This is a genomic window from Acinetobacter sp. 1294243, assembly GCF_000588015.1.
Taxonomy (GTDB): Bacteria; Pseudomonadota; Gammaproteobacteria; order Pseudomonadales; family Moraxellaceae; genus Acinetobacter; species Acinetobacter pittii.
In genome coordinates, this window is sequence record NZ_JFXG01000011.1 from 57672 (window position 1) to 115342 (window position 57671).

Annotated in this window: 56 protein-coding genes, 1 tRNA gene and 1 pseudogene (2 of these 58 cut by a window edge); 30 read left to right on the plus strand and 28 right to left on the minus strand. The window is 37.5% G+C overall.

Translation table 11 applies throughout. The features are described from left to right. Positions 1 to 194, minus strand: partial view of a hypothetical protein gene (locus tag J655_RS17620; protein WP_032052717.1) — the start only. It extends 478 nt beyond the left edge of the window; 194 of the gene's 672 nt are visible here — the first part of the coding sequence; it begins with the start codon at positions 192 to 194; its stop codon lies off the left edge, out of view. A 196-nt stretch (positions 195 to 390) separates the two neighbouring features. Here J655_RS17620 and J655_RS17625 point away from each other — a divergent pair, with 196 nt between their 5' ends. Both J655_RS17625 and J655_RS17630 read left to right on the plus strand, forming a co-directional pair. Next, positions 391 to 3288 (plus strand): valine--tRNA ligase, encoded by a 2898-nt coding sequence (locus tag J655_RS17625; RefSeq protein WP_032052718.1) that lies wholly within the window; start codon positions 391 to 393, stop codon positions 3286 to 3288. A gap of 62 nt (positions 3289 to 3350) precedes the next feature. Next, entirely contained in the window at positions 3351 to 3926 is a 576-nt protein-coding gene (locus J655_RS17630; protein ID WP_032052719.1) for a hypothetical protein, read from the plus strand. 209 nt (positions 3927 to 4135) lie between these two features. Here J655_RS17630 and J655_RS0104630 read toward each other — a convergent pair. The 3 genes and pseudogenes from J655_RS0104630 to J655_RS17640 all read right to left on the minus strand — a co-directional run. Further along, positions 4136 to 4426, minus strand: a pseudogene (locus tag J655_RS0104630) (endonuclease domain-containing protein); the annotation flags it as partial. 103 nt (positions 4427 to 4529) lie between these two features. Next, a complete protein-coding gene (locus tag J655_RS17635; protein ID WP_032052721.1) occupies positions 4530 to 5546 on the minus strand; it encodes a molecular chaperone DnaJ in 1017 nt (338 codons plus the stop codon). A gap of 94 nt (positions 5547 to 5640) precedes the next feature. Next, the gene (locus J655_RS17640; protein WP_032052722.1) at positions 5641 to 6546 is read right to left on the minus strand and encodes an AEC family transporter; all 906 of its coding nucleotides are present in this window, start codon (positions 6544 to 6546) and stop codon (positions 5641 to 5643) included. Positions 6547 to 6663: 117 nt separating this feature from the next. On the opposite strand from J655_RS17640, the gene J655_RS17645 reads away from it, so the two are divergent. The 3 genes from J655_RS17645 to J655_RS17655 all read left to right on the plus strand — a co-directional run bounded on the left by J655_RS17645 (position 6664) and on the right by J655_RS17655 (position 9885). Then, positions 6664 to 7548: a LysR family transcriptional regulator gene (locus J655_RS17645; protein WP_032052723.1), complete on the plus strand. Its 885-nt coding sequence runs from the start codon at positions 6664 to 6666 to the stop codon at positions 7546 to 7548. A gap of 303 nt (positions 7549 to 7851) precedes the next feature. Next, entirely contained in the window at positions 7852 to 9039 is a 1188-nt protein-coding gene (locus J655_RS17650; protein WP_032052724.1) for an ammonium transporter, read from the plus strand. Positions 9040 to 9177: 138 nt separating this feature from the next. Beyond that, on the plus strand, positions 9178 to 9885 hold the full coding sequence (locus J655_RS17655) for a phosphatase PAP2 family protein (RefSeq protein ID WP_081311943.1): 708 nt from the start codon (positions 9178 to 9180) through the stop codon (positions 9883 to 9885). 1 nt (position 9886) lies between these two features. Here the strand turns inward: J655_RS17655 and J655_RS17660 are convergent, their stop codons facing one another. The 6 genes from J655_RS17660 to J655_RS17685 all read right to left on the minus strand — a co-directional run bounded on the left by J655_RS17660 (position 9887) and on the right by J655_RS17685 (position 16851). Then, positions 9887 to 11221, minus strand: a complete 1335-nt coding sequence (locus J655_RS17660) for a two-component system sensor histidine kinase PmrB (RefSeq protein ID WP_032052726.1) — start codon at positions 11219 to 11221, stop codon at positions 9887 to 9889. Positions 11222 to 11244: 23 nt separating this feature from the next. Beyond that, a complete protein-coding gene (locus J655_RS17665) occupies positions 11245 to 11919 on the minus strand; it encodes a DNA-binding response regulator PmrA (protein ID WP_032006521.1) in 675 nt (224 codons plus the stop codon). Between the two features lie 14 nt (positions 11920 to 11933). Beyond that, positions 11934 to 13583 (minus strand): phosphoethanolamine transferase, encoded by a 1650-nt coding sequence (locus tag J655_RS17670; protein ID WP_032052727.1) that lies wholly within the window; start codon positions 13581 to 13583, stop codon positions 11934 to 11936. Positions 13584 to 13761: 178 nt separating this feature from the next. After that, on the minus strand, positions 13762 to 15054 hold the full coding sequence (locus J655_RS17675; protein WP_002116353.1) for a DcaP family trimeric outer membrane transporter: 1293 nt from the start codon (positions 15052 to 15054) through the stop codon (positions 13762 to 13764). Between the two features lie 272 nt (positions 15055 to 15326). After that, positions 15327 to 15518, minus strand: coding sequence for a hypothetical protein (locus tag J655_RS17680; RefSeq protein WP_014207513.1), 192 nt, complete (start codon positions 15516 to 15518; stop codon positions 15327 to 15329). A gap of 73 nt (positions 15519 to 15591) precedes the next feature. Further along, complete coding sequence (locus J655_RS17685; protein WP_017482109.1) at positions 15592 to 16851, minus strand: MFS transporter; 1260 nt, start codon at positions 16849 to 16851, stop codon at positions 15592 to 15594. A 127-nt stretch (positions 16852 to 16978) separates the two neighbouring features. On the opposite strand from J655_RS17685, the gene J655_RS17690 reads away from it, so the two are divergent. The 4 genes from J655_RS17690 (at position 16979) to J655_RS17705 (ending at position 20039) form a co-directional block, all read left to right on the plus strand. Continuing rightward, the gene (locus J655_RS17690; RefSeq protein WP_032006518.1) at positions 16979 to 17605 is read left to right on the plus strand and encodes a lysophospholipid acyltransferase family protein; all 627 of its coding nucleotides are present in this window, start codon (positions 16979 to 16981) and stop codon (positions 17603 to 17605) included. Between the two features lie 66 nt (positions 17606 to 17671). After that, positions 17672 to 18589, plus strand: coding sequence for a patatin-like phospholipase family protein (locus tag J655_RS17695; RefSeq protein ID WP_032006517.1), 918 nt, complete (start codon positions 17672 to 17674; stop codon positions 18587 to 18589). Positions 18590 to 18694: 105 nt separating this feature from the next. Then, positions 18695 to 19156, plus strand: coding sequence for an NfeD family protein (locus J655_RS17700; protein WP_016143172.1), 462 nt, complete (start codon positions 18695 to 18697; stop codon positions 19154 to 19156). A 28-nt stretch (positions 19157 to 19184) separates the two neighbouring features. Then, positions 19185 to 20039, plus strand: coding sequence for an SPFH domain-containing protein (locus tag J655_RS17705; RefSeq protein WP_032006515.1), 855 nt, complete (start codon positions 19185 to 19187; stop codon positions 20037 to 20039). A 65-nt stretch (positions 20040 to 20104) separates the two neighbouring features. Here J655_RS17705 and J655_RS17710 read toward each other — a convergent pair whose 3' ends face one another. From J655_RS17710 to prpF, 3 genes are all read right to left on the minus strand, one after another. Then, on the minus strand, positions 20105 to 20479 hold the full coding sequence (locus J655_RS17710) for an MmcQ/YjbR family DNA-binding protein (protein WP_032006514.1): 375 nt from the start codon (positions 20477 to 20479) through the stop codon (positions 20105 to 20107). A gap of 58 nt (positions 20480 to 20537) precedes the next feature. Further along, positions 20538 to 21449, minus strand: coding sequence for a polyprenyl synthetase family protein (locus tag J655_RS17715; protein ID WP_032052728.1), 912 nt, complete (start codon positions 21447 to 21449; stop codon positions 20538 to 20540). Positions 21450 to 21612: 163 nt separating this feature from the next. Next, complete coding sequence (gene prpF, locus J655_RS17720; protein WP_032006511.1) at positions 21613 to 22800, minus strand: 2-methylaconitate cis-trans isomerase PrpF; 1188 nt, start codon at positions 22798 to 22800, stop codon at positions 21613 to 21615. 378 nt (positions 22801 to 23178) lie between these two features. On the opposite strand from prpF, the gene J655_RS17725 reads away from it, so the two are divergent. Beyond that, complete coding sequence (locus J655_RS17725; RefSeq protein WP_031945084.1) at positions 23179 to 24558, plus strand: amino acid permease; 1380 nt, start codon at positions 23179 to 23181, stop codon at positions 24556 to 24558. A gap of 79 nt (positions 24559 to 24637) precedes the next feature. Here the strand turns inward: J655_RS17725 and nudC are convergent, their stop codons facing one another. Beyond that, positions 24638 to 25417 (minus strand): NAD(+) diphosphatase, encoded by a 780-nt coding sequence (gene nudC / locus J655_RS17730; RefSeq protein WP_032052729.1) that lies wholly within the window; start codon positions 25415 to 25417, stop codon positions 24638 to 24640. A 287-nt stretch (positions 25418 to 25704) separates the two neighbouring features. Here nudC and J655_RS17735 point away from each other — a divergent pair, with 287 nt between their 5' ends. After that, entirely contained in the window at positions 25705 to 27228 is a 1524-nt protein-coding gene (locus tag J655_RS17735) for a cryptochrome/photolyase family protein (protein ID WP_032052730.1), read from the plus strand. 4 nt (positions 27229 to 27232) lie between these two features. Next, complete coding sequence (locus J655_RS24695) at positions 27233 to 27373, plus strand: DUF2256 domain-containing protein (protein WP_081310885.1); 141 nt, start codon at positions 27233 to 27235, stop codon at positions 27371 to 27373. An 85-nt stretch (positions 27374 to 27458) separates the two neighbouring features. Here J655_RS24695 and J655_RS17740 read toward each other — a convergent pair whose 3' ends face one another. Further along, complete coding sequence (locus J655_RS17740; RefSeq protein WP_032052731.1) at positions 27459 to 27713, minus strand: TIGR03643 family protein; 255 nt, start codon at positions 27711 to 27713, stop codon at positions 27459 to 27461. Positions 27714 to 28027: 314 nt separating this feature from the next. Between J655_RS17740 and J655_RS17745 the strand changes: the two genes are divergently transcribed. The 11 genes from J655_RS17745 to J655_RS17790 all read left to right on the plus strand — a co-directional run bounded on the left by J655_RS17745 (position 28028) and on the right by J655_RS17790 (position 36309). Beyond that, positions 28028 to 28100, plus strand: a tRNA-Arg gene (locus J655_RS17745). 152 nt (positions 28101 to 28252) lie between these two features. Beyond that, the gene (locus tag J655_RS17750; RefSeq protein ID WP_171073042.1) at positions 28253 to 29596 is read left to right on the plus strand and encodes a tyrosine-type recombinase/integrase; all 1344 of its coding nucleotides are present in this window, start codon (positions 28253 to 28255) and stop codon (positions 29594 to 29596) included. 99 nt (positions 29597 to 29695) lie between these two features. Then, positions 29696 to 30928 carry a hypothetical protein gene (locus tag J655_RS17755; protein ID WP_000788310.1) on the plus strand — a complete coding sequence of 411 codons (1233 nt, stop codon included), beginning with the start codon at positions 29696 to 29698 and terminating at the stop codon, positions 30926 to 30928. A 137-nt stretch (positions 30929 to 31065) separates the two neighbouring features. Next, positions 31066 to 31284, plus strand: a complete 219-nt coding sequence (locus tag J655_RS17760; protein ID WP_002013272.1) for a hypothetical protein — start codon at positions 31066 to 31068, stop codon at positions 31282 to 31284. 3 nt (positions 31285 to 31287) lie between these two features. Next, the gene (locus J655_RS17765; protein WP_000993471.1) at positions 31288 to 31983 is read left to right on the plus strand and encodes a phage antirepressor KilAC domain-containing protein; all 696 of its coding nucleotides are present in this window, start codon (positions 31288 to 31290) and stop codon (positions 31981 to 31983) included. A gap of 307 nt (positions 31984 to 32290) precedes the next feature. Beyond that, positions 32291 to 32845 (plus strand): hypothetical protein, encoded by a 555-nt coding sequence (locus J655_RS17770; RefSeq protein WP_032031682.1) that lies wholly within the window; start codon positions 32291 to 32293, stop codon positions 32843 to 32845. Next, positions 32838 to 33005 (plus strand): hypothetical protein, encoded by a 168-nt coding sequence (locus tag J655_RS25330; RefSeq protein WP_016653609.1) that lies wholly within the window; start codon positions 32838 to 32840, stop codon positions 33003 to 33005. The genes J655_RS17770 and J655_RS25330 overlap by 8 nt, the downstream gene beginning before the upstream one ends. Beyond that, positions 32995 to 33825: a helix-turn-helix domain-containing protein gene (locus J655_RS17775; RefSeq protein ID WP_032047835.1), complete on the plus strand. Its 831-nt coding sequence runs from the start codon at positions 32995 to 32997 to the stop codon at positions 33823 to 33825. The genes J655_RS25330 and J655_RS17775 overlap by 11 nt, the downstream gene beginning before the upstream one ends. Further along, a complete protein-coding gene (gene dnaB, locus J655_RS17780; protein WP_032047836.1) occupies positions 33822 to 35189 on the plus strand; it encodes a replicative DNA helicase in 1368 nt (455 codons plus the stop codon). The genes J655_RS17775 and dnaB overlap by 4 nt, the downstream gene beginning before the upstream one ends. Next, positions 35186 to 35599 (plus strand): hypothetical protein, encoded by a 414-nt coding sequence (locus tag J655_RS17785; protein ID WP_032047837.1) that lies wholly within the window; start codon positions 35186 to 35188, stop codon positions 35597 to 35599. The genes dnaB and J655_RS17785 overlap by 4 nt, the downstream gene beginning before the upstream one ends. 173 nt (positions 35600 to 35772) lie before the next feature. Next, positions 35773 to 36309, plus strand: coding sequence for a hypothetical protein (locus J655_RS17790; protein ID WP_000263480.1), 537 nt, complete (start codon positions 35773 to 35775; stop codon positions 36307 to 36309). Positions 36310 to 36502: 193 nt separating this feature from the next. Here J655_RS17790 and J655_RS17795 read toward each other — a convergent pair whose 3' ends face one another. The 5 genes from J655_RS17795 to J655_RS17815 form a co-directional block, all read right to left on the minus strand. Beyond that, positions 36503 to 36934 carry a hypothetical protein gene (locus J655_RS17795; protein WP_025466328.1) on the minus strand — a complete coding sequence of 144 codons (432 nt, stop codon included), beginning with the start codon at positions 36932 to 36934 and terminating at the stop codon, positions 36503 to 36505. Positions 36935 to 36986: 52 nt separating this feature from the next. Next, entirely contained in the window at positions 36987 to 37454 is a 468-nt protein-coding gene (locus tag J655_RS17800; protein WP_032047839.1) for a hypothetical protein, read from the minus strand. A 93-nt stretch (positions 37455 to 37547) separates the two neighbouring features. Beyond that, positions 37548 to 40073, minus strand: coding sequence for a phage-like protein (locus J655_RS17805; RefSeq protein WP_032052732.1), 2526 nt, complete (start codon positions 40071 to 40073; stop codon positions 37548 to 37550). Positions 40074 to 40240: 167 nt separating this feature from the next. Further along, positions 40241 to 40693 (minus strand): hypothetical protein, encoded by a 453-nt coding sequence (locus J655_RS17810; protein WP_032018871.1) that lies wholly within the window; start codon positions 40691 to 40693, stop codon positions 40241 to 40243. A gap of 11 nt (positions 40694 to 40704) precedes the next feature. After that, complete coding sequence (locus J655_RS17815) at positions 40705 to 41007, minus strand: hypothetical protein (RefSeq protein ID WP_032018870.1); 303 nt, start codon at positions 41005 to 41007, stop codon at positions 40705 to 40707. An 835-nt stretch (positions 41008 to 41842) separates the two neighbouring features. On the opposite strand from J655_RS17815, the gene J655_RS17820 reads away from it, so the two are divergent. Beyond that, positions 41843 to 43198 carry a hypothetical protein gene (locus J655_RS17820; protein ID WP_032052733.1) on the plus strand — a complete coding sequence of 452 codons (1356 nt, stop codon included), beginning with the start codon at positions 41843 to 41845 and terminating at the stop codon, positions 43196 to 43198. Positions 43199 to 43367: 169 nt separating this feature from the next. On the opposite strand, the gene hchA is transcribed toward J655_RS17820, so the two are convergent. From hchA to J655_RS17840, 4 genes are all read right to left on the minus strand, one after another. Beyond that, positions 43368 to 44243, minus strand: coding sequence for a glyoxalase III HchA (gene hchA / locus J655_RS17825; protein ID WP_032052734.1), 876 nt, complete (start codon positions 44241 to 44243; stop codon positions 43368 to 43370). A gap of 208 nt (positions 44244 to 44451) precedes the next feature. After that, on the minus strand, positions 44452 to 45462 hold the full coding sequence (locus J655_RS17830) for an NAD(P)H-quinone oxidoreductase (protein ID WP_080973489.1): 1011 nt from the start codon (positions 45460 to 45462) through the stop codon (positions 44452 to 44454). 32 nt (positions 45463 to 45494) lie between these two features. Then, on the minus strand, positions 45495 to 46391 hold the full coding sequence (locus J655_RS17835) for an AraC family transcriptional regulator (protein ID WP_032006507.1): 897 nt from the start codon (positions 46389 to 46391) through the stop codon (positions 45495 to 45497). Positions 46392 to 46550: 159 nt separating this feature from the next. Next, on the minus strand, positions 46551 to 47369 hold the full coding sequence (locus J655_RS17840; RefSeq protein ID WP_016143164.1) for an undecaprenyl-diphosphate phosphatase: 819 nt from the start codon (positions 47367 to 47369) through the stop codon (positions 46551 to 46553). Positions 47370 to 47722: 353 nt separating this feature from the next. Here J655_RS17840 and J655_RS17845 point away from each other — a divergent pair, with 353 nt between their 5' ends. Both J655_RS17845 and J655_RS17850 read left to right on the plus strand, forming a co-directional pair. After that, positions 47723 to 48523 (plus strand): PaaX family transcriptional regulator C-terminal domain-containing protein, encoded by an 801-nt coding sequence (locus J655_RS17845; RefSeq protein ID WP_017482119.1) that lies wholly within the window; start codon positions 47723 to 47725, stop codon positions 48521 to 48523. A 105-nt stretch (positions 48524 to 48628) separates the two neighbouring features. Continuing rightward, entirely contained in the window at positions 48629 to 49621 is a 993-nt protein-coding gene (locus J655_RS17850; protein WP_032052735.1) for a fatty acid desaturase family protein, read from the plus strand. 48 nt (positions 49622 to 49669) lie between these two features. Here the strand turns inward: J655_RS17850 and J655_RS17855 are convergent, their stop codons facing one another. Then, complete coding sequence (locus tag J655_RS17855; protein WP_032052736.1) at positions 49670 to 50695, minus strand: AraC family transcriptional regulator; 1026 nt, start codon at positions 50693 to 50695, stop codon at positions 49670 to 49672. A gap of 157 nt (positions 50696 to 50852) precedes the next feature. Between J655_RS17855 and J655_RS17860 the strand changes: the two genes are divergently transcribed. Continuing rightward, positions 50853 to 51551 (plus strand): NAD(P)H-dependent oxidoreductase, encoded by a 699-nt coding sequence (locus J655_RS17860; protein ID WP_017482122.1) that lies wholly within the window; start codon positions 50853 to 50855, stop codon positions 51549 to 51551. 598 nt (positions 51552 to 52149) lie between these two features. Then, on the plus strand, positions 52150 to 53505 hold the full coding sequence (locus tag J655_RS17865; protein ID WP_017482123.1) for an outer membrane protein transport protein: 1356 nt from the start codon (positions 52150 to 52152) through the stop codon (positions 53503 to 53505). 58 nt (positions 53506 to 53563) lie between these two features. Here J655_RS17865 and thrH read toward each other — a convergent pair whose 3' ends face one another. Next, a complete protein-coding gene (thrH, locus tag J655_RS17870; protein WP_009389629.1) occupies positions 53564 to 54181 on the minus strand; it encodes a bifunctional phosphoserine phosphatase/homoserine phosphotransferase ThrH in 618 nt (205 codons plus the stop codon). A gap of 184 nt (positions 54182 to 54365) precedes the next feature. Between thrH and J655_RS17875 the strand changes: the two genes are divergently transcribed. Further along, positions 54366 to 55100: a phosphoadenylyl-sulfate reductase gene (locus J655_RS17875; RefSeq protein WP_005064416.1), complete on the plus strand. Its 735-nt coding sequence runs from the start codon at positions 54366 to 54368 to the stop codon at positions 55098 to 55100. 171 nt (positions 55101 to 55271) lie between these two features. Further along, positions 55272 to 56657, plus strand: coding sequence for a WS/DGAT/MGAT family O-acyltransferase (locus tag J655_RS17880; RefSeq protein ID WP_032052737.1), 1386 nt, complete (start codon positions 55272 to 55274; stop codon positions 56655 to 56657). A gap of 27 nt (positions 56658 to 56684) precedes the next feature. Here J655_RS17880 and J655_RS24700 read toward each other — a convergent pair whose 3' ends face one another. After that, entirely contained in the window at positions 56685 to 56858 is a 174-nt protein-coding gene (locus J655_RS24700; RefSeq protein ID WP_002116397.1) for a PA1571 family protein, read from the minus strand. A gap of 139 nt (positions 56859 to 56997) precedes the next feature. Beyond that, positions 56998 to 57671, minus strand: the 3' end of a protein-coding gene (gene rng / locus J655_RS17890) for a ribonuclease G (protein ID WP_032052738.1). 781 nt of this gene lie beyond the right edge of the window; only the last 674 of its 1455 coding nucleotides appear in the window; its start codon lies beyond the right edge, outside the window; it ends in the stop codon at positions 56998 to 57000.

Here is a 57671-nt window from a genome sequence, read left to right on the forward strand (position 1 = left end):
GGAGACATGCTTGCATTGCCTGACTGTAAAAGCACAGAAAAAACCTGCTCAATAATTTCACAGGAAAGGTCAGACAAAACACCCCCCAAAACTTTTGCCTGACTTTGACTTACTCCATCATGTAGTTTTTGCCGAATAGCCTCGAATTGGGTATAAGTCGAATCGGAAATTTTCAAAAAAACTTCATAACTCATCAGCAGCATCCTTTTTCAATTCTTTTGTAATTTTTGTGCCGTGTCGCCACACGATTAAATTGTGATCCATCTTTCATAAATCTACCGTTTTTTGAAAAAAATACAAAACCGTTTATCTGTTTTCAGCACATTAATTTCGAGGCATTTTTTTGCTACAATAGATGCAATTTTTTATGCATATTCGATCTAAGCTACTATGACTGACGCTCAAACCGCTCAAAATATTGCAACCACATACGATCCAACCGAGATCGAAAAGAAGTGGTACAAAACGTGGGAAGAACAAGGTTACTTTAAACCTTCTGGTCACGGTGAATCATTCTGTATCATGATTCCGCCACCAAACGTCACTGGTAGTTTGCACATGGGCCATGGTTTTAACAATGCCATTATGGATGCCCTCACCCGTTATAACCGTATGATGGGTAAAAACACTTTATGGCAACCGGGTACAGACCATGCTGGTATTGCAACTCAAATGGTTGTTGAGCGTCAACTTGGCTTACAAGGCGTAACTCGTCATGACTTAGGCCGTGATAAGTTCATCGAAAAAGTTTGGGAATGGAAAGAACAATCTGGCGGCACGATCACTAAACAAATTCGTCGTTTAGGTTCTTCGGTAGACTGGTCGCGTGAACGCTTCACGATGGACGAAGGTTTATCGAACGCAGTTAAAGAAGTATTCGTTCGTTTGCACGAAGACGGTTTAATTTACCGTGGTAAACGCCTTGTAAACTGGGACCCTAAACTTCAAACAGCACTATCTGACCTTGAAGTAGAAAGCAAAGAAGAAAAAGGCTCGCTTTGGCACTTTAAATATTTCTTTGAAGACAAATCAGTTAAAACTCAAGATGGCAAAGACTATTTAGTCGTTGCAACGACTCGTCCTGAAACTTTACTGGGCGATACTGCTGTTGCCGTTCACCCAGAAGATGAGCGTTATGCACACCTTGTTGGTAAAAACATTGTATTGCCAATTACTGGTCGTTTAATTCCGATTGTTGCTGACGACTACGTTGAAAAAGACTTCGGTACGGGCTGTGTAAAAATTACCCCTGCTCACGACTTCAATGACTATGACCTAGGTAAACGCAATAGCTTGCCAATCATTAATATCTTCAACAAAAACGCCGAAGTTTTAGGTGAGTTTGAATATATTGCAAAAGCTGGCGAACAGATTTCTAAAACCATTACTGCACCTGCGGAATATGCTGGTTTAGAGCGTTTTGAAGCACGTAAAAAATTAGTTGCTCAAGCTGAAGCTGAAGGCTGGTTAGATCAAATCCAACCGTATGACTTAAAAGCTCCACGCGGTGACCGTTCAGGCGTGATCATTGAGCCGTTACTGACTGACCAATGGTACGTAAAAATTGCGCCGCTTGCTGAACCTGCAATTGAAGCAGTTCAAGATGGCCGTATTAAGTTTGTTCCAGAGCAGTACAGCAACATGTACATGGCGTGGATGCGTGACATTCAAGACTGGTGTATTTCACGTCAGCTTTGGTGGGGCCACCGTATTCCAGCTTGGTACGATGCAAATGGCAATATCTATGTAGGTCGTAACGAAGAAGAAGTACGTGCGAAAAACAACATCGCTGCTGACGTTGAACTTAAACAAGACGAAGACGTTCTTGATACATGGTTCTCATCTGCACTTTGGACATTCTCAACTTTAGGTTGGACTGGCGACGCACAAAAAGACGCAGCAAATGATTTCTTAAAAACTTTCCACCCAACAGATGTGTTGGTGACTGGTTTTGACATCATTTTCTTCTGGGTTGCCCGCATGATCATGATGACCCTACACTTCATGAAAAATGAAGATGGTTCATCTCAAGTTCCATTTAAGACTGTTTACGTTCACGGCTTGGTACGTGATGGTGAAGGTCAAAAAATGTCGAAGTCTAAAGGTAACGTACTTGACCCATTAGACTTGATTGACGGTATTGATTTAGAAAGCTTAGTTGCAAAACGTACGACTGGCCTCATGAACCCGAAAGATGCTGCGAAGATTGAAAAATCAACGCGTAAAGAGTTCCCAGAAGGCATTAATGCTTATGGTACTGATGCAGTTCGTTTCACATTCTGTGCACTTGCAAACACTGGTCGTGACATCAAGTTCGATTTAAAACGTGTTGAAGGCTACCGTAATTTCTGTAACAAAATCTGGAACGCAACTCGCTTCGTTCTGATGAATGTTGAAGGTCAAACTGTTGGTACTGACGCTCATCCTGATCTTTGGGAACTTCCAGAACAATGGATTATCAGCCGTCTACAAAAAGCGGAAGCTGCTGTACATCAAGCGTTCGCAACCTACCGTTTAGACCTTGCTGCTCAAGCAATTTACGACTTTATCTGGAATGAATACTGTGACTGGTACGTTGAGTTAACTAAACCAGTTCTAAACGATGTAGAAGTTTCAGAAGAGCGTAAAGCTGAAGTACGCCGTGTATTGCTTGCAGTGATGGAAGCTTCATTACGTTTGGCTCATCCGTTAATGCCGTATTTGACAGAAGAAATCTGGCAGACTCTTGCACCAATGCTTGGTCAAGGCGGCCCAACGATTATGACTGCTCAATACCCGATTCCTGAGCAAGCAAAAATCAATGAACAAGCTGAAGCAGATATGCAATGGCTTCAAGGTTTGATTGGTGCCGTACGTAACATCCGTGGTGAGTTGGGCTTAGGTAATGCGCGCTTGTTGCCAGTATTACTTCAAAACACTTCTGATGCTGAACGTGAACAAATCATTCGTATTGAAGCGTTGTTCAAAGCATTGGCTAAAGTTGAAAGCATTGAGTTCTTGAATAAAGACCAAGAGCCACCATTGTCTTGCTCTAGCGTTGTAAGCCATGCATCGGTATTTGTACCAATGAAAGGCTTAATTGACCCTAAAGCTGAGCTTGCTCGTTTGCAAAAAGATTTAGATAAAATCCAAAAGCAACACGACCAAATCGCGGGCAAACTTGCAAATGAAGGCTTTGTTTCTAAAGCACCAGCAGCTGTTGTTGAAGGTGAAAAAGCGAAGCTTGCTGAGTTTGCTGCTCAGTTAGAGAAAGTTAAAGCGAATATGGAGCAGATTGCTGCGCTTTAAGGTGTTGTTAATTTAATCTAATTTGTGTATAAAGGGCTGATTATTCAGCCCTTTATTTTTCTATGAGCCAAGATGACATTAATAAATACAAAATTTTATTTGAAGTTTCAAAACATGAATATCAATTAGAAATTGATCGGAGTAAGTCACTAGATGAGAAAGCAATTAAATATTCAACAATGATCGGTATTGTAATAGTTGCCTATTCAGCGGCCCTCACTAAGTTAGAAACTTTTACTGCGTATGCATGTACTTCATTAACTAAATGGATTTTATATATATTATGCATAATTTTGTTTATAACAATTTTAAGTAGCTGGTATAAAATTGCAAAAGTCTTAAGTCTGTCAGCACTTGAAAAGGTTCCACTAGATGATAGTAATTTAACTAACACATTTATTAATACTGATGAAAGGACATGTCTCTGGTATATGGGAGAAATTTATCAGGACTTAATTTTAAGAAATGCCACAATGCTAAAAGACAAAGTTATTGCCTTAGAGAAAGCTTATTCTGATATTAATTGTGCCGCAGCTATTTTTAGCATATTATGTCTATATCTATTAATCTTATATTTAACGGGAGAATGCAATGTCCAGACATACACAGAACTCTCAAAGCTCTACATCAAGAAATAATCAGAGCACTTCAACAAATGTAACTGCATCTAGTCGCCCCAGACCTACATGGGTTAGTGATTCTGTAAGTTTACCCGCAAATTACAGAGTAACTATGGAAAGTGCTGATCCTCGTATAGATTTTAATTCGGACAATCGTCGATAATTTTAAAGTACTTCTTTTAATAAAAGAGGTACTTTTTAATTCACCCCCTATAACACTTCCCCTCCCAATTCAGCTCAACTTTTAAATTTAAAGCCTCTAAAAACTTGGTTTGTTCAGCATCATATTTTTTTCTATCATCAGTACTATGCTGAGTACTATCTATTTCAATGACCAAACCTAATTTATGACAATAAAAATCCACAATATATGATGCAATCACATGCTGACAGCGAAATTTCAGATTCATAAATCGTTTAGCATGAAACAATTGACACATAAGATTTTCAGCATCTGTTGCATTGCTCCACATGGATTTGGCGAATTCTAATAATTGCGGGTCTAGTTTCTTTATTATTTTCCATTTAAATTGCCCTCTCCCAAAGGGAGAGGGGGTACCCTTTGTGAATTAACTTGTTATTCGATACGCGATAAAACTCACCCTTCTTCCAGATGAGGTTTTACAAAACCCCACACCCCAACAACATCTCTACCCCACTTACTTTTTTCATATGCTTTAAACGCTCCTTCTCCCATTTCACCTGCTGCTTTAGCTCAGCACAGTCAGCATCTATAGCTTTATACACATCACTAATGTGTATATGTTCAGCTTTTACGTTTTTTGCTAACTGAAAAGAATCTAAAATCTCGGCAATTTGACTTTCAAGCTGCTGACTTTGTGCATCTAAAGCGAGTTTATAAAACCTCAATTGCTCGGCAGATAGTTCCTTAGCACCTAGCCCTTTATTCTGTTCAAGCTGTAACTGGAGTTTGAGTAAATAAAACAAATCCTGTTTTTCATAGGCCTGACTTGCCTGTTGGAACAATTCAGTTTTTTCCTGTTTTTTTATTTCATCTTGCTCACGGTCTGGGTGAATCATCGCGGCAATTTTTAAATAGACTGTTTTAAGCGACTGTGCTGCCATTTGCTCAGCTTGTTCACGTTTCTGTCGCTGTCTTTGCTGCTTGGCTTGTTCTCGTGCTTGTTGTTGCTCGGCAGCATATTGTTCAAAGTCTTCTTCTAACTCTGCACGTTGATCAACGCTTTCTTCATATTCAAATTTTATTGACTGAGCTTTTTTATTCTTTTTTACTAACTCTTGAGTATGTTGCTGATAAAAGGTATCGATCTGCCTCACTAAATCCAACTGTTCAGCAGATAGCATTTTGGAGCGCTTCAACATTTGTGCAAGCTGGGCATTTTTTTCATCTAGTTGTTGCATAATCTCTTTAGAAAACTCATGGCTATGCAACATATTCCAGAGTTGATCCAACTGCTGAAATAAGACTTCATGCAAATCGCCATACACAGGCATCAATTTTTGCCGAATGTGCTGTTGAATCTCAGCTTGTGCATTTTGCCATGTGCTCAGGCTAACTTTTTGCTGTTCTATTTTATCAATCAGGCGATTCAGTTTTTTCTGCTGTGCAGACGGTTCAGACCTTTGCTGCAAGCTCACTTTGAGATCAAAGGACATACTCATCCACCTGAAAAAGAAAAAAGTGTAGCAATAATCAGATGAGGAAGGTAGCTAGCACTCTTTAAGTGTTAAGAGTCCTAAAATTTATATCTTAAGAAATCCACCAAATCACCAGTGGTAAAGTCACGGCAGCACATAAAGTTTGAAAGCTAATCACAGCTGCCATAAGCTGACTATCGCCACCCAAAACTTTGGTTAAAATGTATGAAGCTGAAGCAGTCGGTAGCGCAAAGAAAATAACTAAAATTTGAGTTTGTAAGCTTGGCAAACCAAACCACATGCAGACCGCGTAAGCCAAAGCAGGTACTGCTAAAAGTCGTGCAAACGTGTCTGCCGCCAATACCACAATGTCTTTATTAATTTGCATAAACTGTAAAGCTGCGCCAACACATAACAAACCTAACGGCAAACTCGACACTGAAAAAAGCTTAATAAACTGAGTAAATCCTTCCCAAATCGGGATATGCAGTACATTGACTGCCGCCCCGACCACACACGATGCAATTAAAGGGTTTTTAAGCAGTGCAATTAAAATAGGTTTAATTGCCATGTGTTCTTTAGAAGTTAATGCAAGTACTGAAATAACGTTCACAAGCGGAATGCAAAGCGCCAATAAAATTGCCAGTATTGCCATTCCTTCACTTTTAAAAAGCGAAGTGACTAAAGCCAAACCAATATAGGTATTAAAGCGAACCATACTTTGTACGTGCACACCAAAACGTGCAGGTGGTATCTGCCAAAATATTCGGAGGATATATAAAAATGCAGTTACTACCAAAACTACAATCACCATCGCAATAATGGCTGTACTCAAGCTTTGTAAATCAATTTTCGCGGTCGATAGCGTACTAAAAAGCAAAGCTGGAAATAAAATATAGTAATTAAGCTTCTCTACCCCAGCCCAAAACTCATCGCTAAAAAAGCGATATTTTTTAAATAAGTATCCCGATGCAATTAATGCAACTAAGGGAAAAAGAGATAAAACAATACTATTCATTTCTTTACTCGAGTTTTGTTTGGGCTTGCTGTTTTTAGCAATAACCTTGGCTTACTCATATATTAAAGATAATGAAAACTCATGATAAAATGAGTTTTTACTCATAACAAATACAACATGACATTTACCCAACTTGAAATTTTCGCACTCATTGCAGAACTAAAAAGCTTTACGGCTACAGCAGAAAAGTTGGGAATTTCTCAGTCAGCAGTTTCTCATGCGCTTAAATCATTAGAACAACAATGGGGTATTAACCTGATTTCAAGATCGCAGAGTGATATTGAGCTCACCACGACAGGACAGCAGCTTCTTACGCATGTAAAAGAGCTATTGAGTATTTCCGATACCTTAGAAAAAGAAGTGGCTGCCATCCATGGTTTAAACGAAGGAACATTACGTATTGGCTCTTTTGGGGCTTCATCATCTATTTATCTATTACCTGAAATTTTAGAAAGCTTTCGGCAACGCTACCCTAAAATCGAAATTTATATCGATGAAGGTGAAGATAAAGAAGTTGCTCAGTGGTTATTGGAACGGCGCATAGAGGTTGGTTTTTTGATTATGCCAGATGAGCGTTTTGATACATTTCCATTAATTGAAGATCGTTTTGTTGCCTTAATTCCGAGTGGTTACCCGCTCGCGCAGCAGCTCTATATTGATCCAGCACAGCTAGAAAATTGCCCTTTTATTATGACGATGGCTGGCAGTCGACATCAGGTCGAATTAATTTTAAAAAACTTTAATGTGAAACCAGACATCAAATTTTATGTGTCACAAATTCTAAGTATCGTTAGCATGGTTCACAATCAATTAGGGATTTCGATTGTCTCTGATATGGTACTCACTAAAGAGTTACTCTCACTTTATCCCAACGTGGTTAAACGTCCTTTTAAACCAAACCTTAAACGTTCTATTGGTCTCGCAGTCAAAAATAAAAAGCACATGAGTCCCGCTGCGAAAGCTTTTATTGAAGTCGCGCAATCGGTTTGGTCTGATCATTAATTGAATATAGATAATTTTTAAAAAATTTAATAACGATCTCTTTCAGGACAATTTATAAGCGTATTAGATGACTTATAACGTAAAAAGCGCCAAAACTGCCCCTCTTTAACCAAATCAACGCACCATTTATCGCCAAAAAACCCTTATTTAATCCAAATTGGTGCGCTTATTGCATATTCACTTTTATGCAATTGAGTTTGTTTCGACAAGCTTAGGTTTTTAGATTCCTTAAATCTATTTTGGTGCAATTTACAGACCCAGATTTGTTCCAAAATGGAATTTAGCACTTTTTTCGAGCATGCTATGCAAAATGTAGATCTATTTTTCTTATTACTTGGTGCAGTTTTGGTTCTTGCCATGCACGCAGGTTTTGCATTCTTGGAACTTGGTACGGTTCGCCATAAAAATCAGGTGAACGCACTTAGTAAAATTCTGACTGACTTTGCCCTTTCTGCAATCGCATATTTCTTTGTTGGCTACTACATCTCTTATGGCCAGCACTTCTTCCATGATGGTACGGTTTTATCAAGTGATCATGGCTATAACCTTATGCGTTGCTTCTTTTTACTCACTTTTGCTGCGGCAATTCCTGCCATTATTTCTGGTGGTATTGCTGAACGTGCAAAAATGCGTTCACAAGCAATTGCCACACTCGCTTTAGTTGCGTTGGTATATCCATTTTTCGAAGGTATGGTCTGGAATGGCAACTACGGTCTGCAAAAGTGGTTAGAAACAACCTTTGGCGCAACGTTTCACGACTTTGCGGGTTCAGTCGTAGTTCATGCCATGGGCGGTTGGATTGCACTTGCTGCTGTGATTTTATTGGGTGCACGTTCTGGCCGTTATAAGAAAGATGGTCGTGTAAGTGCTCATCCCCCTTCTTCTATTCCATTTTTAGCGCTTGGCTCATGGATTTTAATTGTTGGCTGGTTTGGCTTTAATGTGATGAGTGCGCAGCGTGTTGATGCTATTTCTGGGTTAGTTGCTATTAACTCGCTCATGGCAATGGTTGGCGGTACAATTACAGCCAATGCGATTGGGAAAAATGACCCAGGCTTCTTACACAACGGTCCTCTTGCTGGTTTAGTGGCAATCTGTGCAGGCTCTGACATTGTCCATCCAATCAGTGCACTTGTGATTGGTGGTGCAGCTGGGGCTATGTTTGTGTATCTATTCACCTATACTCAAAACAAACTTAAAGTTGACGATGTGTTAGGTGTCTGGCCTTTACACGGCGTATGTGGCGCATTTGGTGGTATTGCAGTAGGCCTATTTGGTCAACAATGGCTTGGTGGTTTAGGCGGCGTATCGTTTGTCTCACAACTCATCGGAACAGCGCTCGCGATCGCTATTGCACTTGCTGGCGGCTTTATTGTTTATGGCATTCTTAAAGCGACCATTGGCATTCGCTTATCTCAAGAAGACGAGTTTCGTGGTGCAGATTTGTCTATTCATAAAATTTCGGCGAACTCTGAAGAGGGTATGTTTTAATACTTTCTAAAGTGCTCAAGGCGACGATACTTCTCGTCGCTTTTTTATTTTTTAAAGAAGATTGAACTCTTTCTTCAGTATAGTTTAAGAGCAATTTAAGTTTTATTTTATGTAATGCCTTTACTCACAATCTAATTGATGTTGCATGGTATGAATCAACAAAAACAATTTTTCCAAATTAATATCATCTTTCTTTTTCTCAGTTTTTTGCTGCTTTTAATCGTTTTTCCAGTGGGTGGGAAAATTGATATGTACCTCATCCAGCCTTGGATTGATTCAACAGGTCATTTTTTCAATCGAGACAATTGGTATCTGGAAAGACTTAATCATGAAATTGTAAAACAGATCATTACTGGTATTTATGTCATCTTTTTTGGCCTATGGCTTGCGTCATTTAAAATTGAGAAATTAAAGCTTTATCGCTGGCAATATGGTTATATGTTTTTTGTGAGCATGATTGGTAGCAGTATAGTTGGCTTCTTAAAATCACAATCAGCTCATGCCTGCCCTTGGAATATGGTTCATCCGACTGCTTTAAGTTATGTATGGGATTTTACTGCGAAACATGGGCATTGTTTTCCGGGCGGCCATGCAAGCGCTGGCTTTATTTTAATGACAGGTTATTTTGTTTATCGTCTTGAGCAACCGAAACGCGCCTATTTTTATCTCATTTCAGGCATATTATTAGGCTTTATGATGGGATGGGCACAAATGATGCGTGGAGCACATTTCCTAAGTCATAATTTATGGACAGGTTGGGTCGTTTGGGCTGTAAATATCTTATTTTACGCCGTTTGTATTCACCGCTTTGAATTTGAGAAACAAATCAAACAAGAACTTGCATAAATCAAGTTCTTGTTTCTTGAACATGTAAAATCTTTGGAAGTTTAACCAAAACTGAAAGTCCACCAAGCTCTAAACTTCGGTCTAGTGTCAGAGTCCCACCTAAACGTTGAGTTGCTCGGTCAACAATGGATAGACCTAAACCACTCCCCACTTCAAGGTGGTGGTGTACACGATAAAAACGTTTTAAAACTTTATCATAATGTTCTGGGTCGATCCCCGCGCCGCTATCTTCAATTTGTATACATGCATCGCCATCTGTAGCCGTGAAAACTGAAATATTAATCATCCCTTCATGAGGCGTATATTTAATTGCGTTATCAATTAAGTTAAAAATAATTGAATGAACTGTTGGCTCAACACTATGCATTTCAATTGGCTCGTTACGAACAAAGCCCAAGTCGATTTCTTTTTGCATAGCTAAATTAACAAGCTGTTCAACACAATTCAAAACGACATCATTAAGCTGAAAAGCTCTAGTCGGTTCAATCACACTTAAAGATACATCCTGCTTAGCCAGCGCTAAAAGCTGTGTCACCAAGTGCTGAATACGCGCTAATCCTTTACTCAAATTTTGCAGCGACTCCTGTTCAGGAAATTGACTAATTAAAATCTTGGTTTGTAAATTTAGAGCAGTCACAGGAGTTCTGAGTTCATGGGCTGCATCTGCAATAAACTGTTTCTGCTCATTTTGCGCTTTAGAAATTCGCTCAAAAAGACGATTCATTTCATCAATTGTAGGTAGCAGTTCTTGAGGATAATCTGAGACTTCAATAGGCGTCAGCTCTTCTGAGTCACGATGAGTCAGTTCATTTTTAAAGTCATCTATCGGCTTTAAACCTCGGCGAATAATTGCAGCTAAAGCAAAAATAGCAAATGGTAAGATAATCAAATATGGAATGAACATGCTACCTGCAAGTTCCCAAGCAAAAGCCTCACGAACCTTTTCTTGCTGGCTAATCTGAATCTGGTAATCCTTTAATGGCAAAACATAGGTACGGATTAATCCATTACTGGTTTTATGTGAGTAAAAGCCAGCTTGTGTAACAGGTGGAACCAATAAATGGAGATGGTGTGATAAATGGGCTTGATCTTTATAAGCCCAAATATCTACAAATAGATCTTCTTCATGATAAGTTTTATGAAAATCGAACTCACTGCTTACTGTTTTCAATGGATATTCAGCTGTTCGTTCAGCCAAATAACGCATTTGCGTATCTAAAATTTCATCAACTTCTTGAAGTGCAACTTTATAAGCAGTAAAAATTAATATACAACCTAAAATGACACTGAAAATTGAGGTGCCCCAAATCAGCCGTTTTTTTAATGAATAATGCACTGTTAAGAAGTTCCAAAATTAAGTTACGATTGCCCTAAACGGTAACCCAATCCTCGAATAGTTCGGATAAAGTCTTTCCCGAGTTTAGCTCTCAGGTGATGCACATATACTTCAATCGTATTACTGGTCACATCACTATCGAAATCATATAACTTATCTTCAAGATTTGCTTTAGAAAAGATTTTATTTGGATGGCTCATTAAAGGAATAAGAATTGCCCATTCACGATTAGACAAATCAATACGCTGTCCTTTAAAGGTAGCAATGTGCTGTTCAACATTTAAAACCAGATCACCACTTTGTAAAAGCTGCTCATGATTCGCAAGCTGAGCCTCTACCCCACTACGGCGTAATAGCGCATGAATACGAGCGAGTAACTCATCAAACTCGTATGGTTTGATCAAGTAATCATCTGCACCGTGGTTTAAGCCATCAACACGGTTTTGTAACTGATCTCGTGCTGAAATAATTAAAACAGGAGTCGCTGCTCTTTGGCGGATTTGCTTTAAGACCTGCATGCCGTCCATCATCGGTAGCCCTAAGTCCAAAAGAATTAAATCGAATTTATTTTTAGCCAACTGGGCTAGGCCATCTAAGCCATTATTGACCCACTCCACTTCAAATTGATGATATTGCAGCAACGTTATTGTTGACTGTGCAATCATAAAATCATCTTCAATCATCAAGATTTTTGTCATGTTTTAGGCTCGCTTTAATTCACATGGGCACAAGAGTGCAACATATCCAGTTGAGGGTTGATGACCTGAGTTCTTACATCTAACAAACTTAATAAGCTTGGGAATAAATTATCCTGACTTAACTTTTCTTTAGTTTGTTGGCTTAAACAACTTACTTGTGCAAGATTATGTTGTTTCCATTTATCAGAAAACCACATCATCATTGGTACATGTGTTTGTTGACTCGGTGCAATTGCATACGGTGAGCCATGTAAATATAAACCATGTTCACCAGTTGATTCACCATGATCAGATAAATACCATAAACCTGTTTGATATTTCGATAGGTCTTTTAAATTATTAATGATCTGACTTAATACATGGTCTGTATATACAATCGTGTCATCATAACTATTTAATAACTCCGTTTGAGAGCAGCCCTGTATCGCATTAGTGTCACAAGTCGGTTTAAACAGTTGATATTGGGCAGGCGCACGCTTGTAATAGGCTGGACCATGACTTCCGACTTGATGTAAAACAATCAGGCGTGGACGGATGTCTTCTTTAGGAATAGTCGCTAAATACTCATTTAAGCTATCAATTAAAATATCATCGTAGCATTCGCCATCTTTACACCATTTTTGCTTTAACTTTTCTGGTATTTGGTATTCCTCCACACGATCACAAGCCCCTTTACACCCAGAGTTATTATCAATCCAAGTCACTTGGTAGCCCGCACGCTTGGCAATGTCTAATAAACCTTCACGATGACTTGCAAGTTGTTCATCATAGTCAACACGTGGCATGCCAGAGAACATACATGGAACCGACACAGCTGTTGCTGTACCACATGAGCTAACTTGCGAGAAATTCAAAACCTCCTGTTTAGAAAGCTCCGGATTCGTATTTTTCGAATAACCATTTAATGCAAAACTTTCTGCACGTGCAGTCTCGCCTACAACTAAAACCATTAATTTAGGCAAGTTGCTTTGTACTTGCTGAATTTGATGAGCATCTTCACCATAGTGTATTAATGGCAAGTTCTTCTTAGGTGCCTTTTTATGATAATAAGACATTAAAGATGAAATACTATTTTGAGGTGAAATCATACCTTTTAGATCACGATGCTCACGAAAGATCGCTGCGAAATCAACATAATAAACAAATAGCAAAAGACCAACGATTGCGAAAGAAGCAATAATTGAACTAATTTTTTTCAACAATAAATGAGATGTTTTTTCTTTTTTAAGTTTTACCTGAGTAATTAAAATAATAGGCAAAACAACAAAGAAAACTGTCCAAAGCCCGAAACGTAATGAAATTAAATCAGAAACTTCAGAGACATCAGTTTGTATCATATTTTGAATCTGATCAGGTGAGATAATTACACCTAAGGTATTGACGAAATAAGAGCTAAAACCACCAATCACGATGAGTAAAATTGCAAAAATTTTAGCGGTCCATTTCCAGTTTAAAATCTGTAAAAGCGCATAATAAGCAGCAACCACAATAACTACTGTAGCAGCTAAAAATAGAATAGCCTTTATTCCAAAATATGGAGTTAAAAGATGCACTTGGTGATAAAAACCTATATTGAGAATTGCCCCTAACCAAATGGCTATAATCAAATTAAACATAAACAGCGAAATCTGCTTATGTTTTAAAGTAGAAAAAAAATTCAGCATCTTGGGTGACTACAATCTTTTTATGATGCTCTAATGTAGAAATTGAAACTTAAAAATGACTTAAATAAAAAATGATCTAATTCAGAAGCTTTAAAGCATGCTAATTCTTTTAATTTATATAAAAAAAGACGAGGTTAGATTTAACCTCGTCTTTTGAGCTTTTAACTAAATATTGTTTTTAGAAACTGTATTTAGCCATTAAACCAACACGGTTGTCTTTGTAATCATCACCAGCAAAGGTTTCGCGTTTACCATTAACATATTCAATACCTAAGTCAATTGGTTTAACTGGTGTATAAATGACGTTGAGCCATGCTTGCTGAACTTTTTCATTACCCGCAGTATATGCTTTAGCATAGTCTGTGCCATCATCAGCGAATTGAGCACCGTATGCTAAAGTAGCACGTAGGTTAGGTAAAATCTTATAAGTTCCACCCACTTGTACAGCTACAAATTCATTTTGCTCAATATTATCATTAACTAAAGTATAAGCAGAATTACTACCATATAAGTAGTTACTGTTACCTACAACATAAGAAGCATCAGCAAAGAGTTTTAAAGGATCTGCTACTTTAAAGTCAGTACCTGCAGCAACGCCCCACCCAGTCTGGTCATCGCCCTTTCCTGATTTGTAGTTTTCAACAAAAGCTCGAGCAGAAGCATTACCATTACCACCAGCATAACCTTGAGTAATTTTAGCTGTTAATACAGGTAATCTATATTTAACTGAGTCACCTGTTGCTGAACTATTACCTTCCTCAGCTGAAACAAATAATTGAGTCGCAGGAGCTAATTTATAGTTATAACGTACTTGTGGAATACGTGTTGTACCACCACCAATGTTCGTCGAAAAGTCGATCATTTCTGGTGCGTGGCTCGCCAAGAAGTTAGATGTAGTTTGACCAAACAACCAGTTGTTATAAGTTAAGTAAGCATGACGAATACGTACGTTTTCAGATTTGTTATTGTCACCACTTGCAAAGTCCAACTCAATTTTACCACCAACTTTGGCATTGCTTACAGGAGCAGTAAAATCTAAACCTAGACGAGTCGTTTTAGCAGTAGCACGCAATTTATCTTTTGCTTCACCATTAGACTTACTTACATCAGCGAAGTCACCATCCGCACCTTCGATAATATAGTTAGCATCGCCACGAACAAAACCATATAGATTCACATCAGCACCAGTTTTAGATTTTAATGATGCTAATGGAGAAGCTGGTGCAGCAGCTTGAGGTTGTGCCTTAACTTCAGCTAACTGTACTTGCTGTTGTTGCTGTACTTGCTGTTGTTGTTGCTGAACTTGACGTTGTTCTTGAATTAAAGCTTTTAACGCTTCAACTTCTTTACGAAGCTGTTGAATTTCCGCTTTGTCGGAAGTCGCAGCATGTGCCCCACTCATCATTAAAGCTGTAACTGTAAGAGCTAAACTTTTAATAACGAAAGATTTACGATTAAGGAATAGATCCATCAAAAACTCCTAAAAATATATTTTATGTTGCCTATCCATGCCAAGTTGATTTACGCCATTAAATTAGGGGCTAAAAAATCAACTCTCCTCCACATTGGTTACATTAATTTTATTACCGCAACCAAAACCAATTTCAACGTTGTGCAAGACTAAAACCGATAAACAAAGACATAAAAAACATACTTTGATTTACAGATTTTTACCTTAACTTCATGTTGTAACGAATCCTACACAACTCTCTTATCTTATAGAATGATTAAATCGTTATTTCATTATTCTTTTTTAGACTTTAGGCTAATAACCAATCTAATTGAACATTTTTCTGCCCATTTTGATTGATTCACATGATTTTTCTTGTTATCCAAATCCATTTTTTCTCCATTTAGCTTCCATTTGCTACCCACACAAGATGGCACAATTAATTGAGCATTTAAATAGCTAAAAATATACATTTTTAAAAACATAGACAAAGGTAGTAGATAAAGCTTAGATCACTGCTTGAGCAATATTAAAGTTCTTTATTTCATTTAGTTAACATTATTTTTCCTGTAGTTTCTCATGTTTCCAGAGGAAAATAGGCAGTAAACTGATCACTGCAATAATGACAATAGCTATCAAATAATGGAAATAACCGAGTAAATCTCCAATCACACCGCTAAAACTATAGAGAAGACCGCTAACAGTCGCCATAACTGAAACCTGAAAGGTAAAATCTGTCCCCGCATATTCTTTTCGACTGTAATGCATGACTAGAGTCAACATAGCTACCAATAGCATTGCCGAGAATGCATCTTCTAAAGCATTGACTGTATATATAACCCAGACATTCAACTGAATTTTTTGTTCATAGGCATAGGCTAAATAAGCATAGGCTCCTAGACTCATAATTTTAAAAATTGAAAAGCCAATTAATGCTGCTGGTCTTGAAAAGTATTTAAGCACGCCTCCTGCTATTGCCGCCCCAGCGAGTGCTGCTACTGCACCGAGCATCGTGATGTAAACACCAATTTGAGTAAAACTTAACCCCATATCAACCATTAAAGGTTTAAGTAATGGTCCAGCTAAGCCGTCTGCTACTTTAAAAGTGATCAGTACCACCAACCAAGAACGGAGTTCTTTATTTTGAGAGAAATATCTTAGGTAAGCTTTAATTTTTAGGACTAAATTTTGCTGATTAAGTTTGAGTTCGCGACTCGCATGAGAAGTATGTTGAGGCTCTTTAAATAACCAAATAGGTAAAGTATTTAAAAATACTATGGTTGCTAATAGCAAGAAAGTGGGTTGCCATGTTAACCAGTCTAAGCACCAAAGTACGGCACCTCCCCCAACAATAAAACCTAAGCGTGAACCAATGACCTGAAATGTATTGCCCCAATGCTGCTGATCATGTTTTAACAAGTTGACTGCTAAAGCATCGGTAGCAATGTCTTGTGTTGCTCCAGTTAAGTTCATAAAAAGAAGGGAAATAAAAAATGCGAATAAATAAATAGGTTGATCTAAAGCTTGAACGGGGAAAAAAGACAAAATACACAGTACACCCACAGTCAAAAACTGAGTAGGTAGAATCCAACTACGATAATGTCCTAAATGGGAAAGTGCGTGTCGGTCGACCCACGGCGCCCAAAAAATCTTGATTGACCACGGTAACATTAATAAGCCAAAGCCACCAATATGGGCGAGTGAAACTCCTTCTGCTCTTAAGATCACGGGTAAAGCGTGGGTCATAAACCCAACAGGCAGTCCTTGGGCCCAATATAAAGAAAATAGCAGAAGATAAAGATTTTGCTGCCGCAACATAGAAACCTACTTTTTATTTGTTTAATGAGGAATAACATCAAATGTCATGTTGTTCTTACATTTTGCCAATGAAGCATATATTTCAAAAGATTAAGATAAAACTAGGACAAGTTAAAATTTAAAAAATATGGATCAACATTTCCCTAATTTACCTGATTTAGTACCTCAACGCGGTACTGCTTTAAGCCGAGCGCTATTTAAAAAAATTTTTTTAGCGCAAGGTTGGACAATTGAAGGTGAAGTTCCTAATTTGCCAAAAGCAGTGGCGATTATTTCCCCCCATACTTCTAATATTGATGGATGGTATGGCTTTCTTGCGATTTTCGGATTAGGTATTCAAATTACGGTGTTAGGTAAAGATGCCCTTTTTAAACCACCGTTTAAACGAGCTTTAGATTGGGCTGGAGTCATTCCAGTTAAACGTGACACAGCCAATGGACTTACTGAGCAAGTCGTTGCAACCATTCAAAAATATGACAAGATCTGGATTGGAATGGCGCCCGAAGGCACACGTAAAAAAGCAAAAAAAATGAAAAGTGGCTTTTATCATATCGCTGCAAAAGCCAATATTCCCATTGTCATGTTTTCTTTTGATTATGATCATAAGACTATTCACTGTTTAGGGCACTTAAACCCAAGCGGCAACTATGAAGAAGATTTAAAAAAGATTTTTGAGCGTTATGAAGGAAAAATTTCACCTAAAAATCGTAATTGGCTTGCTGAACCTTTACAAAATCTAGTGAAAAAAACCTAGCAAAAATTGAGCAAATCTGGTCTCATGAGCCCTCTTAATTTATCTCGACGTAGATTATTTTTAAAGATGAAAATTGCTCAATTTGCCAGTATTGGATTTATCTCTCTAGCACTATTTGGCTGTGATAAATTTAGCAAAACACTAACACCGACAACCTCAATGAAAGCCCGTGAACCTGTGATTGCACTTGCTTTAGGTGGCGGTGGAGCAAAAGGATTTTCACATATTGGTGTAATTAAGGTTTTAGAGTCTCACGGAATTAAACCTAAAATTGTCACGGGTACCAGTGCCGGTAGCTTTGTTGGAAGTATCTACGCAAGTGGACAAACACCTTATCAATTGCAAAGTCTGGCTCTAAAGTTACAAGAGTCAGATATCCGCGATTTAACACTTAATCGTCAGGGTATTATTCTTGGACAAAAGTTACAGGACTACGTTAACCGTAATGTAGGCAATAAACCAATTGAGAAGTTCCCAATCCGTTTTGCTGCCGTGGCAACACGCCTTGATAATGGTCAAAAAGCTGACTTCATTAAAGGTAATGCAGGCCAAGCCGTACGTGCATCTTGTAGTATTCCGAATGTATTTGTACCAGCAACAATTGGCAAGCAGAAATATGTAGATGGTGGATTGGTTAGCCCAATTCCTGTTAAAACTGCTCGTGATATGGGTGCGGATATTGTGATTGCAGTCGATATTTCTGCGCGTCCAGCAGGAAATCGCCCAGCCAATATGTGGGGATTACTTGATCAAACCATTAATATCATGGGTCAACAAAGTATTAATGAAGAGCTCAAGCAGGCCAATGTTGTCATTCAACCTAAAGTTGGTCATCTAGGTACTCTTGATCTCAAATCAAGTAACCAAGCAATTTTGGAAGGCGAAAAAGCAGCTCAAGCGCAAATACGCCAAGTTGAAACTGCAATTGCAAACTTCAAAAAATCTCCAGCTGCGTTTAAGCCTGCACCACGCCCTAAATTCTAATTGAGGTGGTTTTTTTCTATCCACACTCCCTATCATCTGCTACAGTGGTAAAAGTGATATTGAGTCACTTTTACCCATCATAAAGATATATAAAAGAGCAGATCTATGGAGTTTGTTATACAACCTTGGCACTGGTTTGTATTGGGTATCTTACTTATTCTTTCTGAACTGATTCTACCCGCCTTTGCCGCGCTTTGGTTTGGTATTGCCGCCATTATGGTGTGCTTTCTCTACTGGTTATTTCCAGATATTAGCCTCACAACGCAAATTGTATTGTGGATAGTTCTGTCAGTGCTATGCACCATTCTTTGGTTCAAATTTATTAAACCATTATCAATTGATAAAACTAAAGCGGGATTACCCCGTGAAGCGACTATTGGTCAAATTGGTATGGTGATCCAAACCGGTCTCGACCATGATCAAATTATCGTTCGCTTTCCAATGCCCATTTTAGGGGCTGATGAGTGGAACTGCCGAAGCACCACACCAGTCAAAGTCGGTGATCGTGTTAGAGTTATTGATATTTCGGGTAATGACTTAATTGTCCAGTCCCATGGTACTTCATAAACATTAAAGATAAAGAGAGGGTATTTTCATGCCAGTCGGTACTATTATTGTTTTAGCCTTTTTGGCTTTTGTGGCTGTCACCATTTTTAAAGGGGTACGTATTGTTCCTCAGGGTTATAAGTGGATTGTTCAACGTTTAGGTAAATACCATTCGACCCTTAATCCTGGGCTTAATTTTGTGATTCCCTATGTAGATGAAGTGGCATATAAAATTACCACAAAAGATATTGTGCTTGATATTCCATCTCAAGAAGTAATTACACGTGATAACGCCGTATTACTAATGAATGCAGTGGCCTACATTAATTTAACCACACCAGAAAAAGCGGTCTATGGTATTGAAAACTATACATGGGCGATTCAAAACCTTGTACAAACTTCGTTACGTTCTATTGTAGGTGAAATGGATCTAGATGATGCATTGTCTTCACGAGATCATATTAAAGCCAAGCTCAAAGCTGCGATTTCTGATGATATTTCAGATTGGGGTATTACTTTAAAAACTGTTGAAATTCAAGATATTCAACCCTCTCACACCATGCAAGCGGCTATGGAAGAGCAAGCTGCGGCAGAGCGTCAACGTCGTGCTGCCGTTACAAAAGCCGATGGTGAAAAACAAGCTGCTATTTTAAGTGCAGAAGGTCGTTTAGAAGCATCTCGACGTGATGCTGAAGCTCAAGTGGTCTTAGCAGAAGCATCTCAAAAAGCAATTGAAATGGTAACTAGTGCGGTTGGTGATAAAGAAATTCCTGTTGCTTACCTTTTAGGTGAACAATATGTGAAAGCGATGCAAGATATGGCGAAATCAAGCAATGCTAAAACTGTGGTTTTACCTGCCGATGTTTTAAATACAATTCGCGGTATTATGGGAAAACATAATTAATGTGTTTACTTTAAATAAGTATTTAAAAACAAAACGGCGACTAATATGTCGCCGTTTTTTATCTTTTATATTATTGGTTTTTTTAATCTTTTCTGATCTTTCAAAGGGAGTTTTTTTACAACCAAATCATAAGAGTCGCGAATTAAATCTTGAAGTAAATCTCTTGTTAAGTTCTTATGCGGTGTAATCGAAATCCAGTGTTTTTTATTCATGTGATATCCCGGAATAATAAATGAATAGAGCTCCTGATATTCCTGACTTTTATAGGGATCACATTTAACATTAACCATTTTGACGCCAGCTACTTCTGCGGTCAACATGAACATTTTCTCTAAAATTTTAAAAACTTCATAGTCTGGCCCAAATGGATGGGTCTGTTGACTAAAGGGAAGATTACGCGCGATTTCAATTGCTTTTTGATGGAGTTGTTCACCATTCATTCTTTTCTCCCTTATTCATTGAATATGAATAGAAGTTATGAATATTGATTTAATATTATTAATTGGTACGTGCTAAAAGGAATTGTGAAATATCTACTAATTCTTTCGCATCGTCACCAAAATGCGCTAAGGCTTCAAAGGCTTGATCATGCAATTCTTTAGCATAGACCTTTGCTTGTTCGAGCCCCATTAAGGCTGGATATGTCGATTTTTGTACTTGTTCATCCTTACCTGCAGTTTTACCCAAGGTTTCGGTACTCGAAGTAATATCGAGAATATCATCTAACACTTGAAAAGCTAGTCCAATTGTTTGTCCATATTGACGTAACTTTGGAATTGCTTGATCTGTTCCAGAGAAAATTGTCACTGCACCCATCATAATGGCTGCCTGAATGAGCGCACCCGTTTTATTACGATGGATATTTTCAAGTTCGTCTTGAGTAATTTGCTTGCCTTCAGCTTGCAAATCTAAAACCTGTCCAGAAACCATTTTGGAGCTAGCAGTTGCTAAAATCTGCATTTGTTTTAATACAATCGCAGCATCAGTACCCTGCCCTTGTTCATCAAACAAACGGCTACCTAAAACCTCAAAAGCCATTGATTGTAAAATGTCACCAGCAAGCAAAGCAGTATCTTCACCAAACGCAACATGACAAGTCGGCTGACCACGACGCAGTAAATCATTGTCCATACAGGGCAAGTCATCGTGCGCTAGTGAGTAGCAATGAATTAACTCTACAGCACCCGCCGCACGACGAGCCGCAGCAAAATTTGGATTTGGCTGTAAAGAGGCAGTGGCATAACATAAAGCCGGACGCACACGCTTTCCACCAAGCATAACTGCATGGTGAACTGCACTTTTTAAAGGCTCTGGAATTGAGAATGCGGCCAGTGTCGTCAATAAATCTTGTTGAATACGTTGTTGAGCTTGTTTTAAAACATCCGCATTAACTTGAGAGAGTGATGACACAGTCGCCTCGATAAAATCAGTAGAGAAATTTTATTGAATGTTATGAAGCATTCATGCGCTACATCATACACGATTCACTGTGAAAAGTGCGTGATGAGTTTTCGAAGGCCTAGGTAAAAAAGCCTCTACAAAATGGAGAGGCTTTTTCATTCTTAAGTAACTTTTAGAAACTGTCACCCGGAACGCGTACCCAACCTTCCATTAACACACGCGCACTACGACTCATAATGGCCTTTTTAACAACCCACTGGCCATTTGTAAGTTCAGCTTGAGCACCCACACGTAGTGTCCCAGATGGATGCCCGAAACGTACTGCTTCACGCTCACCGCCACCAGCTGCTAAATTTACTAAAGTGCCTGGAATAGCAGCCGCTGTACCAATTGCTACCGCCGCTGTTCCCATCATGGCATGGTGTAATTTACCCATCGACAAAGCACGAACGAGTAAATCAACATCATTCTCTGAAACTGACTTACCGCTTGATGCCGTATAGTTTTTTGGTTTAGAGACAAAAGCAATTTTTGGGGTGTGCTGACGCGCTGCTGCTTCTGAAATATCTTTAATTAAGCCCATCTGAACTGCGCCATAGGCACGAATTTTTTCAAAACGTGCCAATGCAGTTGCGTCACTATTAATATGATCTTGTAACTCAGTACCTTCGTATCCTAAATCTTCTGCATTTAAGAAAATGGTTGGAATACCAGCATTAATAAATGTGGCTTGAAAACTACCAATCTCTGGAACATCTAATTGGTCAACAACATTCCCTGTCGGGAACATATCACCGCCCTCTTCACCATCATCGGCAGGATCTAAAAACTCAATTTGGACCTCAGCGGCAGGGAAAGTCACCCCATCTAGTTCAAAATCTCCAGTTTCTTGAACCTGTCCATTGGTAATAGGCACATGCGCAATAATGGTTTTTTGAATATTTTTTTGCCAAATTCGAACCGTGCATAGGCCATTTTCTGGAATACGATCGGCATCAACTAAGCCATTTGAAATCGCAAAAGAGCCAACCGCAGCGGTTAAATTACCGCAGTTACCACTCCAATCTACAAAAGCCTGATCAATTGAAACCTGACCAAACAAATAATCAACGTCATGATCTGGCTGAGTGCTTTTAGCGAGAATAACAGTTTTGCTGGTACTCGAAGTGGCACCACCCATGCCATCAATTTGTTTTCCATAAGGATCTGGACTACCAATTACACGTAGTAAGAGCTGATCTCTTGCTTGACCTGCAACTTGGGCTTTTTCGGGCAAATCATCAAGCTTAAAAAAGACACCTTTACTCGTTCCACCACGCATATAAGTTGCTGGAATTTTAATTTGCGGTACTGAGCTCATATCAACTGTTATCCTTACTATTATGTTCTTCTATATCAAAACAAGCATTCTTGTTTACCCTTCTCTGCATCTTAAATTGTTTTAAGGCCAAGAGATAGCGATCTGCTTTATACATCAATCGTATTGACGCGAGTATATTTTGTGAATTTAACAATATGCTTGCAATGACTTAATCTAAGCAAAATCTAAGAAAAAAAGTCTATCTGAAATTATATTTTTTAGAGTACTTTTCACTCGAAATAGAAATATTAAAAGCAAGATCATGATTTTAAATAAATTTTACAATTACTTTTCAGTCACGCCTTATTAATTTGTAGTCTAGGCTAAAATAACTCCATCTATTAGAATAATTTACTTATTCATAGTGAGTGAAGACCTTTGACCAACGAATCTTCTACACTTCAACGAGGACTAAAAAATCGACATATCCAATTAATTGCTATGGGTGGAGCAATTGGTACCGGATTATTTTTAGGCTCGGCGCAAGTGATTCAATCTGCGGGACCATCCATTATTTTAGGATATGCCATTGGTGGCTTAATTGCTTTTTTAATTATGCGCCACTTGGGAGAAATGATTGTTGAAGAACCTGTTGCAGGATCGTTCAGCCATTTTGCGTATAAATACTGGGGGAAATTTCCCGGATTTTTAACCGGATGGAATTATTGGATACTCTACGTTCTGGTTGCGATGAGCGAACTCACCGCAGTGGCCAAATATATTAATTATTGGTGGCCTCATATTCCAGCGTGGACGTCTGTCTTATTTTTCTTTGTCGTGATTACGGCAATTAACCTAACAAACGTCAAATTTTATGGTGAGTCCGAATTCTGGCTCGCTATTATTAAAGTTGCTGCGGTCATCTCTATGATTGTTTTTGGACTCTATTTGCTATTTACAGCAGATGTAGGCTCAAATATTTCATTTAGTAACCTTTGGTCTCATGGTGGATTTTTTCCAAATGGCTTTAGCGGCCTCTTCTATATGTTGGCTTTCTTGATGTTCGCCTTTGGTGGTATCGAACTGATTGGTATGGCCGCAGCAGAAGCAAAAGATCCGAAAAAAACGATTCCAAAAGCAATTAACCAAGTCGTTTTCCGTATCTTGATTTTCTATATCGGTTCATTGGCAATTTTACTTTCATTAGTGCCGTGGAACCAATTAGATCTTGGCGGTCTCGACAAAAGTCCATTTGTTATGATTTTTAGTCAAATGGGAATTGGTTGGGCTGCACACTTACTGAACTTTATTATTTTAACTGCTGCACTATCTGTTTATAACAGTGGGATGTTTGCAAATAGCCGTATGCTATACAGTCTCGCTCAACAAGGTAATGCACCAAAAGTTTTTGCAAAAACCAATAAACAAGGGGTTCCTATTCCCGCTGTTCTGCTTTCTGCTTTATTAATCTTTGGTTGCGTTCTTTTAAATTACTTTGTACCTGAAGATGCTCTTGGACATCTTATGTATGTTGTGGTTGGGGCACTTGTTCTAAACTGGGCAATGATATCAATTACACATTTGAAGTATAGACGCTTTGTTAAGCACGCGAATATTAAGACATCTTTTCCAGCGTTATGGTCACCTTTTAGTAATTACTTAGTTTTAGCGTTTATTGCTGTGGTTCTCTATATTATGTGGACTCAAGGCTTCAAAGAGTCAGTAATGATGATCCCTATTTGGATTACGGCAATGCTTATACTTTTTGACTATTTAAATCCTAAAAAATTAGATTCCATTGAGAATCCGGAAGAATAAATAAATCTAAAAAGCCATTGTCTAGACAATGGCTTTTTTATTTAACACTATAAGATTAAAGTAATATCTGAATCTCAGTTTAAAGCCACTGTTTCGTATCATCAGCGACAGGTGTGCCATGAATAACGTGCATAATCATTGCATGAGCAATACTGCCCTTAAATGGAATTTCAGGTAATTGATTAAATTTGAAAAACTGAGCATCGCTAAGTTCTTTCTCCTGAATTTCAATTTCGCCCGCTTCATATTCAGCTTTAAAAGCCAACATTAAGTTACTCGGAAATGGCCATGGTTGACTCGCCAAATACTGAATATTCTTAATGTGTAATCCAACTTCTTCTAATGTTTCACGTCGAACAGCATCTTCTAGTGTTTCCCCTACCTCGACAAAGCCAGCAATTAAACTGTACATCTGGCTCGTATTTCTAGCATTTTTAGCCAGCAAAATCTCGTCCTCACCACGCGTAACAATGGTAATTACACAAGGATTGACCCTAGGATATTGACTAAAATTACATGCTGGACAAGTCATTGAATATTCAGTCTTATGCTGCTGGGTTTTATGTCCGCAACGACTACAAAACTGATGGTTACGGCGCCACTCTAGCAACTGAAAAGCGCGACTTGCCTGCTCAAACTGAGGTTTAGTCCAATACTGTAAAAGTTGGCGAATGGGTATGAACTGATATCCATTTGGTATAAGTTCGCTTTCTTGGAAATCTCTTGCTATTACTAGAGGGTCTGCTTGTATATGTAAATCATGTTCCTGCTGTTCAAGGCAAGGTAGATTAAAATTCGCATCAACCAAAAGTTGTTGCTGCTGAAAAATATAAGCAATAGGAAGGTTGTTGGTATCCATTTATATACTCGAGTGAAGAACCTTTCGATGGCCTCTATTGCTCCTTCAAAAGGATCAAGCTTAAACATATTTTTTTAAAATCTTACTCATATTAGCAAACACCTTCAATTCATTTAATTTGTATCCTTTTGATTAAAATCACATTTTATTCACATGCGTTATGTTTTTAAGTTGTCTTTATCTTTTTATAGCTAAGTGACTAGTGATGAAGTTAGAAGCTCTGCTTCACATAAAATTGATCTCTGAAAATATAGACTAGTTTTAGTTCCATCTCATGAAGCAAAAATATGCGATTTGGTTTAATTCTGGGTGATCAATTAAATCACCAACTCGCAACGCTCAAGTATTTAAACCGGAATGAAGACGTTATCTTGATGGCTGAAGTATTTGAGGAAACATCTTATGTTGCTCATCATCCACAAAAAATAGCGCTGATTTTTAGTGCAATGCGTCACTTTGCAAAAGAATTAAAAGCACAGGGCTGGAAAATCCGTTACCACACATTTAAGCGCGAAAGTCATATAAAAAAGTTAGTCGACTTTATTGCTTTGCAGCAGCAACACTTCTCAGCGAATACTCTCGTCATTACCCAATGTGGTGAGTATCGCTTGCAACATGAAATCGAAACTTCATGGGCTAACAAGCTAAAACTACCTGTTATGTGTCTAGAAGATGATCGCTTTTTTTATACTGTAGAACAATTCAAGCGATGGGCAAACAAATATAAAACGCTAAGAATGGAATACTTTTATCGAGAAATGCGCAAGCAAACTCACTATTTAATGCATGACCAACAACCCGTTGGCGGGCAATGGAACTTTGATCAAGCCAATCGAAAAGCGTGGTTAGGCAATCCATCTTTGCCATCAAAATTAGCCTTTGAGCATGATCAAATTGATATAGATGTTATTCAACTGGTCAAGAAAGAATTTTCACAACATATCGGCAATATCAACTCCTTTCAATGGGCAACTACCCGTCAAAATGCCCTACTTGCTCTAGATCATTTTATTTCTAACATCTTACCTCACTTTGGCGATTATCAAGATGCTATGGTTTATGGTTCAGATTTTATGTTTCATAGTCTGCTCTCACCTTATTTAAATTGTGGATTGTTGTTGCCAAAAGAAGTGTGTGACACTGCTCAAACAGCCTATTACAGCGGACAGGCTCCCTTAAATGCAGTAGAAGGATTTATTCGGCAGATATTAGGGTGGCGGGAATATGTGCGTGGAATATATTGGTTATCTATGCCTGACTATAGCGATCAAAATATCCTTCATGCCAGCACGCCGCTGCCACAATATTACTGGACTGGTAATACAAAAATGGCATGTATGGCCGAGTGTTTCAGAAATACCTTTGAACATGGCTATGCTCACCATATTCAGCGTTTAATGATTATAGGCAACTTTGCACTTTTAGCAGGTGTAATTCCATCAGAAATTTGCAAATGGTATTTAGCAGTCTATGTAGATGCTTATGAATGGGTCGAATTACCGAATACTTTAGGCATGGCAATGTATGCAGATGGCGGCATCATGGCAAGTAAACCCTATGCTGCATCAGGTAATTACGTACATAAAATGTCAAATTATTGTCAGCACTGTACATATAACGTCAAAACAAAAACTGAGTCTGACAGTTGTCCATTTAACAGTTTATATTGGTATTTTATGAGCCGACATGAGGCCATATTTCGTCAGAATCCCAGAATGGCTATGGTCTATAAAAACCTTGATCGTATGAAAGATAAAGCTTCTGTCATGCAGCATGCCAAGTTACTTATTCATCAACTTGATGAGCTTTAAGATCATGAAAAAACAGCATCTCCCCCAGAAAATATGTGCCTATTGTCAACGTCCTTTTGACTGGCGAAAAAAATGGGAACGTTGCTGGGAAGAAGTAAAATATTGCTCTGAAAGATGTAAAAGACAAGCCCGATCAACTAAGTAGATATTTCACTCGATTGTTTTAACTGATTCAACACTACTCTTAATTGTTGAATCAGCTGGATTTCAATTGGTTATATCTGATGATGTTAAGCATATTTATACTGACGAGAGCAGTAAGCTCGTTCAACGTCTGGTGAACGTAATTGTTGATGCTTAGTTTTACGCCCTGCCATACGTTTACGCCAAAGTTTAAAACTATTGGTTTTTAGGTTGTATCTCATTAAACGAATAACTTCGCTTTCGCTTAAGCCATACTCTCGCTCAATTGCTTCAAATGGAGTGCGATCTTCCCATGCCATTTCAATAATTCTAGATAAGTCCTGTTCATCAATTTTTTTCATGTTATGCCCTTTTGATTTATAGGTAGCCAAATCTGATTCTTAACAAACAACGGTTTAGAAATAACTATATCTATCCAATTGCTCGCCTTAAATCTTTTCGTGTTTTACTTAAGATCATAGAAAGACAAACATGAAGTTTTTGTGATTTTTTAGCTTTATAAACTCTATTTTTCTATAAAGCATAAGCGAGTATGCAACTGTTGAATCGTAAAGCTTTATTTTTATTAGCCACTATGGCAGAGGTTTTAATACTTAAAATGTAAAAAAAGCCATTGCCTTCGCAATAGCTTTTTTGTTTATAATCATAAAATTATGCGCCCTTAGCTTAACTGGATAGAGCAGTTGCCTCCTAAGCGACCGACGTGGGTTCGAGTCCCGCAGGGCGCACAAACCTAATAGCAAAATATAAAATAATTTAGTTAAAATTATTTTATATTCAAATATATAAATTTTAATCATAGAAGAATATAGATAAATATATAAGGATATAGTTGCAATGTTTAAGGATATGATTGAGGATATATGGAGTTCTACTCAATATGTATCCTTATTCTGCTATGGCTAAGAAAACTATTCCGCTATCCGACTCCAAATGCACTGGTGCAAAGCCGCAGGAAAAGGATTATTCCTTATACGATGGTCATGGGTTGATTCTATTCATTCGTAAAAGTGGCTCAAAAGTATGGCGATTTAAATATAAAAGAGCTAATGGTAAAGATGGCTTAATGACTTTGGGCAACTTCCCTGCTTTAAGTTTAAAAGCTGCCAGAGATAAGCGCCGTGAATTGGAGACACTATTAGCTAATGGAATAGATCCAATTGAATACAACGAAATACAAAAGGCTAAACTAGACAATAAATATAATTTTGAATCTATAGCTCGAGAATGGCATACAGCATATAAAAGTACTGGACGTTGGGGAACTGAAACAGCAGAAAGGGCTCTTAAGAATATGGAAGAGTATGTTTTCCCAAAACTTGGGAAAAAGCCTATTGATGCAATCAAGCCAAAAGAACTAATTCAAGTAATCAAAAGTATTGAAGACTTAGGTTATACCGAAGTTGTAAAAAAAACCCGGCAACGGCTAACAAGTATTTTTGCATTTGCAATGTCGAAAGGATTTATTGAAAGTAATCCAGCCTATGGTCTTCAAGATATTTTCATCCTTTCAAAGAAAACCAAACATCATCCTCAATTACCATTAGAAAGATTGCCCGAGTTACAAGCTAAATTAGCTTCCGACACTGGTCATCCACTTACTCGGCTATGTGTTGAATTTGCCTTACATACTTTTGCTCGTTCAAGTGAAATCAGATTTGCAAGGTGGGAAGAGTTTGATTTTGAAAAAGCTATTTGGACCATTCCCCCAACTAGAGATTTTGTAGAAGGTTATAAATACTCTTATCGCGGTGCGAAAATGAAAACACCTCATTTAATTCCTCTATCAAACCAAGCACTAGCTATAATAAAAGAGGTCTACAAATACAGCGGACACACTCAAAATGTTTTTCCTAAAAACGGTGATCCGCATGGCTTTATGAGTGAATCAACTATCAATAAAACTCTACGCCGTCTCGGATATGATACAAATACAGAAATTTGTGGGCACGGCTTTAGAGGTATGGCCTGTGCAGCCCTAATTCAAAGTAAACTATTCCAGAAAGATGCTGTTGAAAAACAAATGAGTCATCAAGAGCGTAATAATGTACGACTTGCATATACCCATAAAGCAGAGTTCTTAGAAGAAAGAAAAACAATGCTCAATTGGTGGAGTAGTTATTTAGATGTGACTAAAGAAACAAGTATTAGTCCATATGATTATACAGCACAGATTTTAGGTGAAGAGATCATACAATTTAAGTATGCAAAATTGATGAAATAATCAATTTTAACAGTTTGCTAAGCCTAGCTCGACGGAGCGAAAGTCAGATACCCAATCTGATTGGCTTAGCTCCTATTTTGGGATGCCTTGGGAGGCAGAATGAAGAATTTCTATACTTTAGAAGAGGTGTTATCTGCCTCAGATGAGCCATTATCTCTCTTAGATATTATTGATTATTGCCGAAGAAGCATGCTGCATCCGTGTGTATATCTTGATGGTAATTTAGTCTGTATAGAAGAAACTCGCGAACACCATAGTGAGGATAAAAGAGATTATCCTGAACATGTAGTGGAGGCTAAATGGCACGTACCATTTCAAGGATATGTTTTTAGTCAGGATCTGATTGAGCAATTACGATCAAAAAACCAAACTTTTAATCTATTAAAAATTGATCAAATTATATCTCAATATTCTGAAATACCACTTAATGAACCAGAACTTAACCAATCTCTTCACGTATATGAGCGTAGGTATGATGATGACGTTAAGGATTTTTTTTGGATTAGGGATATGAAGGATGAGGAATACAAAGGAATTGAATATTCTAAAAAAGAGATAGTGTTTCATATTGAAGAGTTAAAAAGAATAAATTTTAATGATCCTGATAAAAGAAAGTTTGACGCCTTACGGCGTGAATACAATCATGAAGAATATAAACATCTACTATTCTCAAAACCATCATTCTCAATTCATGAAGCAGCTTCAATTGTTTCTATGAATAATCCACTATTCGTAGAAGTTTATCGAGATCAACCGAATTTCGTTAAATACTTTCAGCATTATTTACATTCTTATAATTTAATTAGCTCATGGTCTGAAGATGGCATTTTAGGTGAATCAGAAATGATCCCTGCTGAATTATTAAAAGAGACTCTTAAGAAAAATAAAATTCTTATCCAGAGTTTTAATGCGCATCTAATAATAATGGAAGAAGGTAATCTCACTGTCGAGCACAAAAGAATTAATGAGCAAAATGAAGAAATAGAAAGACTGAGAGAAACTATTAAAAACTTAAATACACAAATTGAGCAATTACAGTCGGAACAATCATTAGAGCCAGTAAAGTCATATAACCTACTAGATTTAATTCTAGACAGCACTGACAATGAAAGATACGCGCCTGATCTAGCTTATGCTATTCAATTATGGGAATCAGTTTATGTTACTAACCCCAAATCAGGCAAGCATAGTAATAAAGCAAATATTTGGATCAAAAATAATACACCCTATTCCGGCGATCGAGATGATACGTATACGCGCAGACTACGAGATATAACATCACCGTTAATTGGATGGCATGATGATAGAAAAAAATTATTAATCAATAATTAACTAAGCTATTGAATTTTAAAACCTTAAAACTACGTACGTAAAATTACGTCCGTAGTTTTTTGCATTTACGTGCTATGCGTCCGTACGATCAAAACTGTTTAGATACAACCAAGCGTTAGAAATATATGGTTGTAATTATGCTTCAAATAACTCCAATTCGAATTCAATTCAGTACTGTATGCCAATTACTTGATGTAACCCGTGAGTCTCTTCGACACACTATTCGTAAAGACCCCACGTTTCCAAAGCCAATGAAAATGGGGACCACAAAACAAGCTCCCGTTTTCTTTGACTATCAAGAGATTGTTGAGTGGCATAACAGCAAAAAAACTGTTGCTGCAGAAATGGAGGCTTAAACCATGAATGCTCCTATTGGTTTAATTTTACCTTCTCAACAAATGTTGAGTTCAGATATCGCTCTCATTACCAATATACGTTTAGACTCCGTCAAAAGAACAATTGAACGTTTAGCAGAACGCCGTGTTATTACTTTACCACCAACGGTGGAAAAGCCTACAGCTGGACGCACAAGCACCGAATATGTATTTTCTGGTGAACAAGGTAAGGTGGATTCGATAACAGTAGTAGCTCAACTCTGCCCAGAATTTACTGCTGCGATTGTGAAACGTTGGTATGAACTTGAACAGCAAACACCAGCATTTGATATCAACAATCCACAGCACCTTTTACAGGCTATTGAAGTTCAAGCCAAACAGAATCTACGGCTAACAGCAGAAAACAAAACCTTGTCACAAGCAATAGAAACTATCACTCATACTGAACACGGCGTAAAATTCCAGCAAGCATGTAAAATTCTGAATGTTAAGCAGCAAGTGTTAGCTGAATGGCTTAGAAAACACAACTGGGATCGCTATCTAAATAATGCTAGGGCTTCAACTTATTACAGTGAAAGTCGAGGGTACTGTGAAACCAAATATTCACTTAAAGAAGGTGTAAAATCCTCTGGCCAACCATATAGTTATACTCAAACCGAGTTTTTCATTCTGCCAAAAGGTATGCAAATTTTGGCTAAAAGGTTTGGAGAATCTTTATGACATATCCAACTATTTTTAGCCTTGCCCTTTTCAAATTAATTTTATTCATCTATATTAAGTCTGTCTGGTGCAAAATCACTAGATTAGCTTTGGTCGGCTATAATTACACAAGCGCATACAGTCCGCTTTGGGCTTTTTTTATGCGTAAAATCTCTATGCTTCTGCATTTCTATGGTGAAGCTGGAGAGGGACATCTTCGGATGTGCGGGTCTCTTGTGTACCTGTCGACCAACCCTTTTCAGCTTTGCCACCCTCATTTGGTCGTGACTGGTAAAGCTCCTAAACAAACACAAGGAGTGCATTCATCATGAACGCAAAAATTAATATTCAATTACCAGGACAATCAGTTCCTTTTTATAATGCTTCTAATTTATTAAATGCATATAAACTTGCATATGAAACGGCTAACCAACTTCGCACCCTACTCAATCAAATAAGTAAGTCTGCAATCTTCATTAAAACATATGCTGAAGAGAATAATTTAGATAATTCAATCTTCACAGAGATTGAAAATTTAATCGCAATTTCGCTTCAACTTTCCAACTCCCATACCGATATATATAACGCTGAGATTAAAAGACATCGTCAAGAACCATATGATCAGTACGATGCTGACGATTTAAATGGAGCTTATGCACTTGCTCATGAAAATACGACTTGGTTAGAAACGTTAATCTCTAAAATTAGAATAGAAGTTAATTTGGTTAAAGAAGCAGTAAAGGATGTTATTCACGGCGCTGTCTTTGCGACACTTGAGCATTTAATTAATATTGCTGAGTATTTAGCTGAAACCAATGTTAATGCTTTTTCTATTGAAAGTGAAAAGTATGAAGCTGAACGGGAGGCATCTAAAAATGGATAAATCCCAAGTTCCAGTTAATAAAGATTCAGTTCAGCCAACTACAGAGCCGAAACAAAATTCACAATCTTCTACATATGTAGAATCTGTCCGTATAACGCCAGATCGACTCATTAATGCCATGATCAATAATATTCGGCAAGGAGGATCTGATGAGCATTGATGCAACTCGGTGGTCATGGACAGCTTCTGTTAAAACTTCTGCTCAACGTCTGGTTCTGCTTTCACTAGCAGACCGGGCTGGTGAAGAACATACCGCATGGCCTAGCATCGATCGCCTAGCTGCTGACACAATGCTAGACAAAAAGACAGTACAAAAAGTTATATTAGAGCTCATAAAACTTGGGCTAGTTAGCGATACCGGCGAACGTGCGGGACCAACAAAAAGAGTCCGTATACTTAAATTAAACGGCGTAAAAGGCCGTGAAGAATATAACCAAAATCTGGATAATTCAGGTTCAAAAAATGATACTGAATCCAGAACAAATACACCCAAAAGTGGGAACATTAAACATTCCCAAAAACGGAATGATTCCGATAATGGAAATATCCCCGAAAACGGGATTTTGAATAATCCCCAAAACGGTACTTTGAATGTACCCAATTTTGGGATGCAGAACCAACCATTGAATCTACCAATAAATCTCTCTCAAGAGCATGACTGGATTCCTAATGTTGATCAGCTGATGACAAAGATAAAGATGGCAGGTCACGGCCAAAATATAGATTTGATCTTTGGCCTACCTAGTTTCGAATTTGAGCTGAGTGCATTCAACTCTTACTTTGAGAACAGTGGATTATCTGATAGCAAAAAGCTTCATAAGTTCACGGCTTGGATCGTAGATAAGTTTGAACGCTATAAAAAGCAAAATCCTGAATATGGCATTCATCCTTCTTTGGAAACTGGACAGCAAGCTATTACTGCTCGGCCATTTATCAATTTGCCGACTAAGCCTAAAAGCTTATTAGGAGATGCTCAATGAATACATCAATCCACAACTTACAAATTGAGCAAGCTGTTCTGGCAGCATTGATGACTGTAGCAAATTCATATAATCAGGTTGAAAGCTTGCTAACTGAAGAAGATTTTCATGCTACACGCCACAAAATAATTTTTAGCGCCATAGTTGATCTGGATTCAAAAAATTCGCCTTATGATGCCGTATTGGTAAACCAATGGCTAGAAATGCATGGATACTCAGAAGCTGCTGGTGGTGAGCAATACATCATGCAGCTTCTAGGTGATGCACCTTCAAGCTTTTATAACCTGATGTCGTATGCTGAGAAACTAAAAGATCTTACGACTTGCCGCAAAGTTGAAGCACAAGCCCATAAGGTCATTCAAAGTGCCCGTAGTTTGACCGTAAGTCGTGGTGATTTAGTTTTGAATGCACAGACAGCCTTTGCGGAAATAAGTACAGAACAAGGTAGTGAAAACCTTTTCCATATTCATGATGCCGCAAACAATACGTTTGTTGAGATGCACCGAAAAATGGAAGCTGCGATTGCTGGCAAAACACTAATTAATGGTATTCAGACTGGGATATATGACCTTGATAAAAAGCTTGGTGATGTTGAGCCCGGTTGCCTAATGGTAGTGGCTGCACGTCCAGCAATGGGTAAAACAACGATGCTTCAACTCATTGCAAATCATGTAGCAGTCATTCAGAAAAAGCCTACCCTTATCATGTCTGGTGAGATGCCAAAAGAACAAATTGCTATGCGTCTCTGCTGTGCCATTGCACCAGCAGATATTGGGATAGTACGCAACTCCCCTCACCTTTTGCCTAAAGACGAATTTACGGCGTATACCAATGCTGTTGTAATGCTTCAAAATGTACCGATGTATATCAATGATACGTCTCGCCCCTCGATAGCGAATATTAGGGAATCTATCCGTAAAGTAAAACATCAGTACGGCGCCGTTGGTGTGGTGCTGGTGGATTACCTTCAGATCATGAAGACTACAAAACAGTTTGCCCGAGAAGATTTAAAGATTGCATACTTCACTGGTGAACTTAAAGCCATGGCCAAAGAGTTTGATTGCGTCATAGTCCTATTATCTCAGCTCAACCGTGAACTAGAGAAGCGTCCAAACAAACGCCCAATGCTGTCGGATCTACGTGAATCCGGTGCAATTGAACAGGATGCAGACCAGATCGTTTTCTTATACCGAGATGAGATCTATAACAAGGAATCTCAATATCGAGGTATTGCTGAGGCCATAGTAGGGAAAAACCGCCACGGCGAACCGGGTACTGCGTACATGTATGCTCAATTGAAGTACTGCCAATTTACTAATTTAGATCATGACGCACTTAATCAAATCCAAGGAGCAACAATATGATGTTTGTAGATAACAGTTGTATAGACTCGACTGTATTTAAGAAATCACCTGCTGAAAGATTTAAAAATCTTAGAACCCAGAAAAAAGTAAAGGAGTTCTTCATCAAGCGCCGAGGCTATAAACGCCCAGATTTCAACCGCATGATTCTAGATTTAGGCCGCTTAGGATGGTCACATGAGAAAATAGCCTTTGTATTACCAATATCTGGTGCATCTACTGTAAGTGAATGGGCACGTGGTGGGGTTCCTAACTATGAAAATGGTGAAGCATTTATTGAACTTTGGAAGAGTGAAACCGGGATTGAAAGATTCCCACGTGAAGGCGAATGGCAGACTTATAAATACAAGCTTGGTCAGCAAAACTTTTTAGATGAGTTAGACGGCGTTATTGTTCCCTTAAGTGAGAAATAAAAAAATAAGAAATAGTGATTCAGTATTTTGGATTTGCTTAACAGCCATGCTTTTAGTTCTGTGGTTTAAAGTACCTATTGATAAGTTTATTGAGGATTGATTCATTGGTACATTCAAAGAAGCAAATGGTAATATATTGAATTCAATTATTTTGTTCATTAAATAGAATTATTATGTGGGATCATTTAGTAAGGTTTTCTACTTGGGCAGAAAATAACTCAGGGCAAATTCAGATTTTAATTGCTGTATTTGCCGTTTGGTTAGCGTACGCTGGTTATAAAAAAGTCTTAGAGCAAATTTCTATTTCTAGAGATCAAGAAAAAAATACTTTTAGTCAAAGAAATTTTGAATTGAAATTAGAATTTTTGAATTTATGCCTCGCTATTTCTGATAAAACCACTGTTAAATTAATGGCACAACATGAAATATTAAGGGCCTTGGAGAACTCTTTAAAAGTTTACACTTCAGAAGAAGACCAAGAGGAGTTGAAGGCAACAATAAAAATCTTGGAACAAAAGATTAATGAAACTGAAATGATATTAGAGCTTACTAATAAGTTATCGGAGCGAATTAACAAATCTCAGGAATTTGATTTTAATGAGCAAAGTAAACACATTCATTACATTTACGAGGCTTTAATAATTTCTGTTGATGATGCGAACCGTATGGAACTTTTGAAGTCTAAATTTTTAAAAGATGATTATGACTAATTGATCATATAGCAAACCTAAATACTACCAACTAACACTAGCCCTATTCACTACGAATAGAGCTTTTTAACGTGTAACATCTTCTAAATTTATCGTGTAACACCTCAAACAATTATCATGTAACACCCTTTAATTGTCCTTTTTTTATCGTGTAACAGTAGATTTTGTTATTTTTTGAACAATTTATTATGTATTACTTGGCAACAATTTTCATAGGTTGAAAATCATCAATCTGAACTTTTTTAGCCTTCAGTAAATCTTCTCTTTTACCATCTATAACTAAGATGGCGCGCTTAACTTGGATTGTCCAAGTACGATCTGCCTCACACATATCTTCAGACTCTATAAATACTTTACCAAATGCTTTACCAGAAAGGTTCTGAACATCATCATAAGTAATGATATTTACAGAGGTTCCTTTTATTTTCCCCGCTTTATCCTTTGCCACAAGATCCAGATAAAGCTTGTCATTGTTTCCAAGAAAATCATGAATCGTTATATCCACCACGGCGGAACAGATTCCTGAATTTACATAGCCGGTCTTGGCATGCTGCAAAGTAATTGGAGTCGCTAAAACTACTGAACTAATAAAAGATAATAGTGAACAGATTAATATTTTTTTCATAATTGAAAAGTTACCTTGTATTAAAGCCATAAAGGAATCTAAGTTATATCAATCAATTTTGGATATAATTTTCTATTATTATCCAGCTTTTCTTCTTACCATCATAAATAGGCTGTAACTTTGCAACAGTTACGTAATGCCAAAAGCCATGACGTTCATTATGAATTGGTAGAACAATTACAAAGTCACCCTTTTTAAATTCAGCTTTTAAATTACCACATGGCGCACTTACTTCTTGGAATCCATCTTGAGTAATAATATTCACTTTTACATCCACTGCAGAACGCCCTAAATCTCCCATAACGGATTCTTGAAGTGTTCTTTGTATTGAAGCATTCTCAAGAACAAATCCGTGGATAGGTTGATTATGCTTGATTTGAGAGCTATATTTTCTACGAATAAATGCCGTTAAATCTTTTGGCGTATCAAAAATCAAAACTTGTTTGCTTTTGGCTTTGTGGAAAATAAATATAGTAACTATTAAAACTAAAAGCACTGCAGCTAATAAGATGTATAACATTTAAATCTCTTTTTTAATATCTATCTATAGTGACTCATATATCAACTATAGCTGAAAATAAAATATACAGAGACACCTTTTATTTTAATCAAATTACTGCACTACCCTCTCAAAGTCAGGTGCTCTAATATCATTTATGTCATCACCCCAGAAGCGCTCGCGGTCTTGTTGTCGTTCTGCTTTACGCAAAGCCTTCTCACGATAGCCCGGTGCAATTGTGTCTTGCATTTCATCAAATACCATACGGTTAATGGCTGCTTTTGTATACCATAAATTTTGTGCTGGTATTTTGCCTTTCACGAATTTGAAAGCTTCATTTCCGAAATTGGTGTCCTTGCCTTCATTGTATTGTGTTATGTTGCCAACAGTCAGGCTTAATAGTGACTCAAAATCACTTCCTAGTGGACCAGCTACAAATGAGTGTGCATCTCGTCCCGAAGTATCAGTACCAGCAACTAAAATATCGCCTAAGAATGATAACCCGCCACCCTGTACGGCAGACCTAATAAAGAAGTTACTTGCTTTTTTAGGGTTGTCACTATCCCACATGGTTTGGGGGTCATTACCGTTAAGCAACTCTTTTAATTGAACTACCAACCCGCCAAGTAATGTAGTCATCACAAATAATGGGATTGCATATGCTGCCTTACCTTTTAAGCCTTCTTGGGCCATTGTGCGGCTCCCATGACGCATTAAAAAGGCCACAGAGAAAGATTTAAACTGTACAATCCCTCTAAAGATCTCACCTGTAATCGTTCCTCTAGCACCTACATTTATTAGAGTCTTTTCACGAAGCCCTGCTTCAATTACTGCCATGCCCTGCTCATCTAGTAAATGTGCTTGAAGTTGTGAGGCAACTTGATCTTTCACCTGTTTTGGATCACCAAATGAAGTTAGTTTTTCATCTGGAATTTCATAGATAGAACGCGCTGACATGAGTTGATTGCCTTTGCGGTCCACGACTGGTTCAGCCAATTGGAAAACCTGCCATGCTCGCTCATCTAAGCCCGTATTTGAAAGTAATTCACGGTCTTGTACATCTAGGTCATTCCAAGCTTTAGAACGGCTTAAGCGGCCGTATTTCTCCATAAGGAGTTTAGTGAACCCAACTTTTGATGCTGCTGTAAGTGCATTTAGAAAAGATGCTCGCATAACCTGAGTCGCTATCCCACTAGAGATACGAGCCAGTTTTGCAGTCATGCCATGCGTGGAAGTCAATCCATCATCTGACCATCGAGCAATCGATCCCAACATTTCCTCAGTCGCTAATCCTAAACTATGCGCTAGTTCCCGATCTGCTTTATTGGCTGGGTTAAGTTGTCTAATCAACTCTCCAAAAGCCTTACGATATGAAAGACCATGCACATGAGCTGTTTTAGCAATGGTTGCCTGATCAGTAGTCGATGCGATGGTAGTTCCTCCAAGCATAGAGAAAATATTCATTGAGCGATATGAAGTACCTAAATTTGCAAGAACTTGCGACTGTGGCGAGTTACCACCACTGAACTCATCAAACATAGTTTCAATCCGCTTGCGACTACTTTTGGTTTTATTCTCATCAATTCCCTTTTCCCAATCTTTTTTTGCAGCAGCATCCATCAAAATTTTTAAAGCGGTTTTCGGGTTACTGCCAAGGTTTTCGACCAATGCAATATCTTTTGATAAGCCTTTGATATGAGCATTTACCAAGTCTACAAACTGCATGCTGCCATATTTATTCTGATATCTTAACCATGCATCAGCATCCTTAAAATGTAAGATTCGACTTTCAGAATGTCGGTTAGTTACTTTTGAAGTTCCAGCACCTGTTGCTTGTTTGCCAACCTCAATCTTGTTTGCACCATCACTAGATAACGTATCATATGCATATTCAAGCAATGAACGTATTTCTTGCTGTGAGTAGTAATCGCCGTTCTCATGCACAAACATTCTAGTATCTTGATCTGGAAGCACATCACTTACCCATTGCTCCTTCCCAGCCTTAGCAATTTTTTCTAGACCATGAGTCTGAGGCACAACCCAATTTTCTAGTCTTCCAATGTCACCACCGTTGCGGTTGAATCGCTCGCGCATGTCTTCAAAAACTTCACCCATCTTGTCACTGATCTTTTTTGCTAATGCATCACCAGTGTTTTCACCAAAACGCTCTCGGATGATATTTCTTACTAGCTTCGGATCTGTGTAAACCCCCAAGCCTCCTTTAATATTGGTATAGAATTCTGTTAAACGTCCTTCATAGATTGATGATATTGCACGAGCCAGAGAATCAACTGATGTGATACCTGACATATCACCATGCGCGGCAACCATACGATCAATTACTTCCATTGATGAGAGCTTAGGGTGATCAAGCTTAGTGAAATTTTTTGACTGTGTAAGAATGTTATTCGCAGCAATTTTATGTTTGCGTTTTAGTTGTTCTTGAATGTCAATTGCAACTTGCTTAGATGCTTCTGTGAGTTTTTCAGAGTCAGAAAGATTGCGCCATTTATCAATATCTTTGCGTGCCATGTTGCGCATGGCTTCATTGATGCGTGATTCAATTTTTATTGCTTCTTGAGCTGATAGTGATTGCTTGCCAAGCGCTTTAGCTACTGCCTGTTTGCATTGTTCTTTCATTTTCATATTCCTATTTTCTAAAACTTGGAACAACACCAACGTTATCCACCCAATATTATTAATTTAGAACGATATTCATATTCAAAAAATGGGTAAATTTTGAAACAAAAAAGGAGGTTTAAAGCCTCCTATTTACTCATTTATATAAAATCAAAAATTCATAGTGTTCAATGAATTCTCCTATTAACGGGATCTCCCTTACTTATACGTTCTAGAATTTGTTTGACAGAGTCCACTTTCTTTAAAATTAAATTTATTTCAAAACCAAACGAATGCTTGTTCAATAGACGCTTATATTTATTCTCAGGATCGAGATAATACCCCGTAATAATTAAAACATTCGATATATTGTTGATCCAAGCTAATGCTGTCCTTAAAGAGGAGTAATATATATCTTTTGGCTTCACCATAATTAATAGCAACTGATTTAATTCTTCAAGGTCATTTACTATAACTAATAACTGATGAATAAATTGCTTCTGAAAAAGCTGATTGGAATCTAGATAACGAATATCTTCCTGAAATTTTTTCAATTTTTCTGGAATACTTTTACATAGATCAATAGCTCGGTTAATACTGGTCCCTGTAATCGGTTCAAAAAACTTCTTTTTAGATCCCATATGTAATCCTCCTAAGCTATAAGGTAACGATTAATTCGAGGTATTTCTTTTTCTGTTTTATTAGTCAAATGCATCCAAAGTTCAACAAAGGCAGCGCCGTTGTCATATTTCATGACACTTCCACAGATCCATTCTCTGACTGAGGAAGCCCCTGATATTGGCAATACATATGCAATCTTTTCAAGTGTCCAACCCAGATTTTTCAAATCTATAATCATTCTGTTGAAGTCTGGAGCTAAATAGTTTGGCAATCTCTTATTAAAAAAAAGATTTTTAGGTGTTGAGAAGCAGCATAACTCAGCAAATATATTCATAGTTCAGCCCTATCAATTTATCTAATTAGGACTTGGATGAGGCTCATAAAAAATGGGTATATTTTCAATAAAACGCGCGCGTGCGCGAGGGAGACCGTAAAACACTATATTTTTAGTCTTTTACTCCACCTGGTAATCAATGCTTGCTTCAATCATCTTTACCAGTACGGCGTATCCAGGCAGGTCAAATGATACTTTTTAAAAGCATTCCTAAAACGCTCTAATTTTTCGTATTAGTACCTTAAATCTTTTCATGTACCTTTGGTCATTTTTCTTATTAGAATTGCTCAGTGAGGAACTGGCTGCAAAATGGGGCTATAGATTTGGTCATTTTTAGAAATTCTTTAAAAAAATTATAAATCCATATCAAAATCTCAACTTAAAAATCAGTCTTATGGATCCTCAAAAAGTTAAATTTTGATTCTTAAAAGACTGATAGATTCCTTGATAGGTTCTTTGATAGGTTCTGCATCCCAAAATTGGGTTGATTCTACATCCCATTATTGGGAGCATTCAAAATACCAATAATGGGAATATTACCGTTTTTGGAATAATCCCATTATTGGGTTAGTTATGGGTTAGAAATTGGATTACTTAATAAAGTTAAAGATGCTCCTACTATCTGAAAACATATTAGAAAAGAACAAAACAGATTTGAAGAAATTTATTATATGAATCCTGAGCTTGACTATTAATATAGAAAGCTATTTTTTATAAATATACACGGTCAAAAGAAAAATTAAGAAGGAATATTAAAATAAGATTTTTTAGTAGTCATTAGTTAAATGATGTCTATAATAAAAAATTATATTTATATAATTCAGAGGGGACAACTATGGCCAATTTAACAGATATGGAAGAACTTCTACATAGAATCAAAAATGAGCAAATTAAAGACTACATGAGAGAAGCTCTGACATGCTATATGACAAAAGCATATCGAGGATGTATCGTTTTAAGTTTTATTGCTCTCTTTGATGACATCACATCCAAGTTAGAAAAATTAGCGGCTATCAATAAAGTTGCACGCAATATTTATGATGAAGTTAAAAGAAGAAAAGATGAGCAAGCTGTATATGAAAATTATCTAATTGATCAACTGACTGCAAAAAATCTTTTGCCTGAAATTGATTCAGTATTTGCAGGTATTTTAAGAGAGTTAAGAAATAAGTCAGCCCACCCATCTGGTCACCGACCAAGTGCAGAAGAAGCTAGGTATGTCTTTTTTGAAGTCATTAATAGATTTCTATCAAAACCAATTTTTTCCACAAGTCACTTAGTTGATGAAATTTTGGATAGATTAAAAAATAGTAACTTCTTCGTAGATATTAAAATAGATAAAATTGGAGAGGTTGTTCAAGAAGAAGTGTCCTCATTGCACATGGAAGCATTTCCTCAATTAATCAATAAGCTGATTAATATATTAGATAAACAAGATGATGAGATTATTCTTAAAAATGCCCAATGTTTTATAAATGGATTAGCCGCACTCAATCAAAATGAAGTTAATAATAATCTTAAAAATATCATCGTAAAAGCTAAAAGCGATAATCACTCATATAATGATTTAATATTGGAAACTATATACATACAACCAATTATTTTTTTAAATTCAGATAACATTACTCAAGCTAGAATCAAGAAAGTAATTGCAGAAAAAATTAAATCTTCAAATTTATCTTTATCTCAACAACAGCTCAGAAATCCAGCAAATGTTTTAGTAAGTATTTCTACCATATATTCGGATAAAGACTTTAAAGATAATTTCTCTGAGACCTTAGAAGAATTATTTAGAAGAGCTCCAAATTTTAAATTACTCTCAAATCTGTTTAAAGATAAACCGTTAGTTTTTGGAAAATATTTAGAGTTGATCAAATCAGGATTAGGCTCAAATTCTTTTGACATAGCAAATGGATTCTGTGAGAAAGTCAAGGGGATTGAAGAGGTATATCTTAAATACATCGATGATAAACAATCATTTGAAATTATTACTGCTATTTCTAATTCAGCAACTGTAGGTGCTTTTAAGGCTGAAAGTATTATGGGAACTGAGTTTAATTCCATTTCAGCTACTAAAAACAAAGCTATGAAATATATAGAAACTCATCTAGATGATGCTCAAGAATATTTTAAGTCACAAGTTGGAAAAGATTTGCCTGATTTTCTTAAACCTGAACAAGCTCTCAATTGAGAGCTCTTTTCAGAAGGATTACTTTTCTAAGGAATAAAATTAATATAAGTACATTTTAAAATAAGGATACAAGTGAGGATACAAAGCCATATTTAATAATAACCAATACTTAATTTTAAAGGCTTATACAAGATTGTTCTAGTCCCGCAGGGCGCACATACTTAATACGTTAATCCTTCACTTCAGCCAACAATGTTTCAGCTGCAAGTTTGCCTAAATTATTAGAAGCAAGCGGACTATCACCAGTTAGCAATTTACGGTCTCTATGACATTGACCTGTAATGCCCTTATTTAAAATTTCCACACCAAGTTTTTCAAGGTTTTCACCCACTAGCCAAGGTAAAGCTCCAGGCATATAACCGATATCAATATTTGCTCCCTTATCTAATGAATCAGAGAATACACAAATTTGATAGCCTTTAAAAATATAGTTTTCTGGCTGTTCATCTACAGCCGCAGCAAGTAATGAAGCTGGACCATGGCATAATGTAATAATAAATTTATCTTGTTCAACCGCCCATTTAAGAACTTTTTTCACCTCAAGGCTATGTGGAATTTTAGCTAATACGCCATGCCCACCCGGAATAAATACAGCCGCATATGGTGAGTTTTCACCGACTGCATTTTCTAAAATGTCAGCTAGTTTTAGCGGATTTTTTAATTTATCTGCATATTTCTGAAAGGTGTCTAACACCACTTTTTCTTGCTTTGGCATTGCCCACATTTCAAGTTTGGCTGGATTTCCTGAAAGTGTCGCAATATCAATTTCGAAGCCAGCATTATCTAAATGAAACATCGGTAAAAGCATTTCTACAGGATGATTACCTGTTGAGAAGAACTTACCGTTTTGCATCTGGATATAACGCTCATCAGTTGCAATCATTAAAACTTTTTTATTGCCTGCATAGGGAGTTGAATAAGTCGTGCCATCGTAATCGGTTTTAGGAGCAGTATATTGACTTAGTGAATAAGGTGATGGGAAAAAGGCATTATCTTCAGCCAAATCTGGAGTAGGATTTTTATCATCAATATTTGCGGTATTCATTGTTACTATCCTTTTTCATCAGTATGGAAAGAAATAATAAGGTAAGAACCCATTTTTATTTCTTACTCAATTTATAAGTGAAGTTATGGAACTAGTGCAATCTGCCAATAGAATTTGGCAATTTTTATAGAGAAATAGGCAGAATCTAGAATTATAAAATTCAGTTTAGGCGAACCTGTCGTTCGCCCAAACTTCAATGATTACAGTGTTACGCATTCATTTCTAAAACGATCTTTCCAATATGATCACCTTGTTCCATACATGCGTGAGCACTTTGTACATCTGAAAAAGCATACGTCTTATAGATTTGCGGTAAACATTTACCTTGAGCCAATAATGGCCACACATGCTCATGCAAAGATTGGGCAATCTGGGCTTTTTCTTGGCTATTACGTGCTCGCATCGTTGAGCCCGTAATTGTGGCACGCTTTAAAATCAGTTTTTGTAAATCAAATTCTTTTGCGATTCGTCCACCCATAAAACCAATAATGACCAGTCGGCCATCACGTTTTAATAGATTTAAATTTTTCGTGAAATAAGAACCACCTACAATATCTAAAATGACATCAACACCTTGATCTTGAGTGTGCTTCAAAACTTCCTGCTCAAAATCTTGGGTTTTATAGTTAATTGCTGTGGTGAAACTAGAGAGTACTTCAACTTTATCTTCACTACCAACCGTAGCAAAAGTTTTAATCCCTAAAGCTTGGCAAATCGCTAAAGCTGTGGTTCCAATACCACTTGCCCCACCGTGGATCAATGCAGTTTCATCTTTCTTTAAACGGCCAATATCAAATAGATTTGCCCAAACTGTAAAAAATGTTTCTGGAATCGCAGCAGCTTGAGTAAATGATAAATTTTCAGGTATTGGTAATACTTGAGTTGCAGTTACCGCACAATATTCTGCATAACCGCCGCCATTTGTTAGGGCGCAAACTTTATCGCCAATCTTGAATTGATCCACTTGGTCACCTACAGCGACCACAACACCAGCGACTTCAAGTCCGGGTATTTGAGTAACACCTTTAGGCATTGGATATAAACCCATACGCTGCAATACATCAGGGCGGTTAATTCCAGCAGCCTTTACCTCAATTAAGACTTCATCTGCTTGAGGTGCCGGAATATTAGCATCTTGAACTTTTAGAACCTCAGGTCCACCCGGAGCCGTAATTTCAATAATTTTCATGGTTGTTGGAAGGGTCATAAAATGCTCCATGTTTGATTTATATCTAAAAATACTAATCTACGTTAAATAATTGAGGACTTGGGTGGAACTCCAAACAGTCGCTTAAATTCTCGGCTAAATTGAGAAGCACTGACATAACCAACTTCATAGGCTGCTTCTGCTACACCCATTTTATTGTTCATGATTAACTCACGTGCCTTATGTAACCGAGTAATTTTGATGTACTGTAAGGGCGAATAATTCGTCACCTTTTTAAAAGTTTGATAAAAAAGCGATATGCTCATGCCCGCTTGTTTCGCCAACTCTTGAACCGTTAAGTTATGATAATAATCACGTTGAATAATTTCACAAATGGTGTAAATCACGCCATTTCGACTTGCCATAGCCGATAAGCTCTCGACTAGATTGCCACCTGAAGCCTGCACCACACGATAAACCAATTCTCTTTTAACTTGCTCACCCAATATAAAAGTATCTTGTTTAGAACGAAGTAAATTGAGTAACCTGAGAGCAACCTCTGAAATGGTCGCATTCATGTCAATCACTCTAAGCCCACAACTCAATTTTAAATCTTCTGAATGAGTATCTTCAGTAACCACTTGTTGCTGTTTATCCATTTTAGTAATGAGATCAGCCATCATTTGTGGTTCAAACTTTATTGCGATTGCCAACATGGGTTCATTATTTTCAACAACAGTATCGCAATCAAACGGTATTGCAATTGAGATAAATAAACACTGACCTTGTTGAAACTGAAAGATTTCTTTACCAATATATCCGCGCTTTAACCCCTGTATCACTAAAACAATTGAGGGTTCTTGCAGCACGGCAATAGGTGGTGTGGAATGATCTACACGCATTAAAGTGATATTAGAAATAAAAGTAGGATAGAGGCCTTCTGCTGGAGCCAAGTGCAAAAATGCATCGACCAAATGTTCTGTAAGATGATTTTGCGGCATAGTTTTATTGTGAGAGATAATCTAATAATCAATATAACAATGAACTTAAAATGAAAACATCTGTCTTGCGTTTACTTTGTATAAATAGGCAACTCAAATCAATTTTTAGGCATAAAAAAACCTAGAGCATTCTAGGTTTTTTTCAATTTATAAGATTATTTAAGCCGATAAATTAAAGAACATTGCTGCAATCAAAATAATTACACCAAGTACAATTCGGTACCAAGCAAATACACGTAACGTGTGACGCTCAACAAACAGTACCAATGCTTTTACAACAAACAGCGCGGCAATAAAAGCAGCAACGAAACCTACCCCAATATTAATCATATTGTCTGAGGTAAGTACGTCAGCATTTTTAATCAAGTCAAAAGTCGCAGCACCCAACATGGTCGGCATTGCAAGGAAGAAAGAGAACTCTGTAGCCGCTTTGCGTGATAAACCTGCAAACATTCCGCCTACAATTGTTGCGCCTGAACGTGAAGTTCCCGGAATCATCGCCACACACTGAGCAAGACCTACTAAAAGCGCTTGTTTAAAAGTAATTTTAGTTGCATCTAGGGTCTTATGTTCAAACTGTCTAGATTCAACCCAAAAAATGATCAGGGCACCAACAATTAAGGCAATCGCAACTACAATTGGGCTGAATAGAACACTCTTAATGAAGTCGACAGCTAGAACACCAATAATGACTGCTGGAAAGAATGCAATAAGCACACTAATCGCAAAATGACGTGACTCCACATCACCGCTAAAGAATCCCTTAATCAAGTTAATAATTTTTTGTCGGTATAACCAGCACACTGCCAAAATAGCACCTAACTGGATTACGACCTCAAATACACGACCGCCGTCTGAGTGGAAATCGATAATATGACCAAATAAAATTAAATGGCCTGTACTCGAGATAGGTAAAAATTCAGTTAAGCCTTCGACAAAGCCTAAAAACAGTGCTTTTATAACTTCAAAATTTTCCATAACTTGCTCAAAGAAAGTTAATCATTAGAACGACCTAAAATTTGTTTTATCGAAATTGGTAAGTCCCAAATTAGACTTAACACAAGTTCAATATCAGATCATTTCTAACGTTTGTGGTTATTGCCCCTAGTTAAAGGCAGTTTATTTAAAGTGCGATAATGTATCACATCATGATGACAAACTTGGGTTAACTATCGTAAAAAGATAAAACTTGGTTAAGAACTGCCAAAGTTTTTCTTGTTATAGACAAAGCTTTTTACCTTAACTTACTCTACAAAATGATCTTAAAAAGTCCTTAAAAAAACATGATATTATTCTGATCAAATGCAACTCATATCAAAAATTCAGTCTGAATGAAAAATACCAAAATTAATGCACGCCATCTCATTATCGATTTATTTCTTTCCTCTGCTTATCCTCAGCTCACCATTAAACAAATATTGATTGCCGCTAAACTTTTTAATATGAGTGACAACGGTATTCGTGTGGCTACAACGCGGCTATTAAATGAAGGCATGATAGAAAGTGTCGAACGCGGTATTTATCAACTTTCGCCATCAACCAAAGAATGGGCAAAAGTCATTTTGAATCGTAAAAATGGCATTAAGCAGACTAAAGAATGGCAACAACACTATCTGGCAGTATTTACGGGGACATTAGGTCGTATTGATCGAACCGCTTTAAAAAAGAGAGAACACGCTTTACGTCAATTTGGTTTTAGAGAACTCGAAACTGGAATTTATATACGCCCAGATAATTTAGCGTATAGCTTTGAAAAAACATGTGAAGAGCTCATTTTAGCGGGTCTTGAAAATGAAGCTAAAATTTCTATTATTCAAAAATTTGACGCAAAAACAGTTTCGTTAATTCATTCTTTGTGGGATACCAAACAGCTTGAAAAGAACTATGAAATGTATAGTCAAGATATTCAAGAATGGTTTTTAAAATATAAAAATCTATCCTTAAATGAGGCTGCTACCCAAGCTTTGTTATTAGGACGTGAAACAATTACCTTACTCATGAATGATCCTCTACTGCCTTCTCCATTTGTTGATGAACATGCCCGCAATCAGTTTGCTCAAAATGTACAGCAGCTCGATTCGATTGGACAAAAGCTATGGCAGAAACTTTATGAAAATGAATTAGCCCACTAAAGGGCGATTTATTTTTTTACAAACAAATATTTCACTTTTTAAAATTTTATGATTATATTTGTAATATAAAATATGAATGCCAAAATCTGATTTGGGAGAATAAAAATGAATGCACAAGTGAGTGTGACCGATCTATTTAGCAGAGAAGAAATACAAGAACTCACACAACCCTCAGACATATACGGTGCTTGGGCTGTTGCAAGTACGTGGGCTGTTATTGGCGGAACATTTGCAAGCTTAATCATGATGTGGGATTACTTACCTAGCTGGGGCAAATTACTTGCTTGTATGCTAGCTTTGGCCATATTGGCGGGGCGCCAGTTATGTCTAGCAATTTTGATGCATGATGCATCTCATAAAAGCTTATTCAAAAATAAGAAAATAAATGACTTTGTAGGTGAATGGCTATGCGCCCGTCCAATCTGGAATGATTTACAAAAATACCGCGTACATCATGTCCGTCATCATGCAAAAACCTCTACTCCAGATGACCCCGATCTTTCGTTAGTTTCTGGTTTTCCTGTAAATAAAAAATCGCTTACTCGTAAATTTTTACGCGACTTAACGGGTATGACGGGATTAAAGTTTAGCTTTGGTCGAGTGTTAATGGATCTAGATCTAATGAAATGGACTGTTGCCAATGATCAAGTCTGGTTAGATCGAAGCAATAAAGATTTCGTTGACTATGCCAAAAGTCTTATAAAAAACAGTAGTGGTGCCATTGCTACCAATGTTGCTCTTTATGGTGTTTTAAAAGCTTTTGGTCAGCAACGGTTTTATTGGTTATGGCCTTTAGCGTATTTGACACCGTTTCCATTATTTTTAAGAATTCGCTCAATGGCCGAACATGCAGGGATGCAAACGAGTAATACCGCTTTAACTAATACCCGTACTACACGTGCAGGTTGGATTGCTAGAAGTTTTGTAGCGCCTATTCATGTCAATTACCACATGGAACACCATTTAATGGCTTCGGTCCCCTACTTTAAACTGCCACGTATGCATCGTCTATTGAGAGAGCGCGGCCATGTTCCAGCACCACCTAGCTATTTTGAAGTGATTGAATCACTCTCATCTAAGCCAGAACAATCTACTTAATTGACTTAAATAATAAATGAAAAGCCACGAATTTAAATTTGTGGCCCTTTAATTTGAATCCGTCATTTTATGCTGGGTTTGGAAATATTTAGGCGTTACTCCCATCCAGCGCTTAAATGCACGGGTGAAGTGAGAAGTCTCGGCATAACCTAGCATTAAAGCGACTTTTTCGATCGACATGTTATTTTGAGTTAAAAGTTTCTGGGCATGCTCCTTTTTCAGTGAGTCAACCAAAAGTGTAAAACTAGTATCATCAAGAGCTAAATAGCGTTGCAAAGTTCGCTCTGACATATTTAAGATATGAGCCACTTGCCCAACTTTTAACGCCTCAATATTCCCATTCATAAGCAATTTTTCGGCAACTTGTTTGACTTGTCCTTTCCAACTACTTTTTAAGTTTAATTTCTCTATATCCCGCTTACATTGCGCATTTAACAACGGCGCTAGCATTGGGTCTGCCGTTAATACTGGTTGTGCTAAATACTCTTTTGGAAATATCCAACGATTACGCTTTTGGTTAAATAAACAAGTTACAGCCAGTTGATGACTGATTTGGTCAAAACCTATCGGCTCTGGCATTTGTAATTCAACTTTTCCCAAATGAGAAAGCCCTGTTAATTTTTTCGCAATTTGAACAAAACCGACTAACAAAAAAATGTTGGCATTTGGGCTCAGCTGAAATGTATTGACTGGCTGATGAATTGACCAACATGCATCATTATTTTCTTGTTTTAATTCTGGTTTAAAAACCTTACAACGTGAACCAATGAATTGTTCAAGTATTTTCAGTGCTTCTCCTAAATTTGGAGAAACTATGGCAGCCATTCCGACTGAACCATAACATGAAGCCGTCATGCTTAAAGCTAAATATCCTGCTAGTGCTGGCTCTTTGCATAACTCGATCGCCCGCTCAATAAGCTGATTTAAGATGTTGAACTCAACATACCAGTAAGGCTTTTCTAATTGGTCTAAGGTTATTCCACTTCCATTTAAATGCTGCTCACCAGAGACACCCCACCGCTTAACAGTCTCAACGATTAAATTAATATAAGTTCCGGGTAATTCTGGATTCATGAGCAACCCATATGAGCAAAATAAAATGGCGCGAAATGGTAAAAACTGTCAGTTCATGAACTATGCCATGCTTTTAAATTGATGCATAGTTATTCAAAACAAAATCCGCTGAATTGCACTAGACAGCACAATTTCTGAAAAGAACACAGGTCGCCTTATGAACATTCTGATTGTCCATGCCCATCCAGAACCACAGTCTTTTACTGCTGCTCTAAAAAGTAAAGCCAAACAAACCTTAGAAAAATTGGGGCACAGCGTAGAAGTTTCAGATTTATATCAGATGCAATTTAACCCTATTGCATCCCAAGAGGATTTCTTAGAGCTTAATCAGCCTGAATATTTTAACTATGCACTAGAACAAAGAAATGCCAGCAAAAATCAGCTTCTAGCTCCAGATATTCAAGCAGAAATTGAAAAGGTAAAAAAAGCTGATCTCGTCATTTTAAATTTCCCACTTTATTGGACATCTGTGCCAGCAATTTTAAAAGGCTGGATTGATCGTGTGTTTGTATCTGGGCTTTTTTATGGGGGTAAGCGGTTTTACAACCATGGTGGCATGACAGGTAAAAAAGCGATGTTGTGTTTAACACTCGGTGGTAGAACACACATGTTTGGAGAAAACTCAATTCACGGACCAATCGAAAATTATTTATCGCCGATTCAACGTGGTACTTTGGCATATGCTGGTTTTGAAGTCTTACCTCCATTCATTGCTTACCATGTACCGTATATTAGCCAAGAAGCACGACAGACCCTTCTTGAAGACTATGTAATCTACCTTACTCATCTTGACCAGCTAGAGTCATTAAAATTTCCCAAACTTGAGCAATTTGATGAAAAACTATATCCACTCTAATGCTATGTTTTAGCTATGAAAGTTAAATAACCGAATTTAGATCATTATTTTCGGTTTTTTATTACACATAACTTTCAAATATAGAATCCAAATTCGCTCAAAAAATAGATCAAATGGTAAAAAAATTAAGGTAAACTTTTTCATAAAATGAATAATATAAAACTTAATCAATAATATACAGATGTAGAAAAACTGGACTTATCAACTAAAAATGACAACCAATACTCATTTCATAATCACTTAATTCATATTTTTACAAAAAAATCTTTGACCATTTTTCTTGGATTTGTGATAAAAATGTCATAAAAATAAAGGCCACCACTAATAGATAAAAAATATAAATATCAATTAATTAAATTAATTTAACAATACAAATACTCCTTCATATTTCATCCATTATTGACACTATTTGTATAAAAAATGAGTACTGCCCAGTTCATATAACAGATTTACTCTTATTGTAATTATGCTATTTTTGTTACATGGAGTTATCAAAGCTTCTATTACTTGTAATTAGGAGCTTTGAAGGCAACACAGTTTAAACGGTTTAACTCTGTTACTTTTAAAAAAATGTCTTGAAGTTCAAGGAAAGATTAAAATGAAATTAAAACATCTGAGCACTGCAATGATTTTAGCAACGCTGCCTGCAACTGGGGTTTTTGCAGCAGCATTGGATCGCTCTGGACAATCTATCTCTGCATTTTTGCAGCCTGGTAACTACTTTGAAGCAGGTATTTCTGTTTTAGATCCAGATGTAGCGGGTAAAGAAGCAGGCACAACTGCAACGCGTCGGAACATTGGCGATATGGGAGATGATTACTACTTCCCAAGTGCTGCATTAAAACTACAACTTACTGATAAATTTTCTTTTGGTTTACTTTACGATCAACCATTTGGAGCTGATGCACAATATTCTGGAAATAATGCTTTCGTAGCAAGCCCTTCAGATCCAATCCTTGGTAGTTTACCAATTACAACAGGTGCTTTAGGCGGAACTCAAGGTGGAACTTCTGTTGAAGTTGATAGCCAAAATATTTCAATGATTTTTGGTTTCCAGCCTACTGAAAACTTTAACTTTTATGGTGGTGGTGTATACCAAACGATTAAAGGAAATGTTCATTTAAGAGGTTCTGCATATAGTTTATATAATGGCTATGACGCTTCTATTCCTGAAGATGGAGCAGCTGGTTGGTTAGCAGGGGCCGCTTTCCAGATTCCAGAAATTGCACTTAAAGCGTCTATTACATATCGTTCAGAAATTGATCATAAAATTAATGCAGATGAAACTATCGCACTTGCAGACTCAATCACGGCAAATGCTGGGATGCTTGGATCAACTATTGGGCAATTAGTTGCTGCTGGTCAGTTAACTCCCGCTCAAGCAGGAGCGATCCAACAGACAATTGGTAAAGCTATTGCTGCGAACCAAGTAGAAGGTCAAACTAAAATTACTACACCTCAGTCTGTAAACCTTGATTTCCAGACAGGGATTATGGCAAATACAGTCGCATTTGCGAATGTACGCTGGGTGAATTGGAAAGATTTCGCGATTCGTCCGTATAAATTTGGCAAAGTATCAGAAGCTGTAGGTGGACTTATTGGGCGTCCGAACGGCTTTAACTTAGTTGAATATTCTGATGACCAATGGTCTGTGAACGCTGGTGTGGGCCGTAAACTTAATGATAAATGGGCTGGTAACGTTTCTGTAGGTTGGGACTCTGGTGCAGGTAACCCTGTAACTACTTTAGGTCCAACTGAAGGTTACTGGAACGTAGGTTTAGGTGTTCAATACAGCCCTACCCCACAAACGTTTATTGCTGGCGGCGTAAAATATTTCTGGTTGGGTGATGCTAAAGCTCAAACTGGCGCACAAGCTGGTAGTGATCAATATGTTGCAGACTTCTCTGACAACAATGCCATCGCTTATGGTTTAAAACTTGGTTATAAATTCTAAGTTTTAAAACTGATTTATATAAAAAAGGCGCTTAAAGCGCCTTTTTTATTATTTATTCTTAAGCTGGGATTGTACGCTGTGAAACTGAACGGATTGCTTCTTTTAATGCATCATATCCGTGAATAGCTGGAAACTGAGGAAACTCAGCAATCACATTTTCTGGTGCATCAAACAAGAAACCATGGTCCGCTTCACCAAGCATGGTTGTATCGTTATACGAATCACCTGCAGCGATTACACGGAAATTCAAGCCATGCAGTGCTTTAACAGACTCACGTTTTTGATCTGGTTGACGTAGTTTATAAGCGGTAATCATGCCTTCTTCATCTGTCTCTAACTTATGACAGAAAATCGTTGGCCACCCTAATTGCTTCATTAAAGGATGCGCAAATTCATAGAAGGTATCTGATAAGATCACGAGTTGGAAATGCGTACTCACCCATTCAACAAACTCTTTTGCACCTGGTAATGGCCCCATCTCAGCAATAACTTCTTGAATGTCATTTAAGCCTAAACCGTGTTGTTTTAAGATATTAAGGCGCTGAGTCATTAAAACATCATAATCCGGAATATCACGAGTTGTTGCTTCGAGTTCTTTAATCCCTGTTTTTTTAGCGAAATTGATCCAGATTTCAGGAACTAAAACCCCTTCAAGATCTAGGCATACGATTTCCATGAATGCTTCCAACGTTGGTTAAAAATTGCTGTATCATACCATTAAGATTTTCAGTTTTGCGTTGTTATTGATCAAATCAATTTTATTCATAAGGATCGAAATTAAAGTGCTAAGCACTTTATCAACTATCCTTTAGAATATTTTTCATAACTCAATGCGCCCAAGCCTTTTGCCAGGAACACACATGACCGTTATTCCGACTATTGATATCGTAGATGCTCTTGCTGCTGAATATGCAACCAAAAGCCCTCGAGAAATTTTAGAACTTGCCTTAAGCCAACAAGGTGAAATTGCAATTTCATTTTCGGGAGCAGAAGATGTTGTGTTAATTGATATTGCTTCACGCTTAGGCAAACCTTTCCGTGTATTTAGTCTCGATACGGGCCGCCTGCATGCCGAAACTTATCAATTTATTGAAACTGTCCGTAAACACTACAATATCAATATCGAAATTTGTTTCCCTGAATCTGAAGCTGTTCAAAACATGGTAAACGAAAAAGGTTTATTCAGCTTTTTTACAGATGGGCATCAAGAATGTTGCGGTATTCGAAAAGTTCAGCCTTTGCGTAAAAAACTTGCGACTTTAGATGGCTGGATTACGGGTCAACGCAAAGATCAAAGTCCTGGTACACGTACAGAAATTCCGGTAGTACAAGCTGATGCAGGTTTCTCGGGTCCAGGTAAGCAACTTATTAAATATAATCCTCTAGCGAACTGGACAAGTGCTGAGGTATGGAGCTACATCCGTATGATGGAAATTCCATATAACCCTCTTCATGAGCGCGGTTTTGTTTCTATTGGCTGTGAACCATGTACGCGACCTGTATTACCAAATCAACATGAGCGTGAAGGACGCTGGTGGTGGGAAGAAGCCACTCAAAAAGAGTGTGGCTTACACGCTGGTAATATGAAAAAGTAATTGGATATCAAAAAACCACTGGCAAATCAGTGGTTTTTTTTATGTCATGTTCCGTACACAAAGTCATATTTTCTCTACTCTAAACGCTATATACTTAATTTTACGGTTCTATAATTCTAATATGAGCTCATATAAGGGCTTCTTAGAAAAATGCATGAGGCACAATGATTTATGCGTCCATTACACCCAATTGATTTCATTTTTCTGTCACTTGAAAAAAGACAGCAACCCATGCATGTCGGTGGATTATTTTTATTTGAAATTCCTGAAAATGCACCAGAAACCTTTGTACATGATTTAGTAGAAGATATTAAACGCTCAAAGAGCATTCCTATTCCGCCCTTCAATAACCGTTTAAGTGGTCTATTTTGGGATGAAGATGAAGAGTTCGATATCGATCATCACTTTCGCCACATTGCTTTGCCTCACCCGGGCCGTATTCGTGAACTACTGGTTTATATTTCACAGCAGCATAGTTCACTAATTGATCGTGCAAAGCCACTTTGGACTTGTGACATTATTGAAGGAATCGAAGGCAATCGTTTTGCCATGTATTTTAAAATCCATCATGCCATGGTAGATGGTGTTGCGGGTATGCGTTTGATCGAGAAATCTCTATCAAAAACACCAGAAGAGAAACATGTTGTTCCTTTATGGTGTGTTGAGAGCAAAAGAGCTAAGCGTCTAAAAGTACCAACTCCAAGTACTAGTAAAATTAAGAGTATTTTAGGCGGTATTAAATCTCAACTCGACATAGCTCCAAAAGTCATGCACGAGCTATCTCAGACTATATTTAAAGAAATGGGTAAAAATCCTGATTATGTTTCTACTTTTCAGGCACCAGTTTCTATTTTGAACCAAAGAGTCAGTGCTTCACGTCGTTTTGCGGCCCAATCATTTGAATTAAGCCGCCTTAGAAAAATATCAAAAGCATTAGGCGTGACGATTAATGATGTTGTCCTAGCTGTATGTTCAGGCGCTTTACGTGAATATTTGATTAGCCAAAACAGCTTACCTAAAAAGCCACTTATTGCCATGGTTCCAGCTTCATTACGTACAGATGTTTCTGACATGAGTAATCGAATTACCATGATTTTGGCAAATCTAGGGACGCACAAAGATCAACCGTTAGAACGTCTAGAAATCATTCGCCGTAGCATGCAGAATTCAAAGCAACGCTTTAGCCGTATGACTGCGAATGAAATTTTAAACTATAGTGCAGTTGTTTATGGTCCGGCAGGATTAAACATCATGTCAGGAATGCTTCCTAAGCGTCAGGCGTTCAATTTAGTGATTTCCAATGTACCAGGACCACGTGAGCCGCTTTATTGGAATGGCGCGAAATTAGATGCGCTCTACCCTGCTTCAATTGTCATGGATGGACAAGCTCTAAACATTACCATGACCAGTTATTTAGATAAGCTTGAAGTTGGATTAACAGCTTGTCGAAATGCTTTGCCGAAAATGCAAAACCTTTTGACTCATTTAGAAGATGAGATTCAACGTTTTGAAGAAATTATTGCAGAGAAACAGCTGAAACACCATTCAGCAAGTTAGAAAATTAAGGGGCTTTGAATTGGCCCCTTATTTTTTGATTGTGCGGCACTGGTTAAGCAACTGATGACATACTGAACGAATCATTGCAGTTGTAATCGGTACTTCTTTACCTTGGTCATTCAACATATAGCAGCTATTTACTGGCGTGCTTTCTAAAACATGTTTAAGACCGTTGCTAATTAAGTTTTCACTTACATTCATGGGTTATACCTCTTATTGTTTGCTAAGACGTTTAATAGGGAGAACGTCTAGGGCTACTGTATGTAAGTAGTATTTAAAATTCATGAATGAAAGTAAAATTTCAGTTGTAACAAGGATTAAGCGATATCTTGTTACAACTTTAACTTAAAATGATATCGTATTGCTCTTGCGTATATAAATTTTCGACCTGAAATTTAATAACACGGTTAATAAAATGCTCTAAATCGGCTACTGCTGGTGCTTCTGCTGTTAATAATCGGTCAATCACAGAAGGATGGGCAACAACAGTAAAGCCACTCGTTGACTCAAACGCGCGGGTATATCGTAATATCTCACGAAATATTTCGTAACACACTGTCTCCGCTGTTTTGACAAAACCCCGCCCTTGGCATGTTGGACATGATTCACATAACAAGTGTTCTAATGATTCACGAGTTCGTTTACGCGTCATTTCGACCAGACCAAGTTCTGACACTTGAGTAATTTTGGTCTTCGCGTGATCTCGCTCAAGCATTTTCTCAAACTGACGCATCACCTCTTCACGGTGAGTTGCTTCTTGCATGTCAATAAAATCAATAATGAGAATCCCCCCCAAATTACGCAGTCTAAGTTGACGCGCGATAACCTGAGTAGCCTCCATATTGGTTTTAAAAACCGTGTCTTCAAGACTACGACCGCCTACATATGAACCTGTATTAACGTCAATCGTTGTCATGGCTTCAGTCTGGTCGATCATTAGATAACCGCCTGACTTCAAAGCTACGCGAGTTTGTAAGGCTTTTTGAATATCTTCTTCAACATTATAAAGATCAA

Bases quoted from the DNA above. Each gene is read 5' to 3' on its own strand.
- J655_RS17625 (WP_032052718.1), top strand. From the start codon at position 391: ATGACTGACGCTCAAACCGCTCAAAATATTGCAACCACATACGATCCA.
- J655_RS17630 (WP_032052719.1), top strand. From the start codon at position 3,351: ATGAGCCAAGATGACATTAATAAATACAAAATTTTATTTGAAGTTTCA.
- J655_RS17635 (WP_032052721.1), bottom strand. From the start codon at position 5,546: ATGTCCTTTGATCTCAAAGTGAGCTTGCAGCAAAGGTCTGAACCGTCT.
- J655_RS17640 (WP_032052722.1), bottom strand. From the start codon at position 6,546: ATGAATAGTATTGTTTTATCTCTTTTTCCCTTAGTTGCATTAATTGCA.
- J655_RS17645 (WP_032052723.1), top strand. From the start codon at position 6,664: ATGACATTTACCCAACTTGAAATTTTCGCACTCATTGCAGAACTAAAA.
- J655_RS17650 (WP_032052724.1), top strand. From the start codon at position 7,852: ATGCAAAATGTAGATCTATTTTTCTTATTACTTGGTGCAGTTTTGGTT.
- J655_RS17655 (WP_081311943.1), top strand. From the start codon at position 9,178: ATGTTGCATGGTATGAATCAACAAAAACAATTTTTCCAAATTAATATC.
- J655_RS17665 (WP_032006521.1), bottom strand. From the start codon at position 11,919: ATGACAAAAATCTTGATGATTGAAGATGATTTTATGATTGCACAGTCA.
- J655_RS17670 (WP_032052727.1), bottom strand. From the start codon at position 13,583: ATGCTGAATTTTTTTTCTACTTTAAAACATAAGCAGATTTCGCTGTTT.
- J655_RS17675 (WP_002116353.1), bottom strand. From the start codon at position 15,054: ATGGATCTATTCCTTAATCGTAAATCTTTCGTTATTAAAAGTTTAGCT.
- J655_RS17680 (WP_014207513.1), bottom strand. From the start codon at position 15,518: ATGTTTTTAAAAATGTATATTTTTAGCTATTTAAATGCTCAATTAATT.
- J655_RS17685 (WP_017482109.1), bottom strand. From the start codon at position 16,851: ATGTTGCGGCAGCAAAATCTTTATCTTCTGCTATTTTCTTTATATTGG.
- J655_RS17690 (WP_032006518.1), top strand. From the start codon at position 16,979: ATGGATCAACATTTCCCTAATTTACCTGATTTAGTACCTCAACGCGGT.
- J655_RS17695 (WP_032006517.1), top strand. From the start codon at position 17,672: ATGAAAATTGCTCAATTTGCCAGTATTGGATTTATCTCTCTAGCACTA.
- J655_RS17700 (WP_016143172.1), top strand. From the start codon at position 18,695: ATGGAGTTTGTTATACAACCTTGGCACTGGTTTGTATTGGGTATCTTA.
- J655_RS17705 (WP_032006515.1), top strand. From the start codon at position 19,185: ATGCCAGTCGGTACTATTATTGTTTTAGCCTTTTTGGCTTTTGTGGCT.
- J655_RS17710 (WP_032006514.1), bottom strand. From the start codon at position 20,479: ATGAATGGTGAACAACTCCATCAAAAAGCAATTGAAATCGCGCGTAAT.
- prpF (WP_032006511.1), bottom strand. From the start codon at position 22,800: ATGAGCTCAGTACCGCAAATTAAAATTCCAGCAACTTATATGCGTGGT.
- nudC (WP_032052729.1), bottom strand. From the start codon at position 25,417: ATGGATACCAACAACCTTCCTATTGCTTATATTTTTCAGCAGCAACAA.
- J655_RS17735 (WP_032052730.1), top strand. From the start codon at position 25,705: ATGCGATTTGGTTTAATTCTGGGTGATCAATTAAATCACCAACTCGCA.
- J655_RS24695 (WP_081310885.1), top strand. From the start codon at position 27,233: ATGAAAAAACAGCATCTCCCCCAGAAAATATGTGCCTATTGTCAACGT.
- J655_RS17740 (WP_032052731.1), bottom strand. From the start codon at position 27,713: ATGAAAAAAATTGATGAACAGGACTTATCTAGAATTATTGAAATGGCA.
- J655_RS17750 (WP_171073042.1), top strand. From the start codon at position 28,253: ATGTATCCTTATTCTGCTATGGCTAAGAAAACTATTCCGCTATCCGAC.
- J655_RS17755 (WP_000788310.1), top strand. From the start codon at position 29,696: ATGAAGAATTTCTATACTTTAGAAGAGGTGTTATCTGCCTCAGATGAG.
- J655_RS17760 (WP_002013272.1), top strand. From the start codon at position 31,066: ATGCTTCAAATAACTCCAATTCGAATTCAATTCAGTACTGTATGCCAA.
- J655_RS17765 (WP_000993471.1), top strand. From the start codon at position 31,288: ATGAATGCTCCTATTGGTTTAATTTTACCTTCTCAACAAATGTTGAGT.
- J655_RS17770 (WP_032031682.1), top strand. From the start codon at position 32,291: ATGAACGCAAAAATTAATATTCAATTACCAGGACAATCAGTTCCTTTT.
- J655_RS25330 (WP_016653609.1), top strand. From the start codon at position 32,838: ATGGATAAATCCCAAGTTCCAGTTAATAAAGATTCAGTTCAGCCAACT.
- J655_RS17775 (WP_032047835.1), top strand. From the start codon at position 32,995: ATGAGCATTGATGCAACTCGGTGGTCATGGACAGCTTCTGTTAAAACT.
- dnaB (WP_032047836.1), top strand. From the start codon at position 33,822: ATGAATACATCAATCCACAACTTACAAATTGAGCAAGCTGTTCTGGCA.
- J655_RS17785 (WP_032047837.1), top strand. From the start codon at position 35,186: ATGATGTTTGTAGATAACAGTTGTATAGACTCGACTGTATTTAAGAAA.
- J655_RS17790 (WP_000263480.1), top strand. From the start codon at position 35,773: ATGTGGGATCATTTAGTAAGGTTTTCTACTTGGGCAGAAAATAACTCA.
- J655_RS17795 (WP_025466328.1), bottom strand. From the start codon at position 36,934: ATGAAAAAAATATTAATCTGTTCACTATTATCTTTTATTAGTTCAGTA.
- J655_RS17800 (WP_032047839.1), bottom strand. From the start codon at position 37,454: ATGTTATACATCTTATTAGCTGCAGTGCTTTTAGTTTTAATAGTTACT.
- J655_RS17805 (WP_032052732.1), bottom strand. From the start codon at position 40,073: ATGAAAGAACAATGCAAACAGGCAGTAGCTAAAGCGCTTGGCAAGCAA.
- J655_RS17810 (WP_032018871.1), bottom strand. From the start codon at position 40,693: ATGGGATCTAAAAAGAAGTTTTTTGAACCGATTACAGGGACCAGTATT.
- J655_RS17815 (WP_032018870.1), bottom strand. From the start codon at position 41,007: ATGAATATATTTGCTGAGTTATGCTGCTTCTCAACACCTAAAAATCTT.
- J655_RS17820 (WP_032052733.1), top strand. From the start codon at position 41,843: ATGGCCAATTTAACAGATATGGAAGAACTTCTACATAGAATCAAAAAT.
- hchA (WP_032052734.1), bottom strand. From the start codon at position 44,243: ATGAATACCGCAAATATTGATGATAAAAATCCTACTCCAGATTTGGCT.
- J655_RS17830 (WP_080973489.1), bottom strand. From the start codon at position 45,462: ATGGAGCATTTTATGACCCTTCCAACAACCATGAAAATTATTGAAATT.
- J655_RS17835 (WP_032006507.1), bottom strand. From the start codon at position 46,391: ATGCCGCAAAATCATCTTACAGAACATTTGGTCGATGCATTTTTGCAC.
- J655_RS17840 (WP_016143164.1), bottom strand. From the start codon at position 47,369: ATGGAAAATTTTGAAGTTATAAAAGCACTGTTTTTAGGCTTTGTCGAA.
- J655_RS17845 (WP_017482119.1), top strand. From the start codon at position 47,723: ATGAAAAATACCAAAATTAATGCACGCCATCTCATTATCGATTTATTT.
- J655_RS17850 (WP_032052735.1), top strand. From the start codon at position 48,629: ATGAATGCACAAGTGAGTGTGACCGATCTATTTAGCAGAGAAGAAATA.
- J655_RS17855 (WP_032052736.1), bottom strand. From the start codon at position 50,695: ATGAATCCAGAATTACCCGGAACTTATATTAATTTAATCGTTGAGACT.
- J655_RS17860 (WP_017482122.1), top strand. From the start codon at position 50,853: ATGAACATTCTGATTGTCCATGCCCATCCAGAACCACAGTCTTTTACT.
- J655_RS17865 (WP_017482123.1), top strand. From the start codon at position 52,150: ATGAAATTAAAACATCTGAGCACTGCAATGATTTTAGCAACGCTGCCT.
- thrH (WP_009389629.1), bottom strand. From the start codon at position 54,181: ATGGAAATCGTATGCCTAGATCTTGAAGGGGTTTTAGTTCCTGAAATC.
- J655_RS17875 (WP_005064416.1), top strand. From the start codon at position 54,366: ATGACCGTTATTCCGACTATTGATATCGTAGATGCTCTTGCTGCTGAA.
- J655_RS17880 (WP_032052737.1), top strand. From the start codon at position 55,272: ATGCGTCCATTACACCCAATTGATTTCATTTTTCTGTCACTTGAAAAA.
- J655_RS24700 (WP_002116397.1), bottom strand. From the start codon at position 56,858: ATGAATGTAAGTGAAAACTTAATTAGCAACGGTCTTAAACATGTTTTA.